Annotated in this window: 45 protein-coding genes (2 of these 45 cut by a window edge); 23 read left to right on the forward strand and 22 right to left on the reverse strand. The window is 70.8% G+C overall.

Annotated elements, in window-relative coordinates; all coding sequences use genetic code 11:
• The 3 genes from DTL70_RS14585 to DTL70_RS14595 form a co-directional block, all read right to left on the reverse strand.
• Positions 1-97 carry the 5' portion of an MFS transporter gene (locus DTL70_RS14585; RefSeq protein ID WP_114022350.1) on the reverse strand. Its footprint begins 1,259 nt before the window's first position, so the window shows 97 of its 1,356 coding nt (coding positions 1-97); the start codon lies at positions 95-97; the stop codon falls past the left edge of the window.
• A 21-nt stretch (positions 98-118) separates the two neighbouring features.
• Complete coding sequence (locus DTL70_RS14590; RefSeq protein WP_114022351.1) at positions 119-1,714, reverse strand: acetate--CoA ligase; 1,596 nt, start codon at positions 1,712-1,714, stop codon at positions 119-121.
• An 85-nt stretch (positions 1,715-1,799) separates the two neighbouring features.
• Positions 1,800-2,600: an enoyl-CoA hydratase/isomerase family protein gene (locus DTL70_RS14595; protein WP_114022352.1), complete on the reverse strand. Its 801-nt coding sequence runs from the start codon at positions 2,598-2,600 to the stop codon at positions 1,800-1,802.
• Positions 2,601-2,788: 188 nt separating this feature from the next.
• Between DTL70_RS14595 and DTL70_RS14600 the strand changes: the two genes are divergently transcribed.
• The 5 genes from DTL70_RS14600 (at position 2,789) to DTL70_RS14620 (ending at position 8,788) form a co-directional block, all read left to right on the forward strand.
• The gene (locus DTL70_RS14600) at positions 2,789-3,811 is read left to right on the forward strand and encodes a LysR family transcriptional regulator (RefSeq protein WP_114022353.1); all 1,023 of its coding nucleotides are present in this window, start codon (positions 2,789-2,791) and stop codon (positions 3,809-3,811) included.
• On the forward strand, positions 3,808-4,503 hold the full coding sequence (locus DTL70_RS14605) for an HAD family hydrolase (RefSeq protein ID WP_114022576.1): 696 nt from the start codon (positions 3,808-3,810) through the stop codon (positions 4,501-4,503). Before DTL70_RS14600 ends, DTL70_RS14605 begins: the two co-directional genes overlap by 4 nt.
• 165 nt (positions 4,504-4,668) lie before the next feature.
• A complete protein-coding gene (locus DTL70_RS14610) occupies positions 4,669-6,084 on the forward strand; it encodes a hypothetical protein (protein WP_114022354.1) in 1,416 nt (471 codons plus the stop codon).
• 149 nt (positions 6,085-6,233) lie between these two features.
• Entirely contained in the window at positions 6,234-7,532 is a 1,299-nt protein-coding gene (locus tag DTL70_RS14615; RefSeq protein WP_425470365.1) for an AAA family ATPase, read from the forward strand.
• Complete coding sequence (locus DTL70_RS14620; RefSeq protein WP_114022355.1) at positions 7,529-8,788, forward strand: vWA domain-containing protein; 1,260 nt, start codon at positions 7,529-7,531, stop codon at positions 8,786-8,788. The genes DTL70_RS14615 and DTL70_RS14620 overlap by 4 nt, the downstream gene beginning before the upstream one ends.
• A 188-nt stretch (positions 8,789-8,976) precedes the next feature.
• Here the strand turns inward: DTL70_RS14620 and DTL70_RS14625 are convergent, their stop codons facing one another.
• From DTL70_RS14625 to DTL70_RS14640, 4 genes are all read right to left on the reverse strand, one after another.
• On the reverse strand, positions 8,977-9,861 hold the full coding sequence (locus DTL70_RS14625) for a geranyl diphosphate 2-C-methyltransferase (RefSeq protein WP_114022356.1): 885 nt from the start codon (positions 9,859-9,861) through the stop codon (positions 8,977-8,979).
• A 14-nt stretch (positions 9,862-9,875) separates the two neighbouring features.
• Entirely contained in the window at positions 9,876-11,204 is a 1,329-nt protein-coding gene (locus DTL70_RS14630; RefSeq protein ID WP_425470369.1) for a family 2 encapsulin nanocompartment cargo protein terpene cyclase, read from the reverse strand.
• Positions 11,205-11,768: 564 nt separating this feature from the next.
• Positions 11,769-12,245 carry an MSMEG_6728 family protein gene (locus DTL70_RS14635; protein WP_114022358.1) on the reverse strand — a complete coding sequence of 159 codons (477 nt, stop codon included), beginning with the start codon at positions 12,243-12,245 and terminating at the stop codon, positions 11,769-11,771.
• Between the two features lie 495 nt (positions 12,246-12,740).
• Positions 12,741-13,166, reverse strand: a complete 426-nt coding sequence (locus DTL70_RS14640; protein ID WP_114022359.1) for a secondary thiamine-phosphate synthase enzyme YjbQ — start codon at positions 13,164-13,166, stop codon at positions 12,741-12,743.
• A gap of 71 nt (positions 13,167-13,237) precedes the next feature.
• Between DTL70_RS14640 and DTL70_RS14645 the strand changes: the two genes are divergently transcribed.
• The 7 genes from DTL70_RS14645 to DTL70_RS14675 all read left to right on the forward strand — a co-directional run bounded on the left by DTL70_RS14645 (position 13,238) and on the right by DTL70_RS14675 (position 20,764).
• A complete protein-coding gene (locus tag DTL70_RS14645) occupies positions 13,238-14,347 on the forward strand; it encodes an NAD(P)-binding domain-containing protein (protein WP_114022360.1) in 1,110 nt (369 codons plus the stop codon).
• 270 nt (positions 14,348-14,617) lie between these two features.
• The gene (locus DTL70_RS14650; protein WP_114022361.1) at positions 14,618-15,370 is read left to right on the forward strand and encodes a (Fe-S)-binding protein; all 753 of its coding nucleotides are present in this window, start codon (positions 14,618-14,620) and stop codon (positions 15,368-15,370) included.
• A gap of 56 nt (positions 15,371-15,426) precedes the next feature.
• Positions 15,427-16,989 carry a lactate utilization protein B gene (locus DTL70_RS14655; protein WP_245979372.1) on the forward strand — a complete coding sequence of 521 codons (1,563 nt, stop codon included), beginning with the start codon at positions 15,427-15,429 and terminating at the stop codon, positions 16,987-16,989.
• Positions 16,986-17,642, forward strand: a complete 657-nt coding sequence (locus DTL70_RS14660; RefSeq protein ID WP_114022362.1) for a LutC/YkgG family protein — start codon at positions 16,986-16,988, stop codon at positions 17,640-17,642. The genes DTL70_RS14655 and DTL70_RS14660 overlap by 4 nt, the downstream gene beginning before the upstream one ends.
• Positions 17,643-17,796: 154 nt before the next feature.
• Positions 17,797-18,390, forward strand: a complete 594-nt coding sequence (locus DTL70_RS14665; protein ID WP_114022363.1) for a hypothetical protein — start codon at positions 17,797-17,799, stop codon at positions 18,388-18,390.
• Positions 18,391-18,623: 233 nt separating this feature from the next.
• Entirely contained in the window at positions 18,624-19,430 is an 807-nt protein-coding gene (locus tag DTL70_RS14670) for an ABC transporter ATP-binding protein (RefSeq protein ID WP_114022364.1), read from the forward strand.
• 206 nt (positions 19,431-19,636) lie between these two features.
• Positions 19,637-20,764, forward strand: coding sequence for a questin oxidase family protein (locus DTL70_RS14675; protein ID WP_114022365.1), 1,128 nt, complete (start codon positions 19,637-19,639; stop codon positions 20,762-20,764).
• A gap of 35 nt (positions 20,765-20,799) precedes the next feature.
• On the opposite strand, the gene DTL70_RS14680 is transcribed toward DTL70_RS14675, so the two are convergent.
• The 5 genes from DTL70_RS14680 to DTL70_RS14700 all read right to left on the reverse strand — a co-directional run bounded on the left by DTL70_RS14680 (position 20,800) and on the right by DTL70_RS14700 (position 27,483).
• Positions 20,800-21,714, reverse strand: a complete 915-nt coding sequence (locus DTL70_RS14680) for a LysR family transcriptional regulator (RefSeq protein WP_114022366.1) — start codon at positions 21,712-21,714, stop codon at positions 20,800-20,802.
• A gap of 159 nt (positions 21,715-21,873) precedes the next feature.
• Positions 21,874-23,043 (reverse strand): FAD-binding oxidoreductase, encoded by a 1,170-nt coding sequence (locus tag DTL70_RS14685; protein WP_114022367.1) that lies wholly within the window; start codon positions 23,041-23,043, stop codon positions 21,874-21,876.
• Positions 23,040-24,308 (reverse strand): aromatic ring-hydroxylating oxygenase subunit alpha, encoded by a 1,269-nt coding sequence (locus DTL70_RS14690; RefSeq protein ID WP_245979373.1) that lies wholly within the window; start codon positions 24,306-24,308, stop codon positions 23,040-23,042. Before DTL70_RS14690 ends, DTL70_RS14685 begins: the two co-directional genes overlap by 4 nt.
• A 150-nt stretch (positions 24,309-24,458) precedes the next feature.
• On the reverse strand, positions 24,459-26,504 hold the full coding sequence (locus DTL70_RS14695; RefSeq protein WP_114022369.1) for an NADH:flavin oxidoreductase: 2,046 nt from the start codon (positions 26,502-26,504) through the stop codon (positions 24,459-24,461).
• Between the two features lie 466 nt (positions 26,505-26,970).
• Positions 26,971-27,483 carry an O-acetyl-ADP-ribose deacetylase gene (locus tag DTL70_RS14700; protein WP_114022370.1) on the reverse strand — a complete coding sequence of 171 codons (513 nt, stop codon included), beginning with the start codon at positions 27,481-27,483 and terminating at the stop codon, positions 26,971-26,973.
• 155 nt (positions 27,484-27,638) lie between these two features.
• Between DTL70_RS14700 and DTL70_RS14705 the strand changes: the two genes are divergently transcribed.
• Positions 27,639-28,940, forward strand: a complete 1,302-nt coding sequence (locus DTL70_RS14705; RefSeq protein WP_114022371.1) for an exo-beta-N-acetylmuramidase NamZ family protein — start codon at positions 27,639-27,641, stop codon at positions 28,938-28,940.
• 64 nt (positions 28,941-29,004) lie between these two features.
• On the opposite strand, the gene DTL70_RS14710 is transcribed toward DTL70_RS14705, so the two are convergent.
• On the reverse strand, positions 29,005-30,915 hold the full coding sequence (locus tag DTL70_RS14710; RefSeq protein WP_147266780.1) for an ABC transporter ATP-binding protein: 1,911 nt from the start codon (positions 30,913-30,915) through the stop codon (positions 29,005-29,007).
• 164 nt (positions 30,916-31,079) lie between these two features.
• Here DTL70_RS14710 and DTL70_RS14715 point away from each other — a divergent pair, with 164 nt between their 5' ends.
• Together DTL70_RS14715 and DTL70_RS14720 are read left to right on the forward strand one after the other, a co-directional pair.
• Entirely contained in the window at positions 31,080-31,529 is a 450-nt protein-coding gene (locus DTL70_RS14715) for a MarR family winged helix-turn-helix transcriptional regulator (RefSeq protein WP_114022372.1), read from the forward strand.
• 134 nt (positions 31,530-31,663) lie between these two features.
• Positions 31,664-34,633 carry an FAD-binding and (Fe-S)-binding domain-containing protein gene (locus DTL70_RS14720; protein ID WP_114022373.1) on the forward strand — a complete coding sequence of 990 codons (2,970 nt, stop codon included), beginning with the start codon at positions 31,664-31,666 and terminating at the stop codon, positions 34,631-34,633.
• Positions 34,634-34,684: 51 nt separating this feature from the next.
• Here the strand turns inward: DTL70_RS14720 and DTL70_RS14725 are convergent, their stop codons facing one another.
• On the reverse strand, positions 34,685-36,076 hold the full coding sequence (locus DTL70_RS14725) for an alpha-amylase (RefSeq protein ID WP_114022374.1): 1,392 nt from the start codon (positions 36,074-36,076) through the stop codon (positions 34,685-34,687).
• Positions 36,077-36,421: 345 nt separating this feature from the next.
• Between DTL70_RS14725 and DTL70_RS14730 the strand changes: the two genes are divergently transcribed.
• Positions 36,422-37,837, forward strand: a complete 1,416-nt coding sequence (locus DTL70_RS14730) for a Gfo/Idh/MocA family protein (protein ID WP_114022375.1) — start codon at positions 36,422-36,424, stop codon at positions 37,835-37,837.
• Between the two features lie 133 nt (positions 37,838-37,970).
• On the opposite strand, the gene DTL70_RS14735 is transcribed toward DTL70_RS14730, so the two are convergent.
• Positions 37,971-38,813 (reverse strand): L,D-transpeptidase family protein, encoded by an 843-nt coding sequence (locus tag DTL70_RS14735; protein WP_114022376.1) that lies wholly within the window; start codon positions 38,811-38,813, stop codon positions 37,971-37,973.
• Between the two features lie 279 nt (positions 38,814-39,092).
• On the opposite strand from DTL70_RS14735, the gene DTL70_RS14740 reads away from it, so the two are divergent.
• Both DTL70_RS14740 and DTL70_RS14745 read left to right on the forward strand, forming a co-directional pair.
• Positions 39,093-41,309, forward strand: a complete 2,217-nt coding sequence (locus tag DTL70_RS14740) for an ABC transporter transmembrane domain-containing protein (protein WP_245979374.1) — start codon at positions 39,093-39,095, stop codon at positions 41,307-41,309.
• Between the two features lie 71 nt (positions 41,310-41,380).
• Positions 41,381-43,153: an ABC transporter ATP-binding protein gene (locus DTL70_RS14745; RefSeq protein ID WP_114022578.1), complete on the forward strand. Its 1,773-nt coding sequence runs from the start codon at positions 41,381-41,383 to the stop codon at positions 43,151-43,153.
• 337 nt (positions 43,154-43,490) lie between these two features.
• Here DTL70_RS14745 and DTL70_RS14750 read toward each other — a convergent pair whose 3' ends face one another.
• Entirely contained in the window at positions 43,491-44,288 is a 798-nt protein-coding gene (locus DTL70_RS14750) for a metal-dependent hydrolase (protein WP_114022377.1), read from the reverse strand.
• 199 nt (positions 44,289-44,487) lie between these two features.
• Between DTL70_RS14750 and DTL70_RS14755 the strand changes: the two genes are divergently transcribed.
• Entirely contained in the window at positions 44,488-47,016 is a 2,529-nt protein-coding gene (locus tag DTL70_RS14755) for a DEAD/DEAH box helicase (protein WP_114022378.1), read from the forward strand.
• Positions 47,017-47,077: 61 nt separating this feature from the next.
• Positions 47,078-47,986 carry an acyl-CoA thioesterase II gene (gene tesB / locus DTL70_RS14760; protein ID WP_114022379.1) on the forward strand — a complete coding sequence of 303 codons (909 nt, stop codon included), beginning with the start codon at positions 47,078-47,080 and terminating at the stop codon, positions 47,984-47,986.
• A gap of 80 nt (positions 47,987-48,066) precedes the next feature.
• Here the strand turns inward: tesB and DTL70_RS14765 are convergent, their stop codons facing one another.
• The gene (locus DTL70_RS14765) at positions 48,067-49,035 is read right to left on the reverse strand and encodes a DUF6397 family protein (protein ID WP_114022380.1); all 969 of its coding nucleotides are present in this window, start codon (positions 49,033-49,035) and stop codon (positions 48,067-48,069) included.
• Positions 49,036-49,211: 176 nt separating this feature from the next.
• Positions 49,212-49,604: a roadblock/LC7 domain-containing protein gene (locus tag DTL70_RS14770; RefSeq protein WP_114014870.1), complete on the reverse strand. Its 393-nt coding sequence runs from the start codon at positions 49,602-49,604 to the stop codon at positions 49,212-49,214.
• A gap of 221 nt (positions 49,605-49,825) precedes the next feature.
• On the opposite strand from DTL70_RS14770, the gene DTL70_RS14775 reads away from it, so the two are divergent.
• Positions 49,826-50,443 carry a class I SAM-dependent methyltransferase gene (locus DTL70_RS14775; protein WP_114022381.1) on the forward strand — a complete coding sequence of 206 codons (618 nt, stop codon included), beginning with the start codon at positions 49,826-49,828 and terminating at the stop codon, positions 50,441-50,443.
• A 127-nt stretch (positions 50,444-50,570) separates the two neighbouring features.
• On the opposite strand, the gene DTL70_RS14780 is transcribed toward DTL70_RS14775, so the two are convergent.
• Positions 50,571-51,485, reverse strand: coding sequence for an oxygenase MpaB family protein (locus tag DTL70_RS14780; RefSeq protein ID WP_114022382.1), 915 nt, complete (start codon positions 51,483-51,485; stop codon positions 50,571-50,573).
• Between the two features lie 110 nt (positions 51,486-51,595).
• Between DTL70_RS14780 and DTL70_RS14785 the strand changes: the two genes are divergently transcribed.
• Positions 51,596-52,378, forward strand: a complete 783-nt coding sequence (locus tag DTL70_RS14785) for a hypothetical protein (protein ID WP_114022383.1) — start codon at positions 51,596-51,598, stop codon at positions 52,376-52,378.
• A gap of 137 nt (positions 52,379-52,515) precedes the next feature.
• Here the strand turns inward: DTL70_RS14785 and DTL70_RS14790 are convergent, their stop codons facing one another.
• The 3 genes from DTL70_RS14790 to DTL70_RS14800 form a co-directional block, all read right to left on the reverse strand.
• Entirely contained in the window at positions 52,516-52,698 is a 183-nt protein-coding gene (locus tag DTL70_RS14790) for a hypothetical protein (RefSeq protein ID WP_114022384.1), read from the reverse strand.
• A gap of 749 nt (positions 52,699-53,447) precedes the next feature.
• The gene (locus DTL70_RS14795; RefSeq protein ID WP_114022385.1) at positions 53,448-54,248 is read right to left on the reverse strand and encodes an SGNH/GDSL hydrolase family protein; all 801 of its coding nucleotides are present in this window, start codon (positions 54,246-54,248) and stop codon (positions 53,448-53,450) included.
• Between the two features lie 150 nt (positions 54,249-54,398).
• A complete protein-coding gene (locus tag DTL70_RS14800) occupies positions 54,399-54,974 on the reverse strand; it encodes a hypothetical protein (protein WP_245979375.1) in 576 nt (191 codons plus the stop codon).
• Between the two features lie 309 nt (positions 54,975-55,283).
• On the opposite strand from DTL70_RS14800, the gene DTL70_RS14805 reads away from it, so the two are divergent.
• Positions 55,284-57,671, forward strand: the 5' portion of a protein-coding gene (locus DTL70_RS14805; RefSeq protein ID WP_114022386.1) for a glycoside hydrolase family 2 TIM barrel-domain containing protein. Its footprint extends 678 nt past the window's final position; the window shows 2,388 of its 3,066 coding nt (coding positions 1-2,388); the start codon lies at positions 55,284-55,286; its stop codon lies off the right edge, out of view.

Genomic DNA, 57,671 nt, shown 5'->3' on the forward strand with positions numbered 1-57,671 from the left:
CGGTGACCTTCCGCCGCACCCCGCTCTCCTCGGCGCGGTCGGCCGTCTGCTTGGCGGGTGCTTCCTGCGGTGCCGGAACCCAGCGGTCCGTCGTCATGTCCGTCGTCCTCCTGGTCGGCTACGCGGCGTCGGGGTTGGCAGGGGCGGTGTCGCGTGCGCGCAGCGCGCTCCGCTGGATCTTTCCGGTTGCCGAGCGCGGCAGTGCGTCGGCGAACTCGACCTGCCGCGGGTAGGCGAACCGGGAGTGCGCGGCGCGGGCGAAGTCCGAGATCTCCCGGGCGAGCGCCTCGCTCGGCTCGTATCCCGGACTCAGCTCGATCCATGCCTTGACGGCCTGGCCTCGCACCGGGTCCGGCACGCCGACGACGCCCGCCTCGGCGACCGCGGGGTGGCCGCGCAGCACGGCCTCCACCTCGTAGGGGCCGACACGGTATCCGGACGTCTTGATGACGTCGTCGGTGCGGCCGAGGAACCAGAAGTAGCCGTCCTCGTCCATGACGGCCTGGTCCTTGGTCCGGTACCAGGTGCCGCCGAAGGTCTCGGCGGCGGCCTCGGGCCGGTTCCAGTAGCCCAGCGGGTACTGCGGGTTCGACCCGGCGCGCAGGCAGATCTCACCGGGTTCCCCGACGGGCACCTCGCGGTCGTCCGCATCCAGCAGCGCGACGTCCCAGCCGGGCAGGGGCCGGCCCATCGAGCCCGGCTTGACCGGAACGCCGGGGAAGTTTCCGAGCAGCGGGTAGGACTCGGTGGAGCCGTAGTAGTCCAGCGGGGTCACGCCGAACTGGGCGCGGAACCACTCGATGAGCTCGGGGGTGAGCGGCTCGTTGGAGCAGCACACCACGCGCAGCACCTGCGGGTAGCGACTGCCGGCGTCCGGGACGGCCTGCATCATCTTACGCAGGAAGGTCGGGTTGACCAGGGCTGTCGTGACCCGGTTGCGGGACATCGCCGCCAGCAGCCCCTCCGGGTCGAAGCCGCCGGCCGGCCGGTGGACGAGGTGGACGGCGCCCGCACGCAGCGGCCCCATCAACTTGGCCATGGACCAGGCCCAGTCACCGGCACCGTAGAACACGTCGCCGGGCCGCAGGTCGTGGCAGTGACGGAACTCGTTGTGCCCGAGCAGGGTGCGGTGGGCGTGCACGATGCCCTTGGCGGCGCCGGTGGTGCCGGAGGTGTAGAAGATCAGCGCCGGGTCGTCGGGCGCGGTCTCCACCGTGGCGAACTCAGGCGGCAGCGCGCCGATGGCGGGATCGTCGACGTTGACGACAGCTCCGGAGAAAGCGCCGGCCCGCTCCAGCGCGGCGGTCTCGGTCACCAGGACGGTGGCGCCCGAGTCGGCCAGCCGGTACCGGATCGGTTCGTCGGCCCACAGCAGGGACATCGTCACCAGGACCGCTCCCGTGCGCAGCACACCGAGGTAGGTGGCGGGGGTGTCGGTGCGCTGCGGCAGCAGCACCGCCACCCGGTCGCCCTTGCGGACGCCGATCCTGTGCAGCTCGGCGGCGATCTGCCGCGAGCGGTCCTGGACCCGCTGCCAGGTCACCTCCTCGCGGTAGCCGGTGTGGTCCTCGAAGATCAGCGCGAGCTTGTCTCCCGGATGCCGGTCGGCGACGTCGGCCGCCATGTTGTAGCGCTCGGGCACGCTCCACCGGTGTTCCTCGACGAGCCTGCGGTAGGCGGCCTCCCCGGTGGACGGGGTGAGGCTGGTACTCATGGGGTGGGGTTCCTCTCGTACAGATGGGTGCGACCGGTCGCATCGACGGCTGCGACCGGTACGGCAACCGGTGCGGCGAGCCCGGTCAGCGGCGGCGGCCGGCCAGGAAGCGGGCCATCTCGCGCTGCGGCTCGCCGGTCGCGTAGGCGGCCGTGTGCACCTTCTTGGCCGCGGCGATCGCCTCGTCGAGCCCCGCGTCGTCCAGCTCCCGGATCCGGCCCTTGGTGAGAGCGACCGCACCGGGCGGGAGCTCCGCGAGCCGGGCGGCCTCGGCCAGCGCCTCCGTCCTGACCTCGTCCGCGGCGACGAGCCGGCTGAGCAGTCCGAGCCGGTGGGCCTCGGTGCCGTCCACGAGCCGTCCTGTGAGCGCGAACTCCGTGGTCTTCGCCCGGCCGAGAATGCCCCACATGGCCCAGATGCCGGTGATGCTGGGGATGCCGGAGAGCACCTCCGGCTGGCCCATCTTCACCTCGGCGTGCCCGATGCGCAGATCGGCCAGGAGTGCGAACTGGAACCCCGATCCCGCGGCCACCCCGTTGACGGCGGCGACGGTCGGCTTCTCCAGCCCGCGCAGCACGCGGAAGAGACGGCCGAAGTCGTCGATCCACGCTTCGGCCGCGGCGTGGTCGTCCGGGTCGATGGCGGCCGTCTCGGCGAGGTCCTGACCGGCGCAGAAGGCCCGGCCCGCGCCGGTGAGGACCACCGCGCGGCACTTCTCGTCGGCGCCCAGCGCTTCGAGTGCGGCGACCAACTCCTCGCGCATCCGGCCGGTCCAGGCGTTGAGTTTCTCCGGACGGTTGAGCGTCACCTCCGCGACGAAGGCTGGTGCGGACGCGCCCTGTACCGGGTGCTCGTCGACGATGACGGTGCTGCTCGTCTCGGTCATGGAAGAGGGTGCCTTTCTCCGGATATGCGCACGCGGCGGCGGAGGCGCCGCAGCGCACGGTGGATCGGGGTCGGGGGCGCATCGCCCGTGGGCGGGCGTCCCGTGAGCAGTCATGCAAGCAGCGCGGATCGGACCCCGGCCAACACCAATCCGGACCCTCGGTGATATCGCAGCGATATGGTCCGGCCATGGAGCTCCGTCACCTGCGCTATTTCGCCGTGCTGGCCGAGGAACTGCACTTCGGCAGAGCCGCGGACCGGCTGCACATGGCCCAGCCGCCGCTGTCACAGCGCATCCGCGACCTGGAGCGCGAGATGGGGGTGCGACTGTTCGACCGCACCCGGCACCGCGTCCAGCTCACCGAGGCGGGTGCGCTGCTGCTGGAGTACGTCAGACCGGTACTCGTCGGGGTGGACAGCGCCCGCGAGGCGATGCGCCGGATCCGGCCCGGCGAAGCGGGGGTCCTGCGGGTGGGCGTACCGCCCGACACCACCCCGGTGGTGCTGCCGACGCTGACCGCGGGCCTCGCCCGCCGGGTGCCGGACGTCCTGATCGACCTGCACGAGCTGACCACGGACGAGCAGCTCTCCCGGCTGCGGGAGGGCGAGCTGGACGCGGGCGTGGTCCGCCATCCCTCGGACACGATCGGTCTGGAATCCGGCCCGGTGGCGCGGCGTGAGCTGGGCGTCGTCCTGCCGGCGGACCACACGCTGGCGGCCGGCGCGGGCACCGCCTCCCGCACGGTGCGCATGCGGGACCTCAACGGCGCACCGCTGGTCATCTTCCCCCGCGCCATGGCCCCCCGGCTCTACGACCACATGCTCACCATCTGCCGGGACGAGGGCTTCCTCCCCGGCTCCATCCGGCACGCCCGCAACCCGAACTTCGTACAGGGGCTCGTGCTGGCCGGGCGGGGCGTCCACCTGAACGAGGCCCCCGGCACGCCCCTGCCCCACGGGCTGGTCTGGCGGCGGCTGGAGGGGGCGCCGCTGGCCTGGCTCACCTCGGTCGTCTGGGTCCCGAGCCGCCACAACGAAACCATCGCCGCCTTCACCGAGGCCGTGTCGGAGGGACTGGCGGCGGCAGGACACCACATGGAGGACCCTCCCGCTTCCGAGCCGCGCGTGCCCGAACAGCCTTCTGGTCCGCCCGCCTCGGATGAGGCCGGTCCTGAGCACCTGACCTCGGGTTTGGCATGCTGGAACACATGAGCAGTCCCTCCGCCCGCCCGGCGGTCGTCTTCGACCTCGACGGCACACTCGTCGACAGCGAGCCGCACTACCACGAGGCGGGCAGGCAACTCCTGGCCGCGCACGGTGTCCCCCACTTCACCTGGGAAGAGCACTCACGGTTCATCGGGATCGGCACCCGGGAGACCCTGGAGACCCTGCGCCGCCGACACGGGCTGACGACTCCGGTGGACGTGTTGCTGGCGGAGAAGAACCGCCTCTATCTGCAACTGGCGCACTCGGGTACGCAGGTGTTCCCGGAGATGCGGAAACTGGTAGAGCGGCTGCACGCCGCCGGCGTCCCGCTGGTTGTCGCCTCCGGGTCGTCGCGCGCCGCCATCGACGCCGTCCTCGGTGCGACGAGCCTCGACGCCCTGCTGCCGCTGCGCGTCTCTGCCGAGGAGGTGGCGAACGGCAAGCCGGAACCGGACGTCTTCCTGGAGGCCGCGCGCAGGCTGGACGTCCAGCCTGCCGACTGCGTCGTCGTGGAGGACGCCACGCCAGGGGCTGAGGCGGCGCACCGTGCCGGTATGCGGTGCATCGCCATCCCCTACGTGCCCGCCACGGCGGACGATCCCGCCTTCGCGAAGGCAGGTCTGCTGTTCGCGGGCGGACAGCGCGCGTTCGACGCGCAGGAGGCCTACGACTGGATCACCGGCCGTCCCTCACCCTGACCACACGGGTGCGTCGGTCTCGTGCCGGCCGAGAGCCCGTGCCGTAGAAGAGAAAAACGCGTGGCGCGGCGCCGAGCGGAGCAGTACGGTCACGGCGATGACTTCACATTCTTTCGACGGACTGTCCACCGGAAGGGAGGTCCGCTCCGCGCAAGGTGAGTGCTGATGGGCACTCATACCGCGGAGCGGGACTCCCGGCTCTCCTTCTGGCTGCGCGTGCGCGAGTTCGCCGTGCCGCCCTCCATGATCGCTACCGCCACCGCCCGCCGCCTGTCCGGGGACTGGGCGGGGGCATGCACCGCCGCGCACCTCGACGTCGACCTCGACCTGCGCTCCGTGGCCCGTACCCGGGGCCGGGAACTCGCCACCCGCATCAGGAACGACCTGCGCCACCTCGCGCCCGACCTGTTGCGCTGGCACATGCCGAGGATCGCTCCCGACGGCCTGCTACGTCCGGGGTTGACGCTCACGCTGGCCCGGTACGACGCCGCGGGGCCCGACGGCGCGGGCCCCGTGCACCTGGTGGCGCGGACCCCACCGGCCTGGGCGGACGCCGGCCAGCGCTTCAGCCTCGCCCTGTGGGACGCGTCCCGCTCCGGCCCCGGCGCGCCGGTCGGCATCCGCCACCATCCGCACCCCCGGCCCCACCGGCGCTTCCGGCTCGATCTGCACCGCCACCTGTGGGACGTGCGAAGCGCCGACGAGCTGCTGACCCGGTCAGGCGCCGACCGGCCACCGACCGAACACCTTGGCGACAACGGCCCGGAGCTGCCCGGGGCGGGGCCGTGGGGACAGCACTGCCCGGTGGACCGCTGGGCGGCCGAGGCGGACATCCTCCTGCGCAGCGAGGGGCGTTCCGCGGGCGCCGTCCTCGTACGGCTGGGGGCTCGGCACCGGCTGTTCCTGGACCTCCACGCGGACGGCGACGGAAACGGACGACCCGCGAGGTTGCGCGGCGCGGCGGCCACGGACGGCAGCGTCTCGCGTCTGCCGGTCCTGCCTGAGGCCGCCACCTGGACACTGCCCGACCTCGCGCTGCTCCGAGCCGGTCTCCTCGAAGCCGGCCAGTTGCACCCACTGGTCGCCTCGGCGCTGGCACCCGATCGCTCACCGACGGACTCGCCCGTGGTCACAGAGCAGCCGGGAGGGCCCCAGATCGTCGAGTGCCGGGGCGCCCGGCACCGGATCGGCCTCGTCGACGGGGCGCTGACCCCGCTGGACCACGACCCGTCCGAGATCCGGCGGGAGGAATTGCTGGCCGCGCTGAGCGGAACTCCACTCCCCTGCCTCCAGGCCGTCGATCGCGCCCACCGCAGACCGGACTGTTTCGCGGGCGTCCGCGAGCGGCTCGACCATGGCGACAACGCCGGTGCGCTGACCGCCGTCGAAAGCCTGTTGGGCACGGATGCCGTGTTGCGGAGCGGCGCCCTGCGGGACGCGTTGGAGGCGTCCGCGCAACGGCGCGTCACCTACCACTTGTTCCGGGAGGGCCTGGTCGGAGCCGGTCCCGGCCGCGACCACCCGAAGCGTCGCCGCTCGCCCGACCACCGCTCGCATCCGCGCGACGCGGCCCCTCACTGACCTGAGCCCCGCCCGCTCGCCCCACCTGCCCGCACGCCCGCAAGGGCGGCGCCCCCCGCCGGTCGGGGTGTCGCCCGCGCCCTGCGCCCGGTCGGCGCGACCGCCCGGCATCCACCACCAGCCTCACGACACAACCGAAGGTGATCCCTTTGCCCCCATGCGCTCCGCCCAACCCGATCCCGGGCCCCTCCGACCCGGCCGGCGCCTCCCAACTCGACGTCGCCGGCGAGCTGCTGACTCTGCTGCGCGACCACACGACCGAACCGCGCGGCGACACGCAGCTGGAGGCCCTGACACTCGCCGTGGCCGCCGACCTGCCCGTCCTCCTGTGGGGCGAGCCGGGGATCGGCAAGACCGCGGCCCTGACCCAGCTCGCCAGGTCCCTCGATCTCCCCCTGACCACAGTGATCGCCAGCGTGCACGAACCGTCCGACTTCTCCGGACTGCCCGTCGTCGGAGCAGACCCGGCGGAAGAGGGCATCCCGATGGCACCGCCGGACTGGGCCATGCGACTGGTACGGGCCGGCCGCGGACTGCTCTTCCTGGACGAACTGTCCACCGCGCCACCCGCCGTCCAAGCCGCCCTGCTGCGCCTCGTACTCGAACGGAGAATCGGTGCCCTGCGATTGCCACCGGGGGTCCGGATCGTCGCTGCCGCGAATCCGCGCTCCTCGGCCGCCGACGGCTGGGAACTGAGCGCACCACTGGCCAACCGGTTCGTCCACCTCCACTGGGCCCACGATCCCGAGACCGTGGTGCGGGGACTCGGCGGAACGTGGCCCCGAGCGACGCTGCCGCGGCTCGACGCGGAAAAGCTGCCCCAGGCCGTGGACTTCGCTCGCCGCGCGGTGTGCGGGCTCCTGTCCGCCCGCCCCGGCCTCGTGCACCGGCTTCCCGGCAACGAGACCCGCCGAGGCGGCGCCTGGCCCTCGCCCCGCAGTTGGGAGACGGCCGTGTGCATGGTCGCCTTCGCCACCGCTGCCGGCTCCTCCAGGGAGGTGCTCTCCTTGCTGGTCAGAGGCGCGGTGGGCGACGGCCCGGGACTGGAGCTGATGGCGAGCCTGGACCGCATGGACCTCCCTGACCCCGAAACACTGCTCGCCGACCCGTCGGGAGCTGCCCTGCCGGAGCGGGGAGATCTGCGCCAGGCCGTGCTCGACGGTGTGGTACAGGCCGTGCGCAACCGCCCCGAGAAGTCGCGCTGGGACGCCGCATGGGCCCTGCTCGTCCGGGCGGTGGAGACGGGCGCCCCGGATCTGGTGGTCGTCCCCGCGAACACCCTGGCCGCGCTGCGCCGCGACGACTGGGATGTGCCGCAATCCATCGACCGGCTCGCCGGAGCGGTCACCCTCTCCCAGCGCGCGGACCACGCCGCGGAACGAGCGGACCACGCGGCGAAACGAGCGGCCGAACGGCGCGCCGGTGTCACCGCGAGGCCGGGACGATGACCGCAGACGCTCCGGGGTCACTCGACCTCGACAAGCTCTTCGCCGCCCGGCTGCACGCCGCACGGAGCCGGCCTTACCTGGCGACAGCGCTGTTCGCACTGCACACCGTGGAGTCCCGGCAGGCACCGACGATGGCCGTCGACCGGCACTGGCGCTGCTACGCGTCACCGGCGTTCGTGGACCGGACGCCGGTGGAGGAGCTGGCCGGCGTGTGGGTGCACGAGGTGTCCCACTTGTTGCGCGACCATCACGGGCGCAGTGACCGATACGCACGGAAGCACGGATCGACCGGTCCTGCGGAACACCTGCGTAGGAACATCGCCGCCGACTGCGAGATCAACGACGACGCCTTCGGTGACGGGTTGGCCCGGCCGGAAGGCGCCGTCGGACCAGCGGCCCTGGGGCTGCCGGACGGGGAGCTCATGGAAGACTACCTGCGCCAGTTCCGGCTCGGGCCGCGCACACAGAGCATGGCCTGGCTGGACTGTGGCAGCGGTGCCGACGGGCTGGAACGGGAATGGGACCTGGGGCCCGACGGTGCGCACGGTCTCACCGAACAGGAACGTGAAGCGGTCAGGTTCCGCGTGGCGCACGGCATCACCGCCCGCCCGGGCAGGACCTCCAAGGGCTGGCGGCGGTGGGCGCAAGAGGTGGTCCACCCGCCGCAACCGTGGCGGGAGTTGCTGGGAGCGGCAGTCCGCTCTGCTGCTCCGAGCTCCGGCGCGAGCGAGGACTACACCTACGGCCGACCGCCGCGGCGCGCGGCCGGCGTGCCCGGCGCCGTCCTCCCGAGCCTCCGGCGCAGGCCGCCACGGGTCTCGGTGGTCATCGACACCTCCGGCTCCGTCAGCGACGCCGAACTGGGCAGCGCGCTGCTCGAGGTCGCCGCGATCTCCCGCGCCCTCGGCGGGCGTCGGGATCTGGTCTCCGTCCTTCCCTGCGATACGGCGGCCCGGGTCGTGCATCCGCTCTGCCACGCCGAGGGCATACCGCTGCTCGGCGGTGGAGGTACCGACCTGCGCACAGGGTTCGCCAAGGCACTCCGCGCGCGACCCCGGCCGGACGTCCTGGTCATCCTGACCGACGGGCAGACGCCCTGGCCCGACACGCGGCCGCCCTGCCGGACGGTGGTGGGCCTCTTCCCCCGCCGGTACGAGAGCCGGTCCTGGGACGAGGACGACCCCGACTACGTGCCCGACACGCCACCGGCGTGGGCACGAGTGGTGGACATCGGGTCGGCTCCCCCGGACGCCTGAGTGAACGGCGGCCGACCCGCCACGCCACGGCCACACCCGGCCACACGAGCGACCGACGCTGCCAGGAGCCCGCCCCTCGGCGTCCCGGAAGCCCCGGCGTTCCGCGAACGTTCCCCAAATCGCGGACTTCCGGAAGTCCCGGGCCGGTCGGATGGGTGAAGGGCCCGGGACTTCCGGCCGCCTGCGGATCAGACGCGGTCGGCGGCGATCAGAAGATACTGGAAGGAACCGTCCTTGTAAGAGTTGATGAACGCCTCCTCGATGCCGGTGACGAGCGAGGACGTGGCCCGCAGCTCCCAGTACGGCAAGGTCGCGGGCGTCAGGTCGATGACGGCCTGCGGCACGAGACGGTTGTCGGCCATGGCACGCAGATACTCGCGGCGGGAATGGATGTTGCACTCGAAATGCGCGTTGATCTGCGAGACCCACTTCGAGGGCTGGCCGTAACGCGGGTTCCAGCAGCCGGTGATGGTCACATAGCGGCCGCCGACCGCGAGGATGCGGGCGTGCTCGGCGAAGAGGTCGTGCAGGTCGACGTACATGCTCGACTCGTTGTTCCACGAGGCCGCGGCCTGCCCCGTGTCGAAGGGCGTCTCCAGCATGTTGCACACACGGGCGCGCACATGGTCCTCGATGCCGAGTTCACGGGCGCGCTGGTTGGCGAAATCGGCCTGCTTGGCCGACAGCGTGACGCCACGGACCTCACATCCGAAGCGCTGATGGGCCAGGACCATCGAACCGCCCCGGCCGCAGCCGGCGTCCACGAGCATGTCGTCACGCCCGACGCGGCCGAGGTGGTCCAAGAGGACCTCGGCCTGCGCCGACTCCAGACGGTGGAGTTCGGCGATCAACCGCTTCTCGTACTCGCTGTCGCCGGCGTCGCCGAGGGCGGCGTGGTCGACGTCGCCGACGCCGTAATGGTGGTGGTAGAGCCCGTCGACCTCGCCGAGGCGCAGGTTCACGGGCCTGGCCTCCTGGTCCCAGTAACGGGCGATGTCGCCCTGGTAGGGCGACGCCGGGGCGGGCACGAAAGCGCGGGCACCCTGTGCGGTGGTGAGCTCGGTGCTGGTCACAGAAAAATCCGTCCTTACCAAAAATCGGGCAGGCTGTACCGGTAGGTGTTGGTCTGGTGCCAGTAGTGGTTGCCGTCCACCCACGCGGCCACGCCCCGCAGGAAGCGCAGCACGCTCGGGACGGGGCAGGCGGCGGCCAGGGCGGCGGCCTCGGTTTCGAAGGTGTGCATGAGGTCGTTGTGGACCTCGACCGCCTTCAGGTAGGCGTCCCTTTCGGAGAGGCCCTCACGTTCGGCGATCACGACAGGCAGATTGAGGTGCGTGCCCGGGCTCTTGAGTTCCTTGGTGTACGAGTAGAGGTCGTTGACGAGAGTGGTGGCATTGCCGGCGAGCGCGATGACCCGCTGCATGGCGGGCCTGGCGTGCAGATCGGCCGGCAACTCGTAGCCGCCGACGGTGTCGGTGATCGTGGGGCACGGGCGGAAGTTGTTGAACTGGCGCATTGCCAGGTATTCCCACACCTCGGGCATGTGTTCCGTCTGCGCCCACGCGGCCTCCGCGAGGTACCCCAGGTGCAGACGGGACATGTCGTGCCGGTACCTGTCGGCCTGGGAGTCAGACGCCTTCCGCACGAAGTACTCCATCGCCGAGCGATAGGCGCGCCGAGGAGCATCCGACTGGAGCGACTCCACCCACGCAGACTCGTACTCCCCCGTCGTGTGCAGCGGGTCGAGAGCCGTGTGCGCGAGCAGGAGACGGCTGCCGAGGCCGATGGGCGAGCCGCCGTGGTCCTCGCAGTAGCAGTCGTCGACCGCGTTCTCCGCGACCATCAGCCGCGTGGCGACCATCAGATGTTCGATGGTGGGAGCGTCCGGATGACAGGCGACCATGTAGCGGCCGACGGAGAAGCCGTCGAACTCCTCCTCCCACTCCGGCGGGTAGGCCTGGACCTCGTCCACCGCCCACCTCTTGATCCTGCGGCTGACCTCCCCCACCCGCGCCGGGTCGGGCTCGGGCACCGGGTGGTAGTAGAGCCCGGGGATCGGCTCGCCCTGCGCCGGGGGCTGGGATGTCCCGAACGCTGGGGGCGCCTGGGACGCCTGGGACACTGGGGGCGCCGGGGGCGCCTGGGACACTGGGGGCGCCGGGGGCGCCGGGGGCGCCGGGGGCGCCGGGGAGACGACGTCACGCCCGCCAGGGCGCAGGCTCGACGTGCCCGGCCCGCTGGGGCCGCACAGGATCCGTTCCAGGACCGAGCTCGCCTGCCCCGCCTGCGTCGCCGGGGCAGCGTTCTCCTCCGTACACCGGGGGGTCGGTTCACCACCCGTGCCGTCGTCGCACCCGGGCGCGGGCTCGGACACCGCCTCGGACACCGCTTCCGGAGCGGGCTGGGGCTCGGGCATGTGCGCGGGCGCGGACTCGGCCACGGGTGCGGACTCACGCTCCTCGCGAAGGGCCTCCCCTGCGGCAGGGGCCTCCCCTACGGCAGGAAAAGGGAAGGGGAACGCAGGGGGGCCTGGCAGAGTGAGCAGAGCGTCTTCCCCGGCTTCGGCCTCGTCAGCGGAGGCGGCGGCAGGGGCCCGGGCCGCAGCCGCAGGCGTGCTCGACTGCTGAGGGGAAGACCCAGGATCGGGCATCCGTAACTCCTTCGCGACGGTGGTGATCGGCGTACGCGGCGGCAACCGAGCAAGAACGGAAGAGTGGTGAACATCGGGAAATCCGCTCAGCTCCCCGAGAACCAGTTAACGTCCGGCCCGCCCGGCTCGTCCCACGAGCCCGGTGGAGTTACTCCGATGCAGTGATCTCGCGCCGCGCCGGGTTTATCCAGGCGACGAGCAACACCCGGAGGACGTGCTCGGCAACGTGTTCGACGGCATGCCATGGTCGAAGGCACGCATGGTCACCCACGCCCGCCCTGCCTCACCCCGATCCCTGCCCCGTGACGCGCCATGGACCGGACGCGTCCGTCACCCGCCGCGCGTGCGGTCCGATGCCGGCCAGACGTAGGGAAGACCCTCGGGGACATCGGAGAAGTGCGAACCGTAGAAAGCCGGATCCTTGGTGACCAGGGCTGACTGGTGGCTGCGGTGGAAGGCGGGATCGCCCAGCCAGTTGGGCAGCTCGTCGGCGGCCGCCAGCTCCGGGTACACACGGGGCGGGTCAGCGAAGTCCTCGAGCGCCGCGAAGTCCTGCATCATGGTTCCCGCACAGGTGTCCGCCCTGCCGCTGTCGGTCCAGACGTGGCACATCTCAAGGCCGTACCGGACCAGGGCCTCCTCGTAACCGGCCCACATCCGTACGGCGGGATGGTTCCGCCAGCCGTAGCCCGGCACGGTCAGACCGCGCAGCACCTGGAGCGTCTCCACCCGCTGCTTGCCCAGCCTGCGCATGTCGAGCACGGCGGCGCTGGCGGCGAACTCCGGATAGGGGAGAAACGTCTGCATGCTCGCTGCCGAGCCCTTCACGCTGAGGGGCGCCCCGTGTCCGCGCACTGGGGGGCCACACCGGAGTCACCGGATCGCCGACGTCCGTGCTCGCCGGCCTCCGATGGAACAACCATCAAGGTACTGATCACCGACCAGTACCACCATCACCGACACTTGTCGGGCCAGCGGTCCCGTTCGGCGTCGTGACTCCCTGACTCAGCTGCCGAGCAGACACCGCACGACGCACGCCATGTGCTGGACGTTACCCACCCCAGAGCCATTCCGTCGGCCCACCCGTGCCCCCACCGGACGTAGCGGGCCCGTCCGCGCAAACACGCAGCGATGTGAGAGAGCGAAGTTCGGCGCTCATGCTGTCATCGCCTCTGGCCCGAAGCCGGCCAACCTCTCATTTGGTGCGGCAGGACGTTGCTCCTCCTACCGTGGTGGATCTTTTTCTGCGCTGCGTCTTCGCAGCCAGAAGGCAGCACCTCGGGCCACCCCCTGCTTGCGTGTCTAGCCCCCCAGGAAGCTGAGCCGTACCTTCCGCTCTGGATTGTCCCCGTTCGTATCGACCAAGCAGATCGACTGCCACGTGCCCAGTTCCAGGGAGCCGCCGAGGACGGGGAGGGTGGCGTGGGGAGGGACGAGGGCGGGGAGGACGTGGTCGCGGCCGTGGCCGGGGCTGCCGTGCCGGTGGCGCCAGCGGTCGTCGGGCGGCAGCAGATCCCGCAGCGCGGCGAGCAGGTCGTCGTCGCTGCCGGCTCCGGTTTCCAGGATGGCGATGCCCGCGGTGGCGTGCGGGACGAACACGTTGAGCAGACCGTCGCGGCCACGTGCGGCCTCGGCGAGGAAGGCCTCGCAGTCGCGGGTGAGGTCGTGGACGGTCTCGGACGAGCCGGTGGAGACTCGCAGGACGTGGGTGCGGAGTGCGTCGGTCATGCTCCCATTCTGGGGCCGGGTGCTGCCGGGGTCGCGGGAAGGTTCCGGGGCCGTGTGTGGTTGGCGCAGGCATGGAGACTGTGGAGGTCGTGGTCATCGGTGCCGGGCAGGCGGGCCTGTCCAGCGCCTACCACCTGCGGCGTACGGGTCTTGTGCCCGGTACGGACTTCGTCGTCCTGGATCACTCGCCCGCGCCCGGCGGTGCGTGGCAGTTCCGGTGGCCGACCCTGACCTACGGCCGGGTCCACGGTATGCACGCGCTGCCCGGCATGGAGCTGACCGGAGCCGATGCCGGCCGCCCCTCGGCGGAGGTGATCGGCGAATACTTCCGCACGTACGAACACGTCTTCGACCTGCGGGTCCGGCGGCCCGTTGACGTGCGCGAGGTCCGGGAGGCCGGCCACGGCGATCGTCTCCTGGTGCGAACCTCGGAAGGTGACTGGTCGACACGGACAGTGATCAACGCGACGGGGACGTGGGACCGCCCGTTCTGGCCGCGCGTACAGGGGCAGGAGCTCTTCCGGGGCCGGCAACTGCACACCGCGCAGTACCCGGGCCCCTCCGCGGACGCCTTCGTGGACAAAGGGGTGGTGGTCGTCGGTGGCGGCACCTCAGCAGTGCAGCATCTGATGGAGATCGCCGAGGTCGCGCGGGAGACCGTGTGGGTGACGCGGCGGCCGCCGCTCTTCCGCACGGGCGGGTTCGGGCCGCAGGAGGGCCGTGCGGCCGTGGCGCTGGTGGAGGAACGGGTGCGCCGGGGGCTGCCTCCGCAGAGCGTGGTTTCGGTGACGGGACTGCCCATGACGGAGGAGCTGCGGCACGCCCGGGAGCGCGGGGTTCTGGAGCGGCGGCCGATGTTCTCCTCGGTGACCGCCGACGGGGTCCAGTGGGCTGACGGGAGCCGGGCAGCCGCCGACACGATCCTGTGGGCGACGGGGTTCCGCCCCGCCATCGACCATCTGGCACCGCTGCGACTGCGCGAGTCCGGCGGCGGCATCCGGCTGGACGGCACGCGGGCGGCACGCGACCCGCGCGTCCACCTGGTCGGTTACGGACCGTCGGCCAGCACCATCGGCGCCAACCGTGCGGGGAGAGCCGCCGTGCGGGACGTACGGGACCTGCTGGCGACGGCTGCCGGTACCTCGGACAGCGACGCGTCGGCGGCTCAGTCGGCCGCCTGAGCTGTCGGCCCACTGACGCGGACGGTGGTGCTCTGAGGAACTTCTCTGGGTTCCCTCTCGGCTCATGCAGGTGAACGGCCGGGTCATGCGCGCCGTCCGTGGTCCGGATCTGGTGCGTGGTGGGGTACTGCTGCGACAGTAGGCCCCGACGGTGATCATCCCCGCGGTCTGCTGCCGCGGGGCGGTATCCAGTGGGTCGCAGGCTCGGGTCGGCACGAAGCCGGTGAGGGTCGGCACGAAGGCTGACAGGTGAGGACGGAAGGAGGCGTCGTGCGCGTAGCGCTCTTCGTCACCTGTATCAACGACGCGCTCTATCCGCGTACGGGGCAGGCCGTGGTGACGCTGCTGGAGCGGCTCGGCGTGGAAGTGGATTTTCCCGACGCGCAGTCGTGCTGTGGGCAGCCGCAGTTCAACACCGGCTACCGGCACGCGACCGAGCCGTTGGTGGAGCGCTATGCCGACGCCTTCGAGGGGTACGACCACATCGTCGTGCCGTCCGGGTCGTGCGCGGCGATGGTGCGGGACAACTACCCGCGCATCGGCGCGAAGGCCGCTGCCGAGGGGCGGGGCCGGGTGCTGTCCGCGGCGGCGGAGCGAGTGGTGCCCCGCACCTACGAGCTCACGGAGTTTCTGGTCGACGTGCTGGGCGTCACGGACGTGGGGGCGTACTACCCGCACACCGTCACCTATCACCCGACCTGCCACGGGCTGCGCATGCTCACTCTCGGCGAGCGTCCCAGGCAGCTGCTGGAGCAGGTGGAGGGACTCCAGTTGAGGGAGCTGGAGGGCGCGGAGGAGTGCTGTGGTTTCGGAGGGACGTTCGCCGTGAAGAACGCGGCCGTCTCCTCCGCGATGGGCGCGGACAAGGCGCGCCACATCGAGGCGAGCGGCGCGGGGTCGGTCTGCGCGGTGGACAACTCCTGTCTGATGCACATCGGCGGCGTTCTCTCCCGCTCGGGTTCGCAGGTGCGCCCCCTGCACTTGGCGGAGATCCTGGCAAGTACCAGGAATGCGCCGCTGTGAGGTCTCAGCGGAGGACAGGAAGCCCCCGAGGCGAGCGTGACGAGCAGGGAGGCACGGTGAGCGTCACCTATCTGGGCATGCCGCCCTTCCCGCAGGCGGCACAGGACTCCACCCGGGACACCCGGCTGCGCAGCAACCTGCGGCACGCCACCCACACGATCCGCGACAAGCGGGCGGGCGCGGTGGCCGAGCTGCCGGACTGGGCGGCGCTTCGCACGGCTGGTGCACAGATCAAGGACCGCACGCTGCGCCATCTGGACACCTATCTGGAGCAGTTGGAGGCCGCCGTCACCGCGGCCGGCGGCACCGTGCACTGGGCGGTGGACGCGGCGGAGGCGAACGAGATCGTCACCCGGCTCGTACGGGAGACCGGCGAGCGCGAGGTCGTCAAGGTCAAGTCGATGGCGACCCAGGAGATCGGCCTCAACGAGGCGCTGGAGGACTCCGGGATCGCGGCCTACGAGACCGACCTGGCGGAGCTGATCGTGCAGCTCGGAGACGACCGGCCCTCGCACATTCTGGTGCCCGCCATCCACCGCAACCGCGGCGAGATCCGCGACATCTTCGCCGAGAAGATGGGCCGGTGGGGGCGGCCCGCGCCGGACGGGCTCGGCGACAGCCCCGCTCAGTTGGCTGAGGCCGCACGGCTGCACCTGCGGGAGAAGTTCCTGAACGCCAAGGTGGGCATCTCCGGAGCGAACTTCATGGTCGCGGAGAGCGGGACGCTCGTCGTCGTCGAGTCCGAGGGCAACGGCCGGATGTGTCTGACTCTTCCCGAGACGCTGATCTCGGTGGTCGGCATCGAGAAGGTCGTCCCCACGTGGCAGGACCTGGAGGTCTTCCTCCAACTGCTGCCGCGTTCCTCGACGGCCGAGCGGATGAACCCCTACACCTCGACCTGGGCGGGCAGCACCGAGAGCGACGGCCCCCGTGGTTTCCATCTCGTGCTGCTGGACAACGGCCGTACGGACACACTGGCCGACCAGGTGGGCCGGCAGACGCTGCGGTGCATCCGCTGCTCGGCGTGTCTCAACGTCTGTCCCGTCTACGAACGTGCGGGCGGGCACGCCTACGGATCGCCCTACCCGGGGCCCATCGGCGCGATCCTCACCCCGCAGCTCGACAGTGTGGAGACGGGCCTGGACGCCTCTTTGCCCTACGCCTCGTCGCTCTGCGGTGCCTGCTATGAGGTCTGCCCTGTGGCCATCGACATCCCCGAGGTGCTGGTGCACCTGAGGGAGCGTGTCGTGCAGGGCGGGACTGTCACGGTCCGCGGGCAGCGTACGACTGTGCGGCCTGCCAAGGGGCACGCGGCCGAACGAGCCGCCATGCGGGCGGCCTCCTGGACCTTCGATCACCCGCGCGCCCTGCGCGCAGGGGAGCGCCTTGCCGTGCGGGCCCGCCGGCTGGTGCCGAACAGGCTGCCGAGACCGGGCAGCGCCTGGACGGACACCAGGGACACGCCTCGGGTGCCGCCCGAGTCCTTCCGCGACTGGTGGCGCCGCACGCGCACACCCGCGGAGGCCACGGAGGCCGCAGGGAAGGGCGGAGAGGGAAAGGTCCGCCAGGAGAGGGCCGGAAGCGCCCGGAGGGAAGGACCGACAGGAGGGGTCCGATGAGCAGCCGTGAGACCGTGCTGGGCCGGGTGCGGCGCGCTTTGGCCGACGTGCCGCGCGGGGAGCGGCCCGACGAGGCGCCGGTCGGCCGCGACTATCTGCGGGTGCACGGGGAACGCAGCCCGCGGGAGACCGTTCGGCTGCTGACGGAGCATCTGACCGACTACCGGGCCAGGGTGCACCACTGCTCTCCCGCCGGGCTGCCGGAGGTGGTAGCCGAGCTGCTGTCACGACAGGGGTCGCGCAGTGTGGTGGCTCCCGCGGGGGTCCCGGACGCGTGGCTGCCGCGGGACGTCGAGCACGTCGCGGACTCGCCGACGTTGACTGCGCGCGATCTGGACGCGGTCGGCAGTGTGGTGACCGGCTGCGCGGTCGCCGTGGCCGAGACGGGCACGCTGGTGCTGGACGCCTCACGGGATCAGGGGCGGCGGAGCATCACGCTCGTGCCCGACCACCACGTCTGCGTGGTACGGGTGCCCGATCAGGTCGTCGGCTCGGTTCCGCAGGCGCTGGAGCGGCTGGATCCCGCCCGCCCCCAGACGTGGATCTCCGGCCCCTCGGCCACCAGCGACATCGAGCTGAACCGGGTGGAGGGCGTACACGGGCCGCGCACCCTCGATGTCGTGCTCGTCGGTGAGGATTCCTCGATGTTGTGACCGCTCGGCACCCCGGCTTGCGTGGCTCACGGGGACGCCAGTGGAAGATGTTCTTCAAGTTACTTACCGGAACCGGTGGTTCGGGGCGCGCGTGCGTGCAAAAGTTCGACGCGATCATCTTCCCCCAGTGCTTCCCACAAGGAGACACGCGCACGTGAGCCACTCCCCCATCTCCGCTCCCCACTTCGTGACGCCGGCCGGGCCCACGGAACCCGGCTTCAGACCCGACGCGCCGGTCAACAGACCGCTGCTGCTGGTCTTCATGTTCTCCGCCGCCGCACTGTCGGCCCTCTCCGGCATACTGAGCGCGTTGATGGTGTACCTGGGAGGCAAGGACCTCGCCGACCAGAACGTCCGCAACGCGGTCGACAGCGACCCTGCCGCCGTCGGCCTCCCGGCGGACACCCGGTCCGCCGATCTGCAGCGGATGTCCCCCACGGCCTGGGACGATGTCGTCACCCACTGGCAGGACACCATGTCCGCGCGCGCGGCGTTCGCCGCCGCACTGGCCGTGCTGGTTCTGGTGTGTGCGCTGCTGGCCCGCAACGCCTCCCTGTGGTCCCGTGCGGCCCTCAGCGTCGCGGTGCTGCTGGGAGGCGCCTTTCCGCACGTTCTGGTGCTGCGGGACGCCCCGCCGACAGGGCTCTACATGACCAGCCTCGCCGCCCCCGCGCTGGCCGTGGTCACCGTGGTGCTGTGCTGGTTGCCGACGGTGGGACGGTACGCCAAGGCCCGCGGCCGGTCCTGACCTCTCCGGCAGCTGCTGCTTCCGCCACGGGCCCGCCCAGCGCCGCGGACGAGGCGCAGCCTGGCGCCGGGGCGATGGGGACTCCCGTTCGGACCCGGCGCACCGCCGCCGCGTACCGGCGGTGAGACAGCCGAGCAGGCTGCTGCAGCGTACAGCTAGTCTGGTCGTCCGCACGGCAGCCGGAATCGAGCCTTCCGGGTGCCGCGACCGCCCGAACTCACCGGAGGCCCGCCATGAACCAGCCCGCGCCCCGCCAGGTCGCCTCGATCGAGGGGGTCGGTGTCCGCCGTGTGACCTCGGACCAGGTCATCCTCGACGGGATCGACTGGTCGGTGCGAGCCGGTGAGCACTGGGCGCTCCTGGGAGCCAACGGGGCGGGCAAGACGACCCTGCTCAAGCTGATCGGCGCCGTCATGCACCCCACCTCCGGCACCGTCGAGGTGCTGGGCAACCGCCTCGGCCGGGTGGACGTGCGGGAGCTGCGCGCCCACATCGGGCACGTGTCCACCTCCCAGCGCGTCCCCCAGGACGCGACGGCGCACACCGTCGTGCTGACCGGCGCGACGGGTACCGTGCAGCCACTGTGGCGCAAGTACGACGACGAGACCCGCCAGCTGGCCCACGACCTGCTGTCCGAGCTGGAGTGCAAGGAGCTCGCGGATCGGCCCTTCGGGGTGTGCTCCGGCGGGCAGCGGGCCCGCATCCTGATCGCCAGGGCGCTGATGCCCGCGCCGTCCCTGCTGCTGCTGGACGAACCGTTCAACGCCCTGGACCTGCCCTCTCGCGAGGACCTGATCGACGCGCTGCGCCGGCTGGCCGCGGACCGTCCGGCTCTGGCGACGGTCACGGTCACCCACCACCTGGAGGAGCTGCCGCCCACGACCAGTCACGCGCTGCTGCTGCGCGAGGGCCGGGTCGGCGCGTGCGGCCCTGTCGGCGAGGTGCTGACCGGAGAGCTGATGACCCGGTGCTTCGGCCGCCCCATCGACGTCACTCACCAGGACGGCCGGTGGCTGGCACGCTCGGGGCACCGCGGCTGAGAGGGCCGTTCCGGGGCCGGTCGGGTTCCGTCTCCGACAACTGCGGCGGTGCGAACAGGTCATCCCAGCCCCCGAGTCGACCCTTTGGTCGGTTCCTGGGCCGGAAGTCGGCCCCAGGCCCCCGAGTCGGTCCTAGGACCCGAGGCAGACCGCGTTCGGTCCCGCGCCCGTTCCGACGCGGCGTGGCCCGCCGTAGCGTCCCCGGCATGAACTCCACGACGACACGCAGCGGACACGGCGACCCCACAGGAACGCTGGACGAAGCCCTCGAACGCCTCCACTCCACCGGCCCCGAGTTCGAGGGCTGGCTCAGCAATCATGCTCCCATGGCGGTCGAGGCACTGGTGCGGCACGGAGAGACCCGCACGGTGCACCGTTGGCTCGACGGTTACGCGGAGAGGCTGGACGACCCGCCGAGCAGTCGCGCGCCCGTCACGGACTCCAACTGGCGTGCGGCGCTGGGCGACTCGGCCCGCCTCACGGACTGGACGCGTTTCTTCACCCACACGATGGAAGAGCGGCCCTGGCGCGATGTCCTCGCCCACTGGTGGCCGCTGCTGCTGCCCGGTATCGCCGGAGGCGCCACCCATCCGGTGATCAGGACGGGCCACGCGGTGCGCACTCTGCTCGCCGAGGACGGCGACACCGTACCGCGCCGTACGGAGCTCGCCCACGCGCTCGGTTACTGGGCGGCACGGCACAGCACTCTGGCAGAGACCGAGCCGCTTCCCGGCGCGGGTTCCGCCGACGAGGGCTACGAGGCCGCACCGCTGATCGCCGAACAGAGCGGCGGCATCCGCGAACGGCTCGCCCGGATCGCCGCGCTCCCCCTGCGGCCGCGTACGGCAGAGGCCGAAAACCAGGCGGAGCGAGAAGGGGGGAAGGCCGGTCCGCACGGAGGGAGCACCGATCCGGAGGGTGCTCGCGCCGACCTGGAGGAGATCGTGCGCGCCGCCACCCACCGGTACGCCACCCACGCGCACGGCTCACCCGTCATGCTGGTGCACGCGGCGACAGCTCCCAACGCCGTACTGCGCGTCCTGCCCGCGCTGCCCCGCGAGCTGTGGGCCGCGAGTGTCGACGCCGCCTGGGCGGCGAGCGCGGCCGTCACCGCCGTCTACGGGCCCTCGCAGGGCATGCCCGTTTCCGCGGGCGGCGGACTCACCCCGCGGGAGGCGTTCGCCGAGGCGGCCGCACACGGGGACGAGCACGCCATCAAGTTCGCGGACACCGCCCTCGACGTCGCCGCGCGGCGGAACGGCGACGATCCGCTCGCGGTGGCCGCCGTGCTGCGGACGACCGAGCTGATCGAACCCGCCCGCCGACCACGGTGATTCCACGTCCCCACGGCGCGGTCGCAGGCTCCCCCTCAAGGCTGCGGAAGCAGTTGGGCCGCTGTCGCGGTGATGGTGGCCACGGCATGGGTGAGGGTAGGGATCTCCCGGGCGCCGAGGCGGGTGACGGCCACGATGCGGCGGGCCGGTGCCGGTTCTCCGTGCAGCGGGATGCGTTCCACCGGCGAGTCCTCGCGCAGCCGTGCCAGGCGCGGTACGAGGATCACTCCGAAACCGTGGGCGACCAGCGCGGTTCCGGTGTCCCACTCGTCGGCGTAGTGGGCAATGTGGGGTGTGAATCCGGCGCTCATGCAGGCGGCGAGTACCAGCCGCTGATAGGTCGTTCCCGGGTTGCCCACGATCCACGCCTCCCTCGCGGCGTCGGCGAGCGTGACCTGTTGTCGCTGGGCCAGCGGATGGCCCTGCGGGACGACCAGGTCCAGCGGGTCGTCCAGAAGCGGCCGCTGGTCGAAGCGGTGGTCCGTCATGGGTGGCGAGTCCGCGGTGACGACCAGCAGCGCGAGGTCGGCCTCTTCGGAGAGCAGAAGGTCGAAGCAGCGGTCGGGTTCGGCCTCGATGATGCGGACCGTCAGGTGGGGGTAAGCGTCGCGCAGGCCGGCGGCGGCCGGTGGCAGCAGGCGGCTGGCGGCGGTGGAGAAGCCGCACAGCGTGACCTGTCCCGTGGGCTCCGTCCCGACGGCGGCCAGTTCGGCGCGGGCGAGTTCCCACTGCTCCTTGAGGCGTTCCGTGTGGCGCAGCAGGACGCGGGCCGCGTTCGTCAGCCGGATGCCGCGGCCCTGCTGGACCACCAGTTCCACCCCGACCTCGCCGGCGAGCTGCCGCAGTTGGTAGGAGACGGCAGAGGGTGTGTAGTGCAGTGCCTGTGCGGCGGCGGTCACCGTACCGTGCTCGGCGACCATCTGCAGGATGCGGAGCCGGGGGTCAATCATGCGAACAGGTTGCACGATCGGCCCGGCGATCGTTCGTCTCCGTTCGCCCCTTTTTGAGGTCACTGCCGAGACACGCGACGGTGTGCCCGGCGTCGTGGTGGTGCTGGGCGGGCGCCCTAAGAGCGTTCCCGCCCGTTCCAGGCAGCGGCTTCCCTCCGGTCAGGCGTCTATCACCAGGTCTTCCAGGGGTGTTGAGCAGCACAGCAGTATCTTGTTGCGGGCTGTGTCGCGAGGGCGGATGCCGCCGTTGTGGCGCATGTCGACGGATCCCTTCTCCAGCGTGGTCATGCAGGAGCCGCAGACGCCCTCACCGCACGAGGACGGAAGGGTGACGCCCGCCCGTGCCGCGGCTTCCAGTACGGGGGTTCCCGCGTCGCAAGCCAGGGTCGTCCCACTGCGGGCGAGCTTCACGGTGAACGTCGCGGCGCCCGCGGGCGCGGCCCCCGGGTCGGCCCCGGTCGTCCGCCCCCTGGTGGTCTCGAAGCGCTCCTGCGCGGTCCGGAAGCTCTCCTGCGCCGCCCCGAAGCCCTCCTGTGCGGCATCGAAGCTCTCCTGGTGGTAGTGCTCCCTGGGGAAGTCCGCTGCCGAGAGCATCCGACGCACAGCGCGCATGTAGCCGGGGGGTCCGCAGGTGAACACCTCGCGTTCGGGGAAGTCGGGCGCGATCCGCCGCAACAGGTCGGGCGTGAGGCGACCGCGGTGGCCAAGCCACGGTGGTGGTGCCGGCCCGTCGTCCTCGCACACGTGGACGACGCGCACATGCGGTGCGGTCCGGGCGATCAGCTCCAGTTCCTGCCGGAAGGGAACGTCCTCCAGGGTGCGGGCGCTGTGCACGAAAACCACATCGGCAGGCGAGGCGAGGTCGTAGAGGGTCCTGGTCATGGACATCAGGGGTGTGATCCCGCTGCCGCCGGAGAGGAAGAGGTAGGAGGGAGCCGGGTACCGGGCCGTTGAGAAGTGTCCGAGGGGCCCGCGGGCCCGCACGAGGTCGCCCGGGGCGAGCTGATCGTGCAGCCAGTTCGACACCAGCCCTCCGGGGACCCTCTTCACGGTGATCGCGACGACGTGCGGGCGAGTCGGCGCGGAGGAGAGCGTGTAGCACCGATCGACCTCCCGACCGTCGATGCGGAAGGTGAACGCGAGGTACTGTCCCGGCTCGTACCGGAAGAGTCCGGGCGTGGCCGGCTCGAAGACGAACGTCTTCATCTCGGCGGTGACGGTCTGGATGTGCGTGCACACCAGCCGCTGGTCCTGTGCACCGTCACCCTCGCGGTACGGGGCCCCTGGCTCGGAGCACTCGGCACCGGGCGGAGCGAGCAGGTCGTTCATGGCCGCAGCTCCTCTCGCAGGCGGGCGAGGTACCAGGTGCAGAACGCCTCGACCTGGTACTCCGTCGGTGCGTAGGGGCCGGGCTCGTAGGCCGGGTTCGCGACCCCCTGCTGGGCGCGGGCGACGAGGCGTGCGTCCTGCTCGTTCGTCGCGGTCCACACCTTCGTCAGCGTGCCCGGGTCGTAGTCCTCGCCCTCCACGGCTTCCGGGTGGACGAGCCAGGTGGTGCGCAGCAGGGTCTTGTCCGGGGCAAGCGGAAGGACGCTGAAGGTGACAGCGTGGTCGCCGAGGACGTGGAACCAGGAGTTGGGTTGCAGGTGCAGGGCCAGGTGTCCGAGGCGCGGCGTGGGCAGGTCGCCCAGCAGGCGGCGGCACGCCGCTGTCCCGTCCGGGGTGAAGGACTCGCCGGCGAGGTCGAGCGCGTCGCGCTGGATCCGGAACCCGGTGGTGCGCTCGTGGAGTTCCTCGATGAGCGCGTACGGCAGGCCGAGCCTCTCGTACGTGGCACGCATCTCGGCGTCGGCTCGCAGGTAGCGTTCGTGCGCCTGGCGCAGGTTCGCGGGGACGCTGTCGCGCGTGTAGCCGTACGTGGGAAAGAAGGTGCGCAGCAGTTCGGGGTGGCCGTCGCAGTGGTAGCACTCCCGGTTGTTCTCCATCACGAGTTTCCAGTTGCCGTTCTCGACGAGGTCGCAGCGCGCCGCCACCTTCGCGCGGCGTAGCTCGTGGGGCGCCAGGTAGGGCTCGATGCGGGCCGCGACCTCGGGGAAGTCGGCGGGCGGCTCATCGGCGAGGCAGACGAACACGAGTCCGCCGACGCTGCGTACGTGCACGGTTTTCAAAGCGAAGCAGTCGCGGTCGAAGTCCGGTGGCTGGGCGGGAGCGTGCCGGAGCGCGCCGTCGGTTCCGTAGGTCCACTTGTGGTAGCCGCACACGAGGTTGCCGACCGATCCGCGCCCCTCGTCCAGCATGCGGGCGCCGCGGTGCCTGCAGACGTTGTGGAACGCCCGGAGGCCGCCTTCGTCGTCGCGCAGGACGATGACCGAGTAGGGGCCGATCTCCACCGTGGAGCAGTCGCCGGGCTCGGGCACTTCGGCGTCCACGGCGACGAAGAGCCACTGGCGGGTGAAGATCGCCGTGATGTCGAGGTCGAAGAACGTGCGGTCGGTGTAGTACGGCCCTTCCAGGCTGTGGCCGGCGACCCGCCGCGCCACCGCGTCCAAGAGCCGGCTTTTCCCGGGTTCCATGGTGCCTGCCAGTGGTGTCACGCTGTGCTCCTCTCGGTGCTGTACGAGTGGTAGCGCCCTCCGCACTGTCGGTCCGTACATGCAGGGCCCGGGCCGGTGCCAGGGGGCGCACGTCGGGTCTCCGAGCGCCGTCTCTTCACGGAGAGGGAGGCGGAGGGCGGATTCGGGGCTTCACATCGGCAGACACAGCCGCAGTGCGTCCAGGACCGCGGCATGGATGTTGCGGCTGGTGACGGCGTCGCCGATCCGGAACAGCTGGTAGTGGCCCTCGGGGTTCGCGACGTCGTGCTGCGGTTCGCCTGCCAGCAGTTCGCGGTGGCCGACCCGGCCGAGGTTGCTCGACGCGGGCAGCAGTTCGCGGTAGAGGTCCGTGTGGGGCAGCGTGCCGTGCTCCACCACCACGTGCTCCACCGTCCGCTCGATCTGCCGTGCCGCGTACTCACTGCGCAGGGTCGCGACGAGGCGCCCTTCCTCCGCTCGCCGTACCGACACCAGCCGGTGCGCCGGCGTGGTGGTCACCGCGTACTCGGCGAACGCTTGCAGATACGCGGGTGCGTTCATGCTGCCGACGTCAGGGGCGAGCGTTCGCTCGGGTGTCACGTATTCGAGCGGCACGCCCTGCCGGGCCAGCACCTCCACGGCGTCCAGTGCCGGGTAGGCCCCGTTGTCGTCGTAGACCAGCACGCGTCCCCGGGGGCGGAGGGAGCCGCTGAGCACGTCCCAGGTGTCGGCCACGGTGTCGGCGCCCTGCGTCAGGAACGTGGTGTTGGGCAGGCCGCCCGTGGCGATGAGGACGATGTCGGGGCGTTCGGTGCGCACGTCCTCCGCTTCCGCCAGAACTCCGAGCCTGAGGTCGACGCCCAGCAGGGCGCACTCGTCGACGCGCCAGTCGACGATGCCGAGGAGCTCTCGCCTGCGCGGGTTGGCGGCGGCGATGCGGACCTGGCCGCCGGGCAGCGCGCCTGCCTCGAAGAGCACGACGTCGTGTCCGCGTTCGCCCAGCACACGGGCCGCTTCAAGGCCGGCGGGACCGCCGCCGACGATCACGGCCTTCTTCCGCTCGACCGCACGCGTCACCGTGTGCGGCAGCTGGAGCTCCCGCCCGGTGGCGGGGTTGTGGACGCACTTGGTGTCGCCGGAGTCGTAGATCGCGTCCAGGCAGTAACTCGCGCCCACACAGGGCCGGATACGGTCCTCGTTCCCGGCGGCCACCTTGGCCACCAGGTGCGGGTCCGCGATCTGGGCCCTGGTCATGCCGACGAGGTCGAGCATGCCCTCCCGCACGGCGTGCCGCGCGGTGGCGACATCGGCGATACGTCCCGCGTGCATCACCGGGACGTCGAGCCGCCGCCTGACCTCCGCGGTGAACTCCAGGAACGGTGCCGAGGGCGTGCCCATGGACGGGATCGCCCGCGCCAGGGTGGCGTCGCTCTCGATCGAGCCCCGGATGGTACTGAGGAAGTCGATACCGTCCGCGATGTACGCCCCGGCCGCCTCCAGCGCCTCCTCCAGCATGAGCCCGTCCGGCCTGTCCTCCTCCATCATCATGCGGATACCGACGACGAAATCGGGGCCGACCGCGGACCGGATCGCGCGGATCACCCGGCGGGGGAATGCCATGCGCCGGGTCAGACTGCCGCCGAGTTCGTCGCTGCGCTGATTCGTCGTAGGCGACAGGAAACCGTCCAGGAAGTGGCCGTACGACTGGATCTCTATGCCGTCCAGGCCACCCTCCCGGCAGCGCGCGGCCGCGTCGGCGTAGTCCCGCACGACGCGGTCCAGGTCCCACGGCTCGGCCTCCTTGGGAAAGGCACGGTGTGCGGGTTCGCGCAGGGGCGAGGCGGAAAGGACCGGCAACCAGTCGCCCGCGTAATTGCTGGTACGCCGCCCCAGGTGAGTGACCTGGCACATCACAGCGGCGCCTTCGGCGTGGACGTCGTCGGCCAGCCGGCGCAGCCAGGGGACCACTTCGTCGCGGTAGAGCAGCAGATTGCCGAAGGAGGGCGGGCTGTCGGGTGATACGACGGCCGAGCCGCCGATCATCGTCAGACCGACCCCGCCCCGGGCCTTTTCCACGTGGTACCTGCGGTAACGGTCCCGTGGCAGTCCCTCCTGCCCGAACGCCGGTTCGTGCGAGGTGCTGACCACCCTGTTGCGCAGGGTGAGGTTCTTGAGCGTGTAGGGCTGGAGCAGAGGATCCGTCATTCGTGTACGCATGGCACTCCTCGTGAACCGTCCGGGACCCGGAGGACGTTGCCCCGTCTCCGGCGCCGTCGTGACCGCCGCGGCACCACGCCACAGCGGTGACGGGATGACAGGGCCGACCGACGCCGCACCGGATGCGGAGCCGGTCGGGTCGGTGCGTGCGCCGAAGCGAGCCCCACACACCGGACCCGGCCGTCGAGACGGGGAGGGGACGCACTTCAGCGCCGCACTCCCAGCGTGGAGCCGGCCGCCTTGACGGACAATCAAGCGCTCTGACAGGAAACCGTGCGAACCCACTGCAAGATCGACATATGTCGCACCGCTTCCCTCCGCGGCCCACGCCTGCTACCGAGGGAAGCCGCGCGGCGCCCCCGTACGTCCTTCGGGCGGCGCGCTACCCGAGACGTCCCTCGCTCGCCGCAGGGAGCCCCGACAGCGCTACTGCCGGGAAGACGGCGGAGGACCGGTATCGCCCGCGTCAGCCGATCTGGGCGGCGAATGCCGCGTACGCCCCCTCGTCGAAGAGCACGAACCTGACCTCCTCGACCGCCGTGTCCGTCCCGCGCACCGCCGCCACCGCGATCCGCGCGGCGTCCGCCACCGGCCAGCCATAAGCCCCGGTGGAGATGGCGGGAAACGCGACCGTTCGCGCACCGAGTTCGTCCGCGACGCGCAGACACTCCACAAAGCAGGAGGAGAGCAGCGCGGAATCGCCGCCGGAATCCCGGTACACCGGGCCGACCGTGTGGATGACCCAGCGGGCCGCGAGCCGTCCCGCCGTCGTGGCGACGGCCTGGCCGGTGGGAAGGCCGCGCCCGTAGTGTCCCGCGCGCAGTGTGCGGCACTCGGCGAGAATGGCGGGGCCACCCTTGCGGTGGATCGCACCGTCCACGCCTCCCCCGCCCAGCAGCGAGGAGTTGGCGGCGTTGACGACGGCGTCGGCGTCCTGCTCGGTGATGTCGCCCCGCACCAGGGTGATGTTCGTCGGCATGTGCACCATCCTGGCGCGGCGGGCGGCTGGACGCACACGGGTTGTCCGCTGCGCGCCCCCTGGTGGGCGTGCGCGCGTTCGTATTAGCTTGCCCCACCGCTTCTTGGCCCGCTCACCGCTTCGCTGCACCCTTCTCGCTGGAAGGACGGTTCCTGATGACCCGTACTCCCTCTCGTCGTTTCCTGATGGCCGGCGGCACGGCCGCCGCCTTCGCCACCCCGTTGCTGGGGCACACGGCTATCGCGGCACCGCCGGACCGGTCGGGGGGCGGACACGGCGGGCGGCGGGTGACGCCGGGCGCCGACGTGGCGGCGGCCGAAGGGTGGCGCGTACTGCGGGGCCGGAAGGTCGGTGTCGTCAGCAATCCGACGGGAGTGCTGAGGGACGCCCGGCACGTGGTCGACTCGATGGCCGAAAGGGACGAGTTGCACATCGTCGGTGTCTTCGGCCCCGAACACGGCTTCCGGGGCAGCGCGCAGGCGGGCGATTCCGAACCCGAGTTCGAAGACCCCCGCACCGGTCTGACGGTCTACGACGCGTACGGCGCGGACGCGGCGAAGATGGCCGCTCTCTTCCGCAAGGCCGGAGTCGACACGGTCGTCTTCGACATCCAGGACGTGGGGGTGCGCTTCTACACCTACATCTGGACGATGTACCACGCGATGGTCGCCGCCCGGGACATCGGAGCGGCCTTCGTCGTCCTGGACCGGCCGAACCCGATCGGGCGCAGAGCCGACGGCCCGCTGCTGACACCGGAGTACGCCTCCGGTGTCGGCCTCAAGCCGATCATCCAGCAGCACGGCATGACCGTGGGCGAGCTGGCTCGCTACTTCAACGGCGAGCTGCTGCCCGTCGATGGCGACGGCGGCGCAGTCGAGCTGGAGGTCGTACAGGTGCGCGGCTGGTCTCCCCGTACGACAGCACAGCACACGGGGCTGCCCTGGGTGCCGCCGTCCCCGAACATGCCGACGCCCGACACCGCCACCGCCTACGCGGGCACCGGCTACTTCGAGGGAACGAACCTGTCCGAGGGGCGGGGCACCACCCAGCCGTTCCAGTTCGTCGGAGCGCCCTATCTGGACTACCACTACAGCGACCGCCTCAACGCCCTGCGCCTGCCGGGTGTGCGTTTTCGTGAGGGCTATTTCGTGCCCACCTTCAGCAAGCACGAGGGCAAGACCTGCGCGGGTGTCCAGCTCCTGGTGACCGACCCGGAACGGTACGAGGCGGTGCCGACCGCTGTCGCCATGCTGCGGGAGGCCATGCGGTACGACGACTTCGCCTGGCGCAAGGATCCCGACACGAAGCGGCCGTACTGGATCGACAAACTGTCGGGCTCTCCGCGGCTGCGGAAGATGCTCGACGCGGGCGCGTCCCTGGACGAGGTCACCGGATCCTGGCGCCGTGAAGTCCGCGACTTCGAGCGGACCAGGCGGCGGTACCTGCTCTACCGGTGAAGAGCCCCGCGGACCAGCGGCCCACTCCTGCCGGTGGGCCGCCGGCCGACCGTCCTGGACGCTGTCAGCCGGCTACCACGTCGGCCGGCTCGCGGTCGTCCGGCGCCCCGTCCGTGCCGGTCGTCTCCCCGTCACGGCGCACCAGGGCCGCGTACTTGCCGTTCGCCGCGAGAAGCTCCTCGTGGGAGCCCCGCTCCGCGATGCGGCCGCCGTCCAGGACGACGATCTGGTCGGCGCCGCGGATGGTGGAGAGGCGGTGCGCGATGGTGAGGGTGGTACGCCCCGCCGACAGCGCGTCGATGGCCTCCTGCACGGCGCGTTCGGTACGGGTGTCGAGCGCACTGGTGGCCTCGTCGAGGATCAGCACAGGCGGGTCCCTGAGAATGGTGCGCGCGAGCGCGAGGCGCTGTTTCTCGCCGCCGGAGAAGCGGTAGCCGCGCTCTCCGACGAGGGTGTCGTAGCCGTCCGGCAGGGCGGCGATCTGGTCGTGGATCTGAGCGGCCCTGGCAGCGGCGCGCAGTTCCTCGTCGGAGGCCGCCGGTTTGGCGAAGCGCAGGTTCTCCGCGACGGTGGCGTGGAAGAGGTACGTCTCCTGGGACACGACACCCACCGCCTCGGAGAGCGTGGCGAAACCGAGGTCGCGGACGTCCACGCCGTCGAGAGTGACGCGGCCCGCGCTCACGTCGTAGAGCCGCGGCACCAGGTAGCTCAGGGTGCTCTTGCCCGACCCGGTGGCTCCCACGATGGCGAGGCTGCTGCCCGGAGGGACGCTCAGATCGACGCCGTTCAAAGTACGCGCCTGCGCGTCGACGGCGCTGCCGGCAGTGCCGGTGCCCGCGGGCATGCCGGTGTCACGGGAAGCGTCCTCATCGTAGGAGAAGTCGACACTCTCGAAGCGCACTTCGCCTCGCACCGAGGGGAGGACGACAGGGTGCTCGGGCTCGGTGATGGTGACGGGCAGATCGAGGTATTCGAAGATGCGCTGGAAGAGGGCCAGCGAGGTCTGCATCTCCACGCCCGTGGTCAGCAGCGAGACGGTCGGCCGCAGCAGCCCCTGCTGGAGGGTGACGAAAGCGACGAGGGTGCCGATGGAGAACGCCGGGCCGCCGAATTGGGTGAGCATGCCGGCCGTCCAGTAGAGCAGGGCGGGGATGGCGGCCATGACGATGCCGATGGTGGCCATCCGCCAGCGCCCCGCCATGTTGGAGCGCACCTCCAGGCCGACGAGGCGCTCGGACTCGTCCGCGAAGCCGCGGGTGAGCGAGTCGGACCTGCCCATGGTGCGTCCGAGCAGGATGCCGCTGACCGACAGTGACTCGGTGACCAGCGCGGAGAGCACGGCCATCTGTTTCTGCCTGTCGGTGGCGATGCGCTTGCGTTCCCGCCCCACGCGCCGGCTCACCCACACGAAGAAGGGCAGCAGCGCGAGGGAGGCGAGGGTGAGCCGCCAGTCGAGGGCGAGCATGGCGACGATGGTGGCGACCACGCTGGTCAGGTTGGAGACGAGCGAGGTGGCGGTCGAGGTGACCGTCGCCTGCATACCACCGATGTCGTTGGCGATGCGGGACTGGACCTCACCCGTCCGTGTGCGCGTGAAGAAGGCGAGCGGCATCCGCTGGAGCTTGGCGTAGACACCCGTGCGCAGATCGTGCATGACGCGCTGACCCACGGTGGTGCTGATCAGCGTCTGCAGCACGCCGAAGACACTGGTCATGACGGCGGTGAGGATCATGCCGAGGGCCAGCAGCGAGAGCAGACCGGTGCGCTGCTCGGGAATGGCGACGTCCAGGATCTCGCGCAGCAGGAACGGCGACGCCACGGAGACCAGCGAGGAGGCGGCCACCAGGAGACCGACCAGGGTCAGTCGGCCGCGGTAGGGGCGGAACAGGCGCAGGATGCGGCGCACCTGGGCGGGCTGCTCGGGCGTCGAAGGGTCCTTCGGTTCCGGCGTCCAGCCGGGCTCTGCATGGCGCAAGGGTCTCCTCTGGGTCGGTGGTGCGGGGCCGGAGTGCGACGAGTGCGGCCCATCCGTGTGCCGTCCACCCGTCACACCCCGTGTGCCGTTCGCCGTCGGAATTCCGGAGCATAGTTCATGGTTACCTATACTCACAATGAACATCATCCTGATAGCTTGCGGTCATGCCCCAGCACTCCGCCGACGAACACGCCTCCGACCTGGCTGACCAGCTCCTGCGCCTGACCAAGCGGATCAACCACGCCCACCGGCAGAACTTCGCCCCGGTGGGAGTCACACCTGCGCAGGCCCGGATGCTGCGGACCGTCTCGCACAGTCCGCAGCCACCACGGATGGCGGACCTCGCCGAGCGGCTGGGCGTCGTGCCACGGCAGGTGACGAGCCTCATCGACGCCCTGGAGGAGCGCGGCCTGGTGCGCCGCTCCCCCGACGCCGCGAACCGCCGGGTGACCCGGATCGAGCTGACACAGGGCGGCTCCCACGCGCTGGAGGAGCTCAGGCAGGCCCGCCGGGCGGCGGCGCAAGAGCTGCTGGCCCCGCTGACCTCCGCGCAGCGCGACGAGCTCAGCAGCCTGCTGGCGTTGCTGGACGGGCGGGGCCACAGTTCGGCGTAGCCGGGCAGCACGAGCGTTGTCCGGCCGGTACGACCCCCACGGCCGGTGTCGGAGGGTCGCTCTAGCATGAGACGCACATTCCAGCCCTGCCCTCACCCGAGCCACCTCGTCCCCTCGCGTGCCCAGGAGATGCCATGCCGCTGCTCGACCCGAAGCCTGGAGCACTGCGCCCGCGCACCGAAGCCGATCACGCCCCCGCCGCCGACCGGGTGCCGCAGGAGCGGGCGCACGGTACCCCGCAGCCGCTCCGGAGCGACCTGGAGAAGCTGCTGGGAACGGAGAAGGTGCTCACGAAGATCTCCGACCTGGTGCGCTACGCCTCCGACGCGAGCCCGTACCGCTTCATCCCTCAGGTGGTGGTGCTCGCCGAGGACGTGACGGACGTCGCCGCGGTGCTCTCCTACGCACACGAGCACGGCCGCGACGTCGTCTTCCGCGCCGCCGGCACGTCGCTGAACGGCCAGGCCCAGGGCGAGGACATCCTCATCGACGTGCGCCGCCACTGGGCGGGCGTCGAGGTGCTGGAGGAGGGCAGGCAGGCACGGATCAGGCCCGGCACCACCGTCTTCCGGACGAACGCCGCGCTGGCGCCGCACGGAAGGCTGCTGGGCCCCGACCCGGCCAGCGCCATCGCCTGCACCGTCGGCGGAGTGGTCGCCAACAACGCCTCCGGGATGACGGCGGGCACCACCCGCAACTCCTACCGCACCGTCGCCTCGCTCACCTTCGTCCTGGCGAGCGGCACGGTCGTGGATACGGCCGATCCGGCGGCGGACGAGAAGCTGGCGCGGGACGAGCCCGAGCTGTGCGAGGGCCTGATGGCGCTCAAGGCGGAGATCGAGGCCGACACGCGACTCGTCGACCGCATCCGTGCCAAGTACGAGTTGAAGAACACCAACGGCTACCGTCTCGACGCCTTTTTGGACGGCACCACGCCGGTCGAGATCCTGCGCGGGCTGATGGTCGGCTCCCAGGGCACACTCGGCTTCCTCGCCGAGTTCGTCTTCGACACCCTGCCGCTGCACCGGCGCACCTCGACGGGGCTGTTCTTCTTCCCCTCACTGTCGGCCGCGGCTGCCGCGGTGCCCCGTTTCAACGAGGCCGGGGCCATGTCGGTGGAGCTGATGGACGGCAACACCCTGCGGGCCTCGGTGAGCGTCTCGGGAGTGCCGCAGGACTGGGCGGACCTGCCCAAGGAGACCACGGCCCTGCTGGTCGAGTTCCGCTCCCCCGGCGACGCCGTACGCGAGGAGCGCGAGCAAGCGGCACGCGCGGTGCTGGCCGACCTGGACCTGGTGGCCCCTGTCCCCTCGGTCACCAACGAGCTGACACGCGATCCGGGGACGATCGCCTCGTACTGGAAGGCGCGCAAGGCGTTCGTCACAGCCGTAGGAGGCTCGCGCCCCTCGGGCACCACGTTGATCACCGAGGACTTCGCGGTACCGCCCTCCCGGCTGGCGGAGGCATGCGAGGCGCTGCTGGAACTCCAGGAAGGCCACGGCTTCGACGCCGCGGTGGCCGGGCACGCGGCGCACGGCAACCTGCACTTCCTGCTGGCCTTCGACGCGGCGAATTCCGAGGACGTGGCCCGCTATGCCGCGTTCATGGACGACTTCTGCCGGATGACCGTCGAGCGCTTCGACGGCTCCCTCAAGGCCGAGCACGCCACCGGCCGCAACATCGCCCCGTTCCTGGAGCTGGAATGGGGACCCGAGGCCACCGAGCTGATGTGGCGCACGAAGCGGCTCCTGGACCCGGCCGGGGTGCTGGCGCCCGGCGTCCTGCTGGACCGCGACCCGAGAGCGCACCTGCGCGGCCTGAAATCCATCCCCAGCGTGGAAGCCATCGCCGACCCGTGCATCGAGTGCGGCTTTTGTGAACCGACCTGCCCGAGCGAGGACCTGACCACCACACCACGTCAGCGCATCGTGCTCCGCCGCGAGATGCTGCGGCAGCGTCCCGGCTCCCTGGTGGGTGAGAACCTGCTCGCCAGCTACGGATACGACGCCGTGGACACCTGCGCGGGCGACTCCACCTGCGCACTCGACTGCCCGGTCGGCATCGACACGGGCGCGATGATGAAGTCCTTCCGACACGCGCGGCACTCCCCTCGCGAGGAGCGCACCGCCGCACGCACGGCGCAGCACTTCGCCCGTGTGGAACGCTCGGCCCGGCTGGCCGTCGCGGCCGCCGACCAGCTGCGCAGGCGGCTGCCCGGACGCGACGGCACGCTGGGCGACCGGATGCTCAAGGCGGTGACCGGCGCGGCGCGCAAGGCGGTGCGCCCGGATCTGGTCCCCGAGTGGCTGCCGGAGATCCCGGCTCCGGCCGCCGGCCGCCTTCCGGCGACCAGCAGGCAACTCGCCTCCGCGGTGTATTACCCGGCCTGTGTGAACCGCATCTTCGGTGACCCGGACGGCTACCAGGGAGCGTCGCTCCCCGAGGCCATGGTGACCGTCTCAGCGCGCGCGGGACGTCCGGTCTGGATACCGGAGGACGTGACGGGTACCTGCTGTGCCACCATCTGGCACTCCAAGGGCTACGAGGCCGGCAACACGCTGATGGCCAACCGCATGGTGGAAGCCGCCTGGCGGTGGACGGACGGCGGTGAACTCCCGCTCGTCGTGGACGCCTCCTCCTGCACCTTGGGGATCGCCGAGGAGGTCGTGCCTTACCTCACCCCGGCCAACCGCAAACTCCACGAACGGCTGACGATCGTCGATTCCCTGGTCTGGGCCGCCCAGGAGCTGCTTCCCCGGCTCACCGTCGAGAGCCGCGTCGCCTCGGCCGTCCTCCACCCCACCTGCTCCATGCGGCACCTGGGTGACGAGGCGGAACTGCGCCAGGTGGCGCAGGCGTGCGCCCACGAGGTCGTGGTGCCACTGGACGCCGGGTGCTGCGCCTTCGCCGGCGACCGGGGGCTGCTGCACGAGGAGCTGACGGCCTCCGCTACGGCCCGCGAGGCCGCGGAGGTGGGCCGTCGCTCGTACGACGCGTACCTGTCGGCGAACCGGACCTGCGAGATCGGAATGGACCACGCCACGGGCGACCGCGGGTACCACTCGGTGATCCAGGAACTGGAGCGCGCCACCCGCCCTCGGTGACGGCGACCGAGGCGGGGAGGGGGCGGGCCACTGTGCGGCCCGCCCCGTGCGTCACTCTGTCGCGTCGACGTGCAGGGCGAGTGCGCTGCGGGCCGGCAGTGTCACCTGCGCGGTGCCGTCGGAGCCGACCTCCACCTTCTGTCCGCAGCCGCCCTGCTCGGAGGCCACGTTGCAGTAGGTGCCGGCAGGCAGCGAGGTCGTGAAGGTCCTGTCGATCTCGCTGTCGCCGTTGTTGAGCGCGACGAAGCCCCTGTCGCCGCGGCTGAAGGCGAGCGCCTGCCCCTCGGACCACCAGTCGGTGAGCTCCGCCGTGCCGACCGCGTTGCGGAAGCCGACCATCCCGGTGATTTCCGACTTGGCGTGGTTGCCGGTCCAGCCGGTTCCGCCGCTGGGCGGCCCGGCGTCGGCGTCGCTGAACTCGTAGCCCGAGTAGACGTTCGGCGAACCGTAGGGGTGGGCGAGCAGGAAGACGTTGGCGAGCGTGTAAGCCGCGCCGTCCTTGTAGGTCAGCGTCGAGCCGTTGCGTTCGGTGTCCCAGTTGTCGACGAACGTGCGTGCAAAACCGCCATCCAGCATGCCGTCGCCCAGGTTGTGGAGCGCGCCGAGGTCTCCGCCCTGGAACGCCCCCTTGAGCGCACGGCCGTAGCGGAACTCGTCGACGTCCCCCACTTCCGTGTACTCCTCCGGCTGCACCGCCTCGCCGTCGCCGTGTATCACCTCGCTGACCCAGAAGCCGGGGTCCTCGGTCATCTTCGCCTTGATGGCGGCCACGTCGGCCGCCGCCATGTGCTTGGCCGCGTCGATCCGGAACCCGGCCACCCCCAGGGACCGCAGGTCGTCGAGGTAGCCGGCGATGGCGCCGCGCACCTTGTCGCTGCCGGTGTCGAGGTCGGCCAGGCCCACCAGTTCGCAGTTCTGCACGTCGTCACGGCTGGTGTAGTCCGCGATGTCGCGACGGCAGGCGTGGAAGTCGGCGTCCTCGTAGGTGCCCTCGTAGCCGTACTTGGAGTACGGGGTGCCACCGGTGCCCGTGCCCGATCCCGAGGTCATGTGGTTGACGACGGCGTCCGCGATCACCTTGACACCTGCCGACTCACACGCCTGCACCATGTTCGCGAAGTCGGCGCGGCTGCCGAGCCTGCCCGCGATCTTGTAGCTGACCGGCTGGTACGACGTCCACCAGGCGTCCCCCTGAATGTGCTCGCTGGCGGGCGAGACCTCGACATAGCCGTAGCCGGCGGGGCCGAGCGTGTCCGTGCACTCCTGGGCGACGGACGCGAAGGGACGCTCGAACAGCGTGGCGGTGACGGTCTTCTCGCCGGGAGGGGAGGCCTGCGCCGCGGTTGCGGAGGGGTCCGCCTGCGCGTGCCAGGGCGCCGTCGCGAGTAGACCGCCGGCCGCCAGTACTCCTGCCGTGCTCGCGCTGAGCAGACGCTTTCTCATGATGCGGCTCCTTCTGTGTGCGGGCACGCAGGTGCCCGGAAGGCAGCCAGGCGCCTGGGCCGCCGTGGGGGGACGTGGACACGCGGGTTCGAGCGAGCCCGTGTGTCCACGAGGTTGACCGGGAGCCTGCCGCCAGGACGTGAGCACGTCAAGAGGCCACGCAAGTTTTGCCGTCTACTTGCAGCAAGAAATTACGAGAGTCGGAATCCCGTCCCCGCGCGCGGAAGTCCATCCACGAACGACGAGAGTCCAAGTCCGCGCTCTTGCGCACCACTGGTCTCAACCAGCAGGGTCCATAGCCGAGTTCACCCACCTGGACGACATGCGAAGACTGCGGGAGACCCGATGAGTGACGACCAAGGATTCAGCCGCCGCTCCGTACTGCGGACCGCCTCAGCCGCCGGAGCAGGGCTGGGCATCGGGGCAGCGGGCACCCCGGCGGCCGCGGCCGCGGCGCCCGGCACCGCTGCGGCCGCCGCGGCCACACAGGGCGAGTCCGCGACACCGCCCCGGCGGGGCCGCACCATGATCGGCGTACCGTTCGACGAGCGCCGCACCGTCCGGGTCGGCATCATCGGCCTGGGGCAGCGCGGCGGCAGCATGATCGACCTGTTCCTGGCCTTGGAGGGCGTGCGCGTGGTCGCGCTGTGCGACCCGGTGCGGGAGAAGACCGAACGCGCCGCCAAGAAGGTCACCGACGCCGGGCAGCCGGCACCCGCCCTCTACGCCAAGGGCGACCACGACTTCGAGAAGCTGTGCAGACGCGGGGACCTCGACTTCGTCTACGTCGCCACCCCCTGGGACTGGCACTTCGAGATGGCGAAGGCCGCTATGAAGGGCGGCAAGCACGTCGGCGTCGAGTGTCCGATCGCACTGGAGCTCAAGCAGCTGTGGGAGCTGGTCGACCTCTCGGAAAAGACCCGCAAGCACTGCATGCAGCTGGAGAACTGCGCCTACGGGCAGAACGAGATGCGGGTCCTGCGCATGGCCCACGAAGGTCTCTTCGGTGATCTGCTGCACGGCGCGGGCGCCTACCTCCACGACCTGCGCGGCCTGATGTTCGACCCCAACTATTACGAGGGCCCCTGGCGCCGCAAGTGGCACACCCGGCTCAAGGGCGACCTCTACCCGAACCACGGCTTCGGACCCGTCGCCAACTACATGGACGTCAACCGCGGCGACCGCGCGGTCCGGATCAGCACCTTCGGATCCCCCTCCCTCGGCCTGGCCGCCTACCGCAAGGAACACGCGCCCAAGGGCGACGAGAGCTGGAAGGAGACCTACGTCAAGAGCGACATGGCGATCAGCCTCATCCAGACGGCCAAGGGCCGGGTCATCCGTCTGGAACAGGACGTCTCCAACCCCCACCCCTACTCCCGGCTCAACATCCTCGGCGGCACCAAGGGCGTCTTCGAGGACTACCCGCCCCGCATCTACCTCGAGCCGGACATGTCCGGTGACGAGTGGGGCGACTTCGACGGATACAAGGAACACGACCACTGGCTGTGGAAGGAACACGCCAATCCCCCCGGCGGGCACGGCGGCATGGACTACATCATGCTGTTCCGCCTGACGCAGTGCATGAGGCTGGGACTGGTACCCGACTTCGACGTCTACGACGCGGCCACCTGGACGGCACCCGTACCGCTCAGTCACGCCTCCATCAAGGCCAACGGCCTGCCGCAGGAGATCCCGGACTTCACCCGCGGCCTGTGGAAGAAGGAACGGCCGGGCGTCGACTCCGAGAAGCCCGAAGAGTGAGGCGAGGCGTGACGGGGACCAAGCTCACCTCTCAAGGAGTGGCGGGCCTCGCCACTGCGAAGTGAGGGGCGCCCGGGCCCGGTTCGTGCGCCCGGCACCCCGCTCGCTCCCCCAGACCCGGCTCGCCCCCCGCTCAGCTGTTGAGCGAGGCCTTGTCCCCCATCACGACCATGGGGTGCTTCTTCGGATCCAACGTCCGCAACAGCGTCTCCATGCCGGCCTTCGACAGGCTCACGCACCCCGATGTGCCGCTGCCGTGGTCCATGTGCAACCAGATGCTGCCCCCCTTGGCCTGGCCCTGCGGCCGGGTCGGGTCCAGGGGGGAGGTGCCCTTGACGCGGTTGTAGTCGATGGCGATCACGTGGTCGAAGTCGTGACGGGTCTTCTTCGGCCAGTACGAAGGCGGAGTGAACGCCGACGTGTGGGCATACGGCAGCCTGGCGTCGGGTTCAGGCAGCACCCCGCCCGCGTCCGAGAGCGAGAAGACACCGACCGGGCTGCGCTTGTCCCCCTGATGGTGGTCGCTCGTCCAGCCCTTCTTGCCGTTGTGCGCCTGCCAGCTGTGCTCCTCGTGCCACGCCTTGCCGTGCCGGGTGTAGAGACGGACCCTCGCGTCCGCCGAGTCCTTGCCCCTGCCCTCGACAGCCACGACCTGGGTGCTGTTGTCAGGGATCTTCGCCTGGAGACGGTCACCCACACGAGGGATTTCCGTGGGGTTCTTCGCCAGCTCGGCCTTCGGCGACGCCCCGGAGTCCTTCTCGGCCTTCGTGCTCCCCGAACCCTGCTGCCCGCCGTCGTCGGAACCGCAGCCCGCGAGAAGCACCGCCAGCACCGTGCCACCCGCTGCCGCCACCGCAGCGGCCCTGGCCTTGGCTCGCGCCCTCGCCCTGGCAGCCGACACGTCCCGGGCGCGGCCCGTGGTGGCCCCGCGCGCCGCTGCCCCGCCGCTTGTCCGTCCTGCCCCACGTATGCGCATGTCCTCCATCCTCGCATTGGCCTGAACCGTGCCGCCGCCCGGGAAAACCCATTGCCATCGCGCGAGTGACCGGATGAGATCAGCGAACACCCACCGGGCTCCCGTCGCCCGGCCCGCACGGGTGCCTCCCGCATGCCCGCTCGCCGCATTCGCTCCGCACGTCTGAACGCGGGCCGACCACGGCCCTTCCTGATCCGGCTTCCCCGGACCCCGACACGTCGCAGCGCGCCTCGTCTCCCACACTCGGCCGAGCGCGCTTGCGCAACCGTTTGGAACGTCATGCAGATTCGCGACCTCCCCTACTCCGACCCCGGCGACCCGGACGTCAGGTCGGGCTTCCGACTGCTCCTGTGGCTGGGCCGCCGCCAGCTCGGCGGCCAGCTCAAGGCGTTGGGCTGGGGCGTGCTGCACCTCGCCTCGATCGCGTCCTTCCCCGCCGTCGCCGGCCTGGCCGTGAACGCCGTCGTGGACCGCTCAGGCTCCGGGCTCACCCGGGCCGGCGCGGCGATGCTGGCCCTCACGCTGGCCGTGACAGTCGGCGACACGATGCTGCACCGGGTCGCCGTCACCAACTGGATCACCGCCGCCGCCCGCATCCAGCAGCTGCTCGCCCGCCGTACCGCCGCTCTCGGCGCCACGCTCACCCGCCGCGTCGCGGCCGGCGAAGTGGTCGCGGTCTCGACCGGGGACATCGAGCGCATCGGCTGGTGCGTCGAGGCGGTCTCCCGCTTCAGCGCCGCCCTGCTGACCACGCTGGGGGTCTGCGCAGCCCTGGTGGCCTACCAGCCACAACTGGGGCTCCTCGCCTGCGCCGGCATGGTCGCCCTGGCACTGACCGTGCTGCCGCTCCTCCCCCGGGCGACCCGGCGGGCCGACGCGCAGCGCGAGAAGGCCGGACGCGCCACCGAACTCGCCGCCGACACCGTCGCCGGCCTGCGCGTCCTGCGCGGCATCGGCGGTGAGGAACTCTTCCTCGCCCGCTACCGCCGAGCCTCCCAGGAGGTGCGGCGGGCCGCCGTGCGGACGGCACGCATGTGGTCGTTCATCGAAGCACTCCAAGTCGCCCTTCCGGGGCTGCTGCTGATCGCGGTGGTGTGGTATGGCACCGGGCTGGCGGTGGACGGTCGTATCGCCGTAGGCGAGCTGGTCATGGTGTATGGAGCCATCAGCTTCCTGCTCATGCCGCTCCAGCTGTTCGGCGAGTTCGCGATGTCGTACTCCTTCTCGCGCCCCTCGGCCGCCCGCGCGGCACGCGTCCTGGCACTGCGGCGCTCGGACCACGAGGGCAATGAGGGCCACGAGCACCAGGAGGACAGCTCCGAGAGCCACCGGGACAAGCGCCGCCGCCACCGGAGCGACGCGTACGCGAGCTCCGCTCTCCGGGTCGACGGCACGGGCGGAACGGACCGCACGGTCGGTACGGACGGCTCGGAGGGGCTGTACGACCCGGTCACCGGGCTGCACGCACCGCTCGGGATGCTCACCGCGGTGGTCTGCGGCGACCCGGACGCGGCCGGACACCTCGCGGAGCGGCTGGGCGGACACCCGGCGTCCGCGGCCGGCGGCGGCAGCGACCGGAGTGAGGGAAAACAGCAGCCCGCCGGCACGTCCGTTCCACCCGGCTCCGTCCCGTCCGACCCCATCCCGCCCGGCTCAGTCCCTCTCGACTCCGTCCTGCTCGACGCTGCTCCGCTGGACCGCATGCCCCTGGAGCAGGCGCGCACCGCCGTACTCGTCCAGGACAAGGACCCGGTCCTGCTCTCGGGGAGTCTCACCGACCTCTTCGACGTACCTTCCTCGGGTGCGGTGACTCCCGCCAGTGCCCTGGCAGCCGCCCAGTGCGGCGACGTGCTGGATGCCCTGGTCCAGGGCAGCCCCGACGCGGAGGGCGACGCGATGCGGGCCCGGATCACCGAGCGAGGGCGTTCCCTGTCGGGCGGGCAGCGGCAGCGGCTCGCCCTCGCCCGCTCGCTGCTGAGCGACCCTCGCGTGCTGGTTCTCGACGAACCCACGTCGGCTGTCGACTCGCACACCGAGGCGCGGATCGCCCGGGAGCTGGGGCGGCTCAGGTCCGGCCGGACGACCGTGGTCCTCTCCTCCAGCCCGCTGCTGCTCGACCGCGCCGACCGCGTCGTCTTCCTGCACGACGACAAAGCCGTCGCGAGCGGAACGCACCGCGGCCTCCTGCGCACCCACGCCGCGTACCGGGCCGTCGTCAGTCGCGAACCTGATGCTCCCGGCGGGGAGGGAATCGAACCCCTCGGGGCGCCCACTCCGGCGGCAGACGGCGCTTCGCCGCGTAGCAGCGGAACGACCGAGGACGACACACCAGCCACAACCACCGCAACAGCCAGGAAGGCCGCGCCGGCGGCAACCACCGCGCCGGCGAGAACCCCCGCGCCGGCAGGCAACGCCGCCTCAGCGGGGAACAGCGCGTCAGCGAGGAGTAGCGCGTCAGGGGCGCGCGCCCACACCGAGGAGGTCGAGTCCGCGTGAGCGTCCGCAGCACCGCGACGGAGGGGGCAGCCGAGCCGGCCTCCGCACCGCCGCACAGTCGACGGTTCGGTGTGCCCGCCCCCGCGTACGACCCGTCGGCACCCGAGGACGTCACCATCCTGCCTGTCGGGTCTCCCTCGACAGTGCGGTCCTATGTGCGCGCACTGCTGCGGCGTCACCGCCGCGCCTTCGTCCTGCTCGTCACGGTGAACAGCATCGCCGTCATCGCCTCGATGGCCGGGCCGCAGCTGCTCGGCGGAGTGGTCGATGACGTGGCCGCTGATGAGCGCGAACTGCACCTGGTGCGCGTCACCCTCCTGTTCGCCCTCGCGCTCGTGGTACAGACCGTCTTCACCCAGCAGGTACGGCTGCGAGGCGCGATGCTGGGCGAGGAGATGCTGGCGGACCTGCGAGAGGACTTCCTCGTACGCTCGGTGGCGCTGCCACCCAGCGTCCTGGAGCGGGCCGGGACGGGCGACCTCCTGTCCCGGATCACCACCGACATCGACCGGCTGGCCGACGCCATGCGCAAGGCAGTGCCCCAACTGGCCGTGGGGCTGGTATGGACGGTCCTGCTGGTCGGCGCCCTGTGTCTGACGGCGCCGCCCTTGGCTCTGGCCGTACTCATCGCGCTGCCCGTGCTCGTGGTCGGCTGCCGGTGGTACTTCCGCAGGGCGCCACACGCCTACCGGGCCGAAGCCGCAGGTTACGCGGCCGTCGCGGCGGCGCTGGCCGAAACCGTGGACGCGGGACGCACCGTGGAGGCGCACAGGCTGGGGGCGCGGCGGGTGGCCCTCTCCGAGCGGCGGGTCGGTCAGTGGACGGCCTGGGAACGCCGGACCATGTGGCTGCGCACCGTCCTCTTCCCCGTCGTCAACCTCAGCAACATGCTGATCCTCGGCGGCGTGCTGCTGCTCGGCGGGGCCTTCGTGATGGAGGGCTGGATCAGTGTGGGCGAGCTGACGACCGGCGCGCTGCTGGCACAGATGCTGGTCGAGCCGGTGAACATGATTCTGCGCTGGTACGACGAGCTCCAGGTCGCCCAGGTCTCGCTGGCACGGCTCGTCGGAGTCCGGGAGATCGAGCCGGACAGCGGCGTGGGCGGTCTCACGCCCCGGGGGAAGGACGTCTGCGCGCGTCAGGTGCGGTTCGGCTATCTGGCCGACGTGGACGTGCTGCACGGCATCACGCTCGAGGTGACCCCCGGCAGCCGTGTGGCGCTCGTCGGGCCTTCCGGAGCGGGCAAGTCCACGCTCGGAAGGCTGCTCGCGGGCATCTACGGGCCCCGTCGTGGAGAGGTCACTCTGGGCGGCGAGCGGCTGAGCGACATGCGCGCGGAGGACGTGCGTCGCCATGTGGCGCTCGTCAACCAGGAGCACCATGTCTTCGTCGGCACTCTGCGCGACAATCTGCTGTTGGCCTCCCCAAAGGCCGGTGATCACCAGTTGTGGTCCGCGCTGGCCGCCGTGGGGGCGGACGCCTGGGCCACCGCGTTGGCGGACGGGCTCGACAGTGAGGTGGGGTCCGGGGGCATGACGATCACTCCGGCGCAGGCCCAGCAGATCGCGCTGGCCCGCCTGGTACTGGCCGACCCGCACACCCTGGTGCTCGACGAGGCGACCTCCCTGCTGGACCCTCGTGCCGCACGACACCTGGAACGTTCCTTGGGGCAGGTCCTCGCGGGTCGCACGGTGGTGGCGATCGCCCACCGTCTGCACACCGCCCACGATGCCGACGTCATCGCGGTGGTCGAGGACGGCCGCGTCAGCGAACTGGGCAGTCACGACGACCTGGTGGCGGCCGACGGCCCCTACGCGGCGCTCTGGCGCTCGTGGCACGGGTGACGTGGCCCGGCACGGGCCCGGGTACGGGTGGGGGCACTCTCGCCACGGGAGCCGCTGTCTGGCGCGAACCCGGGACGGGCCGGGGCGCTCCCGGCGCGCATGGCCTCGTCACACTCGGGACCGTGGTGGATCGGGGCGCACGCGGCACAGCCGGTCTCGCCCGGGGGCGGGCCCGTGACGGATCGGGAAGCCCGCGGCACAGCCGGCCTCGCCGGGCGCGGGGCCACAGCGGGCCGGTCGCGGCCCAGAAGGCATGGGCCCCGGCGCCGGTCCGAGGTCGACCGGGGCGCTCGCGGCCCGGACCGGCTGGTCCGGCGCCGCCCCGCGGCGGGTCGTTTCAGGTGCCTATGAAGCCGAGGGCCACCAGACTGCCCGCTCCGCCGAGCACCATGAACACCGGCATGAGTACGGCGTTCTCGACCCAGGCCCCGGCGCGGAAACGCATGAACCGGGGGGTGCCCAGCGGATACCACCTCTTGCCCGCTATCGGGATCGGCCACAGGACCGGGCAGCCCGAGACCGTCAGAGCATCGCCGATGTTGTGCACCAGCGCACCGAGCGCGATCGGCACGCCCATCCACAGGTACTCCTGGCCGTCGCCGGTGAACAGCCAGTCGGCTCCGTTCCCCGGCTCCTCCAGCAGGCCGGCCAGGATCCAGGCGCAGGCGGCTCCCAGAAGCCACACCAACACGTCGCTGGAGACCCGCGCCATCCGCCACAGCAGGCCTTCGACGGCGAGCACCGCATGGATGAAAAGGATGACCAGCACGGCCCAGCGGCCCCACAGGGCAGCTGCCGCAGAGAAGCCGGCGCCTATGAACAGCGCCCACGGCCACGTGTGGGTGAGGGTGCGATGTCCTCCTGCACGGTGACGCTCCCCACGGGAACGGGTGCCGTTGTAGACGGCCGTGGACAGCTTGTCGATCACTCCGCACAGAAGATGGGAGACGGGTCCGAAGGCCCGGGAAATGGTCGCGGACTTCTGGTCGAGGTCCGGCGCCAGAGCAGCCCCGGCGCACAACAGGGTGCCGACGACCACCACCAGCCAGGGCATCGGGTGGTCGAGTGCGGCAGCAGCGGCTCCCACCCCCAGCCAGGCAGTTGCTCCCGACAGCGAGTGCGCCGGTCCCATCATGCGTATCCCCGCCCTGTTCTGTGCGTCGTGTCCCTCGCGGCCCCGCGGCCGGGACTGGGCCCCGAGCCCCCGCGCTGTACTCCTCCGGACCTGGTGCCCGGCTCGTCTGCCGGTCTGACGCCCGGTCGGCCACACAGCGTAGCGCTCGATGATCACCTGGAACCCACCGGTTCCCTGATCGGCCGGGGCAGAGGGCAGTATGGGGGGCGTGACAGCCACCCTTATCGACCAGATGCCGAGCGACGCCGACCCCGATGCCCTCTTCGAGTCCTTCTCCGGGTGGGCGGAAGAGCGGGGCATCTCGCTCTATCCCGCCCAGGAAGAAGCACTGATCGAGGTGGTCTCCGGGGCGAACGTGATCCTGTCGACGCCGACCGGGTCCGGCAAGAGCCTGGTCGCGGCGGGGGCTCACTTCGCGGCGCTCGCGCACGACAAGGTGACTTTCTACACCGCACCGATCAAGGCGCTGGTCTCGGAGAAGTTCTTCGATCTGTGCAAGCTCTTCGGCACCGATAACGTCGGCATGCTCACCGGCGACGCCTCGGTCAACGCCGACGCCCCAGTGATCTGCTGCACGGCCGAGGTGCTCGCCTCCATCGCGCTCCGCGACGGCGCGGACGCCGACATCGGCCAGGTCGTGATGGACGAGTTCCACTTCTACGCGGAGCCCGACCGGGGGTGGGCCTGGCAGATTCCGTTGCTGGAGCTGCCACAGGCCCAGTTCGTCCTGATGTCGGCCACGCTGGGTGATGTCACACGATTCGAGAAGGATCTCGCCCGCCGTACAGGCCGCCCGACCGCTGTGGTGCGGTCCGCCACCCGGCCGGTACCGCTGAGCTACGACTACCGCACCACGTCCCTGACGGAGACACTCACCGAGCTGCTCGAGACGCGTCAGGCGCCCGTCTACATCGTGCACTTCACTCAGGCGCAGGCGGTGGAGCGGGCGCAGGCACTGATGAGTATCAACATGTCGACCCGGGCGGAGAAGGACGAGATCGCCAAGGTCATCGGCAATTTCCGCTTCACCACGAAGTTCGGCCGCAACCTGTCCCGCTACGTGCGGCACGGCATCGGCGTCCACCACGCAGGAATGCTGCCCAAGTACCGCAGGCTGGTGGAGCGACTGGCGCAGGCGGGGCTGCTGAAGGTGATCTGCGGAACGGACACCCTCGGGGTCGGCGTCAACGTGCCCATCAGGACGGTGCTGTTCACCGCGCTCAGCAAGTACGACGGCAGCCGGGTGCGCACGCTGCGCGCCCGCGAGTTCCACCAGATCGCCGGCCGGGCCGGGCGCGCCGGTTTCGACACCTCGGGCTATGTCGTCGCGCAGGCCCCTGAGCACGTGATCGAGAACGAGAAGGCGCTGGCGAAGGCAGGCGACGATCCGAAGAAACGTCGCAAGGTCGTCCGCAAGAAGGCCCCGGAGGGCTTCGTCAACTGGAGCCAGCAGACCTTCGAGAAGCTGATCGCGTCCGACCCCGAGCCTCTCAACTCCCGCTTCCGAGTGACGCATGCGATGTTGCTGTCGGTGATCGCGCGCCCCGGCGACGCGTTCACGCAGATGCGCCGCCTTCTGGAGGACAACCACGAGGACCGCCGCTCCCAGCTGCGGCACATTCGGCGGGCCATCGCCATCTACCGTTCGCTGTTGGACGGCGGGATCGTCGAACGGCTGGACGAGCCGGACGCGGAAGGCAGGACCATCCGGCTGACCGTCGACCTCCAGCAGGACTTCGCCCTCAACCAGCCGCTCTCCACCTTCGCACTCGCCGCGTTCGAGCTGCTCGATCCCGAGTCGCCCTCCTACGCGCTGGACATGGTCTCCGTCGTGGAGTCGACGCTGGACGATCCCCGCCAGATCCTCGCCGCCCAGATGAACAAGGCGAAGGGCGAGGCGGTGGCGCAGATGAAGGCCGACGGGATCGAGTACGAGGAGCGGATGGAGCGGCTGATGGAGATCGGCTACCCGCAGCCGCTGGAAGAACTGCTCTTCCACGCCTACGGCCTCTACCGCAAGTCCCACCCCTGGGTCGGCGACCACCCGCTCTCCCCCAAGTCGGTCATCCGCGACATGTACGAGCGCGCGATGACCTTCAGCGAGTTCGTCTCCTTCTACGAACTCGCCCGCACCGAGGGCATCGTGCTGCGCTACCTGGCGAGCGCTTACAAGGCCCTGGAGCACACCGTCCCGGACGACCTCAAGTCGGAGGATTTCCAGGACATCATCGAATGGCTCGGGGAGATGGTGCGACAGGTCGACTCCAGCCTGCTGGACGAGTGGGAGCAGCTGGCCAACCCGGAGGACGAGACGGCGGAGGAGGCCCAGGAACGGGCCGACCAGGTCAAGCCCGTCACGGCGAACCCACGGGCCTTCCGCGTCCTGGTGCGCAACGCGATGTTCCGCAGGGTGGAGCTGGCGGCGCTCGACAAGTGCGCCGAACTCGGCGAGATGGACGCGGACGCCGGCTGGGACGAGGATGCCTGGGCGGAGGCGATGGACGCCTACTGGGACGAGTACGACGAGCTGGGCACGGGGCCCGACGCCCGGGGACCGCGGCTGCTGCGGATCGAGGAAGTGCCCGAGGACCGGTTGTGGCGCGTGCGGCAGGCGTTCGCCGATCCCCGCGGGGATCACGACTGGGGTATCTCGGCCGAGGTCGATCTCGTCGCCTCCGACGAGGAGGGGCGTGCGGTGGTCAAGGTGACCGATGTCGGCCCGATGTGAGCACGGCGCGCACTGAGCCGATCGAGACGGCATCCTGGAACGCCAGAAGGGAACGCACGAGATGACCGGGCCGAGCCCAGCGGAACGCCTTGTCGACCTGCTCGACCTGGAGGAGATCGACCTCAACATCTTCCGGGGACAAAGCCCCCACGAGTCCCTGCAGCGGGTCTTCGGCGGGCAGGTGGCCGGGCAGGCGTTGGTGGCAGCAGGGCGCACGGTGGGCGACGAGCGGCCCGTGCACTCGCTCCACGCGTACTTCCTGCGTCCCGGCATTCCGGGCGTGCCCATCGTGTACCAGGTGGAGCGGGTGCGGGACGGGCGCTCGTTCACCACCCGCCGCGTGGTCGCCGTGCAGCGGGGACGCACGATCTTCAATCTCACCGCCTCCTTTCATGTGCGGGAGCCCGGGTTCGAGCACCAGTTGCCGATGCCCGACGTGCCGGATCCTGAGAGCCTGCCGAGGCTCGCGGACGAGATCCAGGCGCACCTCGGCTCACTTCCCGTGCCGCTGGAGCGCATGGCGCGCCGTCAGGCGTTCGACCTGCGCTATGTGGAACGGCTGCGCTGGACACCGTCCGAGTTGCAGGGCGTCGAGCCGCGTAGTGCCGTATGGATGCGGGCGATCGGGTCGCTGGGGGACGACCCTCTCGTGCACACATGCGCGCTGACCTACGCCAGCGACATGACACTTCTGGACGCCGTGCGGCTGCCCGTCGAGCCGCTGTGGGGCGCCCGGAACTTCGACACGGCGTCTCTCGACCACGCCATGTGGTTCCACCGGCCGTTCCGCGCCGACGAGTGGTTCCTCTATGAGCAGGAGTCCCCCATCGCGACGGGAGCACGAGGGCTCGCCCGAGGCCAGATCTACGATCGCGAGGGCAAGTTGATCGTCTCCGTCATGCAGGAGGGGCTGTTCCGCCCGCACCGCACCGACTCGGACGAAGCCGCCCCCGGCCGGGGCAGCTCGTAGCCCTCTTCCGGCGCGTTACCGCTTCTAACGCCCCGGCTCGCGCGGACTGGCCGGGCGTGCCCGCCCCGGCCAGTCGTGGGTCAGTGGGCCGGGCGGACGGAGGTCTTCGGTTTGCGCCGCCGCAACAGCGACCAGCGCTTTCGGGGCGGAGGCGCGGACGCCTCGGGCGTCGGCTTCAGTGGCCGCGGCGTGACCGGATCGGCCCGTCGCTCCCCGCCCGGGGCCGGCATGAAGGCGGTGGGCTCCGCCCGCCCGGGCACACCGGCAGGGGTTTCGTGGAACGCCGGGATACCTCCCGGGAAAGACGCGATCGCCCTGGCACTCTCCAGTTCCGCCTCCAGCATCAGCCGGTGCCAGCGCACCTCCGACTCCTCTTCGGCCAGACAGAGCTTCTCCAGCATGGCCTGCGTGGCCACTGACTCACTACGCACCTTCAGCAGGCCCGGCCGCAATCGCGCGAGCTCTTCCCGCTCGCGGGGGTCGGGCACGGCTTCGGCGAGCGCGTCCTCACCGAGAACACTCGACTTGGCGGCGGCCCGCTCCCACGGGGTGTCCGCCTGCCTGGACAGCTGTGCCACCCGCCGCGCTCGCCAGCCGGGAGCACGGTGGTCGGTTCCGGCGGCCAGCACGGCTCGCATGCCCGCCGGCAGACGTCCCGCCAGCAGTGACGGGCTGTTCTCCGCGAAATCCCGCAATTCGTCCGCTCGGTAGAGCCAGACCACTGCTCGGTAGCGATTCACGTAGAGGCCGACCGGCCTGAAACAGCCTGCCCTGGCGAGGCGAGCGAAGCGCGAGACACTGATGTCCAACAGCTCCGACGCCTCGTGCGCCCCCATGACGCGTAGCCTCTCCCGCAGCCCGCTGGGGAAGTCCGGAGCTTCTTTGATGCGTGCCAGCTCCTCCCGCGGCACCCTGCGTGCCCGGCCGGGCGGACCTGGCACGGTGCGGACTTCCTCGATCTGCACAGCGAGTTCGAACTCCCTCAACCGCAGGCCCAGCTCCTGGGCGGCCGTGCGTGCCGCCACCTCACCCGCGGGTGGCCTCCCCACACCCCTTTTCCCTGCCGCGCCGACCGTGGGCGGAAACGGCGTCGCCGAGCGGCGTACGTCGGGCTTGTCTCGCATGCGTCATCCCCCGTCGTTGCTCACGTTTCTTGCGTGGCAACGACGATAGCCCGTCCGCGCCCTGGCCGCCCGGCCTGTGGATAACTTTGTAAAATGCCAGGTCAATGACTATTTCGGATCGCGAGCCCGAGGTGTTCGCCGACGCGGTTGACCAACAGCGTCATCTCGTAGGCGACCTGGCCGACGTCGGCCTCGGCGCCGGCGAGGACGCACAGACAGCTGCCGTCGCCCGCGGCCGTCACGAACAGCACGCCCTCGTCGAACTCGATCATCGTCTGGCGTACCCGCCCCGCCTTGAAGTGCTGGCCGCTTCCCTTGGCCAGGCTGTGCAACCCGGAGGAGACCGCGGCCAGATGCTCGGCGTCCTCCCGGTCGAGTTCCTGGCTGCTGCCCGTCACGAGCCCGTCCGTGGAGAGAACCAGCGCGTGCCGGACCGAGGAGATCCGCTTCGTCAGGTCGTCCAGCAACCAGTCAAGTCCCGTGTTCAGTGCCACCCCGCGCCCCCTTTTCCTCGGCATCCGCCGTGCCACCCTTACCCATGAGAGCACCGTCAGCAACCATGAGGTTCGGTTTCGTCGCGCACAGTTACACCCCTGTCGCTCCTGTCACACAGGTATCACCGATCAGGGCGCTCTTCGCTGTCTTTTCGCCTTCGGACCCGGCGCAGAAGACCTCGCGCGGCCTGGAGGTGGGGGCGAGACGCGAAGATGTGGGGATGAGACACGACTCGGCTGACGACCGTGCCGCGGTTCGGGAGTTCTTCACCGAACGCGCCGCACGCTGGGACACCCGGTTCCCCGACGACGGCCCCGCCTACGCCGCGGCAGTCGCCGAGATGGGGCTGCGACCGGGCGATGCCGTCCTCGACGCGGGATGCGGTACCGGAAGGGCACTGCCGGAACTCCGTTCCCGGGCAGGGGCGTCGGGAACGGTACTCGGCGCCGACCTCACCCCGGCGATGCTGGACGAAGTAGCGCGCGCCGGTCGGCAGTCGGCGGCCACCGCCCTGCTGCTCGCGGACGTGGCCCGATTGCCCCTGCGGGACGGCTGCCTCGACGCGGTGTTCGGCGCCGGCCTCATCTCGCATCTCCCGGGTCCTGACAGCGGACTCAGCGAGCTGGCCCGCGTCGTACGTCCGCTCGGGCGCCTGGCGCTCTTCCACCCCTTGGGGCGCGCGGCGCTGGCAGCCCGGCAAGGACGGCAGATCACCCCGCAGGACATCCGGGCCGAGCCGCGCCTGCGACCCCTGCTGGCGGCCACCGGCTGGCGACTGCTCTCGTACGTGGACGAGGACGAGCGGTATCTCGTGCTGGCGGAAAGAGAGCCGGTGTGATCAGCGGCGGCCCAGCACTCCCGCACCGCTTCGGCGTGACGGCGTGACGGCGTGACGGCGTGACGGCGTGACGGCGCACAGGATGCCGGGGGCTCCCCCTCCCCCGCCGCTGACAAGGCCCGGAGCCTCAGCCCGGGAGTTCACCGTGGACGTGCGGGACAGGGCACACGACCGGGCCCGCTCCGCCCTTCACCGGAAAGGTACCGAGGCCGGCTGTCCGGTAGCCCTCGGGATAGCCGGGGTAACTCCTGATCTCCGGATTCTGCCGCGCGTAGTGGGGGCGGCGGCGTGGCGGCAGCAGTCGCACGCTGCGCGCGCGCAGGCGTAGGGCGGTGTGCACCAGGCCGCGGGTGGCCGGGCCCGGTCGTGAGTAACGGAAGACCCGCAGCAGGGAATCGTCCAGCAGGGCCCGGCTCGCGTTTCGCACCAGGGGGCCGAGTGGCCGCGGGTACCAGGAGGCCATCAGGTCGAGCGTGGCGTCGGAGACCCTGCGCCCTCCCTCGCTCCAGCCGAAGTGGGCGTCCTCGTACTCGTCCAGGCATCGCTCGAACTGCGCGTAGGTGCGCGGCACGTCCTTGATGCCCATGTGGCGTCCCAGCGTCCGGTAGTGCTGGGCGACCGCCCGCAGCTCGTGTGCGGTCAAGCGCCGCCAGCCGAAGCGGTCGAGCCAGCGTTTGGGCATCACCACGAAGGTGCACAGTACGTAGCGCATGTCGTCGTTGGAGATGTCGTAGGCACGGTGCATCTGGTTGATCCGCCGGATGGCGCCGCGCCCGTGGACGCTGTCGAAACCGTGCTCGACCACCGCGTCCAGCAGCAGCGCCGTGTCGTCGTAGCGCTTCTGAGACCGGTCGGTGAGCTCCGCTGTCCTGGCCAGCAGGCTGCCGATGCTGGGCACCGCGTAGGTGCGGTACAGCGCGAGTTCGAGAGCGCGCGTCATGTCCCAGGGGAACTCGTAGGCTGCGATCAGCCGGTAGATCTCGTGTGCGTCGTGCTCCGGATCGAGCCGAAGAATGTACCTGAGTCGGTCGTAACGCCGCACGGCGTGCCCCTCTCTGGCGATCGTGGCGTCCGTCCGGCAAGGCCGAGTCTGTTGCGGACGCCCTCCGAAAGCTATGGTCACCGGGACTCGGTAGGAAGGGGAGGCCGTCGGTGGCTGAAGACGAGGATTCGCTCTATGTACTGACTGCCGTGCTGTTGACGCCGGCCCAGTTTCCGAGCGTACTGGGTGACGACTACCCCGCCGCCTGCGAAAGGCTGGGGCTGAAGCCGTTCGCCGAGGGGTACGGGCTCGTCCTGGGCCAGGACCGGGCGGGTGCACGCTGGACGGTGGTGTCCGAGGACGTCACGCAGGTGGCCTGCGCCGTCGCCGCGTGGGACTGCGGTATGGAGTTCGACCTCTCCCCCGAGGAGCGGTACGTCGTGGGCGTACTGCCGGGGTGGCCGCTGGCACTGTCCGTCTCGGCGCCGGGCGTGCCGGAGCCCCACGACCCGGACCAAGAACCGGCGGTAGAGGAAAACGGAACGGTTCTCTGTCCGCCCGACACCTCCGAGTGGGGCCCCGCTCAGCGCCGGCTCGGGGCGGACGAGATCGCGCTCCAGTGGGCGCAGTGGCGGGCTCAGGTCGAAGAGGACGTCGAATTCGTGGAGACGGGAGCAGATCCGGATCCCGAGGTGCGGCGCGTTCTGGAGGAGGTTCGCGCCTACGTGGACACGCCACCGCCGCCCGGACGAATCCGGTCGGCGTTCGCCTCGGGCGAGGCGCGCACACTCCGCGCCGACGGGCCGGGATGGAGCGTCGTGGCGCGCACGGACGACATCGCTTTCGTGCTGCTGGACGAGGCGCCCGGGGAAGTGCGCCCGGTCGGCCGCGGTGAGGAACTGCCGAACCTGCTGTCCGCCCTCGACGGCATCGCCGTACGGCCCGCCGCCTAAGCAGACGGACACCGACCGCCGCCAGGCCTCGGCCCCGTGCATCGCAGCGGACGCGGACGCGCCGTTCACTGAGGACGCGGGCGCGCCACCGCTGAGACGCGGACGCCGCATGGCGGACCGCCCCTCGGCCGCGCGGACTACCGTCCCAGTTCCTTACGGCTGACTCTGCGCAGCCTGCGCCGCTGCGAGGGGTCCAGCGCCAGGTAGGCGACAGCAGGTACGCCGATGATCACCAACAGCGCGATCCAGAACGACGTGAGCCACCACAGGAACAGCCCGACGGCCACACCGCCCACGGCGATCTTGGCTCGGTTGGTCATTGCGATCCCTCCTCCGCACCGGCGGCGCTTCAGGTCGGTCGTGCGCACGATGCCGCCTCTCACCCCATTGAACGCCATTCGGGCCGAACAGGTTCCCTCTCGTCGCCACAGCCGCCTCGGGGATCGCCGCCACAGCCGCCCTTGGAGCAGCCGCTCCATGGTCCGGCTCCGAGTGGGGTATTCTCAGTCACCCCCTTCACTAGTCAAATTTGAAGAGTGCGTCAGCGCAGTGCCAGAGACCCTGGCAAGCCCGTCCTCACCTCCTCGGTTCACCCACTGCGCGGCCGTGTTCACGCCCGCCGACCCACCCCGCCACTCCCGTGTGGCCTTCTGGCATCCGGAGGGCGTCCCGCCGCGCAGCCCGGCCGCTGGGCAAGACGGCGCTTCGAACCCCAGGAGGCCGCAAGCCTGACCGTGCCGACCCCGGAGGGTCTCGATGTCACCGCACCGGCCGTGCCCGCGCTCTTCCTGCCTGTGCACGAGCCCCTCCCCGTCCTGCGGTCCATGGGAGCACGTTGGAGCGCCGAAGGGGCGGACGCGCGGCTGCGTTTCGGGCCGGACGGCCGGTGGTGGTCCTCTCGCAGGCAGCGGGGGCGGTGGTGGCCCGCAGGAGGGACGGAAAGGAGCCCGGCCGAAGCGCTGACAACGGCGCCGGCGCAGGAGGGAGAAGCGGCCGCGAGCGGGGTCTGAACACGCATGTGCCGCCGCCTCGTCGTCGCGAGACGGCGGCACATACGTTGGGGGGTGTTTCAGGCCAGTCCTTCCAGCACCGGGAGGTATCCGCCGGACTGCCCGGCCGCGGTGGGGTGGTAGGACTCGTCCACGGGCAGCGTGACGCTGTGCAGCCACTCGTCGCCCGAGCAGATCTCGTGGCCCGTGAAGGCGGGCCGCACGTCACCGAAGCTGTAGCCGTGGTCGGCGGCGCGCTTGGCGGTGACGTCGTTCAGGTCGTCGGATGCCGCGTTGACGGCAGCACGGGACTTCTCGCTGATTCCCACGCTGCACTCGCCGTCGAGCTTGTACATGTGCGGGTACCCCAGCACCACGACCTTGGCCGACGGCGCCTTGTCGCTGATGGCGTCGTAGACGGCGTCAAGCTTGCCGGGGAGCGTGCCGGCGATGTAGTCGCGGGCCTGCTGCACGCGGGTCAGACAGGCGCTCTCGCCCTGGGTGACACAAGTGGTCATGGCGTCGCCGAAGCCCGCGTCGTTGCCGCCGATGCTGATGCTCACCAGACCGGTGGAGGCGTTGAGGGGCGCGAGTTGACCGGCGAGCACGTCATCGGTGACCGCACCCGAACAGGCCGTGAAGTCGAAGGAGGAGGGGGAGTTGGCGGTGCGCCAGAGCTCGGGGTAGGAGTTGGCGCTCCGCTTGCAGTCGCTCCCGTCGTAGTCCCCGGCGCCCACTCCCGCGGAGTAGGAGTCACCGAGGGCCACATAACCGGTGGCGGCGTTCTCTTCGGCCGATGCGGAGGCCGCACCGGTAAGGGACGACAATCCAAGGAAGACGGCGGCGGCGGTTGCCGTGGACGCCCATCTGCGCAGCTTCATGGGACCTCTCATGGATGGCACGGAAGAAACAGCTGTCACATCAGACGCAGCGGTTTTACCCAGCGCCAGACGTGTCCATGCCACGTATGGAATCCCAACTGCCGCGCGCAGCGGTCGCGTTGATGCGCGAGGGGGCGCGCCACACCCCTTTCACACCAGCGGCTTGTCGAGCTTTTGGTCCTTGCCCGCCGTCAGACTGCAGGTCACGTAGTCGAATCCGTTGCCCACGTTCTCCGCCTTCGGGTACGAGATGAGCGTGCCGCCCACGGTGCCGCTAGGCTGCTCGGCCGCCTTGTCCCGCAGGGAGGAGCGGCAGAGCGAGTCGGCTTTCTGCCGCACCGCGCTGTCGGTGCCGTAGTCACCGGTGATCTTTTTGCGACTGACGACCTCCGCGTCGTGGGGGCTGTCGCAGTCCTTGGTCTCGACCGCTCCCTCACGCTCCTCGGAACGGTCGTAGCAGTCGCCTTCCTGAAGCAGGAAGGACGGCAGCGGCACGTCGCCGGCCCCTTCGTCCGGATCCTCGGACGGGTCGTCCCCTTCGCCCGGGTCCGGGAAGTCGGTGGCGTCGCCGTCGTCCGGGATCTCGGTCGGCTCCTGCGTCTCCGGCTCCGGCTCCGAGGGCGGGGGCGGCTGCGAAGCGGAGGGCTTGCCGTCGGCCGTCTCGTCCTTGTCCGAGTCGCCGCCCGTCAGGTAGATCACGGAAGCGGTGATGAGCGCGAGCGCCACGACGGCCACCGCGACGATCGCGGCGACGGCTCGTCCCCTGTTGCGCCCCGGAGGTGGGGGCGGAGGCGGCCAGCCGCCCGGGGCGGGCGGGCCGAAACCACCGGATCCGGGCGGACCGAAACCGGCCGGCGGCTGCGCGGGAGGCGGTGGGCCGCCCGTCGGCGGCTGACTCGGTGGTGGCGGCATCATCATGACACGCACTCTGTCATGAGGTGCTCACCGTAAGCGATCTGATGAGCCGACAGGCATGCCACGACCGTGCCGGGTGGGAGAGAGAAGGACAGGGTCCATCCGAAACCGAGGAGACGCATGAGCACTTCCTGGTCGTCCGGTCAAGGCGATTCGTCCGTCCCTTCGCCCGTGCCCTACTACGAAGATGTCTCCCCTTCGAGCGGGTGTCTGCCACCGCGCGCGTGGGTGCCTCGTTCCACTGCGCGCCAGATGACGCTGACGGGAGGGAAGTGGAAGTTCCGCCTGTCCCCCACCGCTGCGCAGCACACCGAAGCCTTCGCCGCCCCCGACTTCGACGACACCGCTTGGACTGAGCTGTCCGTACCCTCCCATTGGGTGCTGCACGGACACGGCTCACCGGCGTACACGAACGTCCGCTATCCCTTCCCCCTCGACCCGCCGCATGTGCCCGACGAGAACCCCACCGGAGACCACCGGCACCTCTTCGACCTGCCGGACGCATGGCCGCTGCCCTCCCGCCACGTCGACGGCACGGGCCGCACCGGAGAGACAGCCGCCCACCGCGCCGGAGAGGCCCTGTTGCGTTTCGAGGGCGTCGAATCCTGTGCGCGGGTGTGGCTGAACGGACAGGAACTCGGCAGCTTCCAGGGCTCACGGCTGCCGCACGAGTTCGCCGTGGGACATGTGCTGCGGCCGCGGAACAACCTGTTGGCCGTGCGGGTGCACCAGTGGTCCGCTGGAAGCTACCTGGAGGACCAGGACATGTGGTGGCTGCCCGGCATCTTTCGCGACGTGAGCCTGGTACACCGTCCGGCCGGCGGCCTGGTCGACCACGCCGTACACGCGGACTACGACCACACGACGGGGCGCGGCACCCTGCGCGTGCTCTCCGATCCGCCCGGGAGGGTCACCGTGCCGGAGCTCGGCCTGGACCTGCCCTCGGGCCGGAGCGGAAGCGCGCAGGTCGAGCCGTGGACGGCCGAGACACCGCGCCTCTACGACGCGGAGCTCGCCGTCGGCGAGGAACGGATCGCCCTGCGGATCGGTTTTCGCACCGTCGCCATCGAGGACGGGCTCTTCAAGGTCAACGGACGCAGGATTTTGCTGCGCGGCGTCAATCGGCACGAGTTCCACCCCTCGACCGGCCGTGCGCTCGACCTGGAGACGGCGCGGCACGACCTGGAGCTGATGAAACAGCACAACATCAACGCCGTCCGCACCAGTCACTATCCTCCACACCCCGCTTTCCTCGACCTGTGCGACGAACTGGGCATGTGGGTGGTGGACGAGTGCGACCTGGAGACGCACGGTTTCCTCGCCTTTCCGGACGTACGCAACCCGGTGGACGACGAACGCTGGACGCCCGCCCTGCTCGACAGGGCGGCCAGAACGGTGGAACGGGACAAGAACCACCCCTGTGTGGTCGTCTGGTCCCTGGGCAACGAGTGCGGGAGCGGTGCCGGGCTGACGGCGATGGCCCGCTGGATCCGGCAGCGGGACCCTTCCCGTCCGCTGCACTACGAGGGCGACCACACCTACCCAGACAGCGACTTCCACTCCCGGATGTACGCCTCCCACGCGGAGGTCGAACTCGCCGGGCGGGGCGAGACGCCGTCCACGGGCTCACCGCAGCAGGACGCGCGTCGGCGCACCCTTCCGTTCCTCCTGTGCGAGTACGCGCACGCCATGGGGAACGGACCGGGCGGACTGAGCGAGTACCAGCGCCTCTTCGAGACCTACGAACGCTGCCAGGGCGGTTTCGTGTGGGAGTGGATCGACCACGGACTCGCCCATCGCACCGCAGACGGCCGCTCATCCTTCGCCTACGGAGGCGACTTCGGCGAGGAAGTGCACGACGGCAACTTCGTCTGCGACGGCCTGGTCTTCCCCGACCGGACGCCGTCACCGGGGCTGGCCGAGTACAAGAAAGTCATCGAACCCGTGCGGATCCGCGCCGGATCGGGCCCGGGCAGCGTGCTGATCACGAACCTGTACGACTTCGCGGACCTCGCCCACCTCGCTTTCGCGTGGAGCTACGAGATCGAGGGGGAGCAGATCAGCGGAGGCATGCTGCCGCAGCCAGGAAGACCCGTCCTTCCCGGAGGCTCGGCGGAACTCCCCCTCCCCGCCGCCCCGGAGACCGGGCGGTCCGGCGAGGCCTGGTGGACCGTACGCGCCGTCCTGGCCCGGGAGACCGACTGGGCGCCACGCGGCCATCCCGTCGCCTGGGGACAGGTACCCGCCGCCGCGCCGCGCAGAGCCACGGCCGGGGACGTCCCCTCCGTCCCCGCGGTGCCCCGCAGGCTGGAGGAGTCCGCGGACCCGCCCACGCAGGCCCCTGCCGGACGCGTCCGGCAGGGGCCTGGAATCTTCGCCTCCGACAACGGCGTCCTGCTGCGCTTGGGCGGCATCCCGCTGACCGGCCCGCGGCTTGACGTGTGGCGGGCGACCACGGACAACGACGACGGGGCCGACTTCCTCACGGATGCCCGTGTAGGGCCCATG

Origin of the sequence: Streptomyces diacarni, assembly GCF_003323715.1 — a bacterium.
Lineage (GTDB): Bacteria > Actinomycetota > Actinomycetes > Streptomycetales > Streptomycetaceae > Streptomyces > Streptomyces diacarni.

Excerpts from the sequence above, each read along its gene's own strand:
- DTL70_RS14590 (WP_114022351.1), bottom strand. The coding sequence starts at position 1,714 with ATGAGTACCAGCCTCACCCCGTCCACCGGGGAGGCCGCCTACCGCAGG.
- DTL70_RS14595 (WP_114022352.1), bottom strand. The coding sequence starts at position 2,600 with ATGACCGAGACGAGCAGCACCGTCATCGTCGACGAGCACCCGGTACAG.
- DTL70_RS14600 (WP_114022353.1), top strand. The coding sequence starts at position 2,789 with ATGGAGCTCCGTCACCTGCGCTATTTCGCCGTGCTGGCCGAGGAACTG.
- DTL70_RS14605 (WP_114022576.1), top strand. The coding sequence starts at position 3,808 with ATGAGCAGTCCCTCCGCCCGCCCGGCGGTCGTCTTCGACCTCGACGGC.
- DTL70_RS14610 (WP_114022354.1), top strand. The coding sequence starts at position 4,669 with ATGGGCACTCATACCGCGGAGCGGGACTCCCGGCTCTCCTTCTGGCTG.
- DTL70_RS14620 (WP_114022355.1), top strand. The coding sequence starts at position 7,529 with ATGACCGCAGACGCTCCGGGGTCACTCGACCTCGACAAGCTCTTCGCC.
- DTL70_RS14630 (WP_425470369.1), bottom strand. The coding sequence starts at position 11,204 with ATGCCCGAGCCCCAGCCCGCTCCGGAAGCGGTGTCCGAGGCGGTGTCC.
- DTL70_RS14635 (WP_114022358.1), bottom strand. The coding sequence starts at position 12,245 with ATGCAGACGTTTCTCCCCTATCCGGAGTTCGCCGCCAGCGCCGCCGTG.
- DTL70_RS14640 (WP_114022359.1), bottom strand. The coding sequence starts at position 13,166 with ATGACCGACGCACTCCGCACCCACGTCCTGCGAGTCTCCACCGGCTCG.
- DTL70_RS14645 (WP_114022360.1), top strand. The coding sequence starts at position 13,238 with ATGGAGACTGTGGAGGTCGTGGTCATCGGTGCCGGGCAGGCGGGCCTG.
- DTL70_RS14660 (WP_114022362.1), top strand. The coding sequence starts at position 16,986 with ATGAGCAGCCGTGAGACCGTGCTGGGCCGGGTGCGGCGCGCTTTGGCC.
- DTL70_RS14670 (WP_114022364.1), top strand. The coding sequence starts at position 18,624 with ATGAACCAGCCCGCGCCCCGCCAGGTCGCCTCGATCGAGGGGGTCGGT.
- DTL70_RS14675 (WP_114022365.1), top strand. The coding sequence starts at position 19,637 with ATGAACTCCACGACGACACGCAGCGGACACGGCGACCCCACAGGAACG.
- DTL70_RS14680 (WP_114022366.1), bottom strand. The coding sequence starts at position 21,714 with ATGATTGACCCCCGGCTCCGCATCCTGCAGATGGTCGCCGAGCACGGT.
- DTL70_RS14685 (WP_114022367.1), bottom strand. The coding sequence starts at position 23,043 with ATGAACGACCTGCTCGCTCCGCCCGGTGCCGAGTGCTCCGAGCCAGGG.
- DTL70_RS14695 (WP_114022369.1), bottom strand. The coding sequence starts at position 26,504 with ATGCGTACACGAATGACGGATCCTCTGCTCCAGCCCTACACGCTCAAG.
- DTL70_RS14700 (WP_114022370.1), bottom strand. The coding sequence starts at position 27,483 with ATGCCGACGAACATCACCCTGGTGCGGGGCGACATCACCGAGCAGGAC.
- DTL70_RS14705 (WP_114022371.1), top strand. The coding sequence starts at position 27,639 with ATGACCCGTACTCCCTCTCGTCGTTTCCTGATGGCCGGCGGCACGGCC.
- DTL70_RS14715 (WP_114022372.1), top strand. The coding sequence starts at position 31,080 with ATGCCCCAGCACTCCGCCGACGAACACGCCTCCGACCTGGCTGACCAG.
- DTL70_RS14720 (WP_114022373.1), top strand. The coding sequence starts at position 31,664 with ATGCCGCTGCTCGACCCGAAGCCTGGAGCACTGCGCCCGCGCACCGAA.
- DTL70_RS14725 (WP_114022374.1), bottom strand. The coding sequence starts at position 36,076 with ATGAGAAAGCGTCTGCTCAGCGCGAGCACGGCAGGAGTACTGGCGGCC.
- DTL70_RS14730 (WP_114022375.1), top strand. The coding sequence starts at position 36,422 with ATGAGTGACGACCAAGGATTCAGCCGCCGCTCCGTACTGCGGACCGCC.
- DTL70_RS14735 (WP_114022376.1), bottom strand. The coding sequence starts at position 38,813 with ATGCGCATACGTGGGGCAGGACGGACAAGCGGCGGGGCAGCGGCGCGC.
- DTL70_RS14740 (WP_245979374.1), top strand. The coding sequence starts at position 39,093 with ATGCAGATTCGCGACCTCCCCTACTCCGACCCCGGCGACCCGGACGTC.
- DTL70_RS14750 (WP_114022377.1), bottom strand. The coding sequence starts at position 44,288 with ATGATGGGACCGGCGCACTCGCTGTCGGGAGCAACTGCCTGGCTGGGG.
- DTL70_RS14755 (WP_114022378.1), top strand. The coding sequence starts at position 44,488 with ATGGGGGGCGTGACAGCCACCCTTATCGACCAGATGCCGAGCGACGCC.
- tesB (WP_114022379.1), top strand. The coding sequence starts at position 47,078 with ATGACCGGGCCGAGCCCAGCGGAACGCCTTGTCGACCTGCTCGACCTG.
- DTL70_RS14775 (WP_114022381.1), top strand. The coding sequence starts at position 49,826 with ATGAGACACGACTCGGCTGACGACCGTGCCGCGGTTCGGGAGTTCTTC.
- DTL70_RS14790 (WP_114022384.1), bottom strand. The coding sequence starts at position 52,698 with ATGACCAACCGAGCCAAGATCGCCGTGGGCGGTGTGGCCGTCGGGCTG.
- DTL70_RS14795 (WP_114022385.1), bottom strand. The coding sequence starts at position 54,248 with ATGAAGCTGCGCAGATGGGCGTCCACGGCAACCGCCGCCGCCGTCTTC.